Annotated in this window: 57 protein-coding genes and 3 pseudogenes (1 of these 60 running past the window's edge); 30 read left to right on the top strand and 30 right to left on the bottom strand. The window is 66.8% G+C overall.

Annotation, left to right across the window (positions count from 1 at the left end):
* Positions 1 to 699 carry the 5' portion of an HlyD family secretion protein gene (locus ACP7AU_RS12485; protein WP_426039391.1) on the bottom strand. 414 nt of this gene lie to the left of the window's left edge, so the window shows 699 of its 1,113 coding nt (coding positions 1-699); the start codon lies at positions 697 to 699; its stop codon lies off the left edge, out of view.
* Positions 700 to 867: 168 nt separating this feature from the next.
* Here ACP7AU_RS12485 and ACP7AU_RS12480 point away from each other — a divergent pair, with 168 nt between their 5' ends.
* From ACP7AU_RS12480 to ACP7AU_RS12465, 4 genes are all read left to right on the top strand, one after another.
* Positions 868 to 2,118, top strand: a complete 1,251-nt coding sequence (locus tag ACP7AU_RS12480) for a flavin monoamine oxidase family protein (protein ID WP_426051592.1) — start codon at positions 868 to 870, stop codon at positions 2,116 to 2,118.
* A 65-nt stretch (positions 2,119 to 2,183) separates the two neighbouring features.
* Positions 2,184 to 2,879: an endonuclease III gene (gene nth, locus ACP7AU_RS12475; protein ID WP_426039458.1), complete on the top strand. Its 696-nt coding sequence runs from the start codon at positions 2,184 to 2,186 to the stop codon at positions 2,877 to 2,879.
* Positions 2,880 to 3,222: 343 nt separating this feature from the next.
* A complete protein-coding gene (gene rpe, locus ACP7AU_RS12470; protein ID WP_426039393.1) occupies positions 3,223 to 3,885 on the top strand; it encodes a ribulose-phosphate 3-epimerase in 663 nt (220 codons plus the stop codon).
* Positions 3,886 to 5,706, top strand: coding sequence for a heparinase II/III family protein (locus ACP7AU_RS12465; protein WP_426051591.1), 1,821 nt, complete (start codon positions 3,886 to 3,888; stop codon positions 5,704 to 5,706).
* A gap of 6 nt (positions 5,707 to 5,712) precedes the next feature.
* Here ACP7AU_RS12465 and ACP7AU_RS12460 read toward each other — a convergent pair whose 3' ends face one another.
* The 3 genes from ACP7AU_RS12460 to ftsY form a co-directional block, all read right to left on the bottom strand.
* Complete coding sequence (locus tag ACP7AU_RS12460) at positions 5,713 to 6,321, bottom strand: MarR family winged helix-turn-helix transcriptional regulator (RefSeq protein WP_426039395.1); 609 nt, start codon at positions 6,319 to 6,321, stop codon at positions 5,713 to 5,715.
* Between the two features lie 137 nt (positions 6,322 to 6,458).
* Positions 6,459 to 7,142 carry an inner membrane-spanning protein YciB gene (locus ACP7AU_RS12455; RefSeq protein WP_426051590.1) on the bottom strand — a complete coding sequence of 228 codons (684 nt, stop codon included), beginning with the start codon at positions 7,140 to 7,142 and terminating at the stop codon, positions 6,459 to 6,461.
* Between the two features lie 3 nt (positions 7,143 to 7,145).
* Complete coding sequence (gene ftsY / locus ACP7AU_RS12450) at positions 7,146 to 8,099, bottom strand: signal recognition particle-docking protein FtsY (RefSeq protein WP_426051589.1); 954 nt, start codon at positions 8,097 to 8,099, stop codon at positions 7,146 to 7,148.
* Positions 8,100 to 8,285: 186 nt separating this feature from the next.
* On the opposite strand from ftsY, the gene ACP7AU_RS12445 reads away from it, so the two are divergent.
* Together ACP7AU_RS12445 and ACP7AU_RS12440 are read left to right on the top strand one after the other, a co-directional pair.
* Entirely contained in the window at positions 8,286 to 10,331 is a 2,046-nt protein-coding gene (locus tag ACP7AU_RS12445; protein ID WP_426039398.1) for an NAD(+) synthase, read from the top strand.
* Positions 10,332 to 10,340: 9 nt separating this feature from the next.
* Positions 10,341 to 10,565: an alkylphosphonate utilization protein gene (locus tag ACP7AU_RS12440; RefSeq protein ID WP_426039399.1), complete on the top strand. Its 225-nt coding sequence runs from the start codon at positions 10,341 to 10,343 to the stop codon at positions 10,563 to 10,565.
* Between the two features lie 151 nt (positions 10,566 to 10,716).
* Here the strand turns inward: ACP7AU_RS12440 and ACP7AU_RS12435 are convergent, their stop codons facing one another.
* Both ACP7AU_RS12435 and ACP7AU_RS12430 read right to left on the bottom strand, forming a co-directional pair.
* Entirely contained in the window at positions 10,717 to 11,598 is an 882-nt protein-coding gene (locus tag ACP7AU_RS12435; protein WP_426039400.1) for an alpha/beta fold hydrolase, read from the bottom strand.
* 83 nt (positions 11,599 to 11,681) lie between these two features.
* Positions 11,682 to 12,233: a D-glycero-alpha-D-manno-heptose-1,7-bisphosphate 7-phosphatase gene (locus ACP7AU_RS12430; protein WP_426051588.1), complete on the bottom strand. Its 552-nt coding sequence runs from the start codon at positions 12,231 to 12,233 to the stop codon at positions 11,682 to 11,684.
* A 146-nt stretch (positions 12,234 to 12,379) separates the two neighbouring features.
* Between ACP7AU_RS12430 and ACP7AU_RS12425 the strand changes: the two genes are divergently transcribed.
* From ACP7AU_RS12425 to ACP7AU_RS12410, 4 genes are all read left to right on the top strand, one after another.
* Complete coding sequence (locus ACP7AU_RS12425) at positions 12,380 to 13,540, top strand: DegT/DnrJ/EryC1/StrS family aminotransferase (RefSeq protein ID WP_426051587.1); 1,161 nt, start codon at positions 12,380 to 12,382, stop codon at positions 13,538 to 13,540.
* A 4-nt stretch (positions 13,541 to 13,544) separates the two neighbouring features.
* Entirely contained in the window at positions 13,545 to 14,483 is a 939-nt protein-coding gene (locus ACP7AU_RS12420) for a Gfo/Idh/MocA family protein (RefSeq protein ID WP_426051586.1), read from the top strand.
* Positions 14,480 to 15,064, top strand: a complete 585-nt coding sequence (locus tag ACP7AU_RS12415; RefSeq protein ID WP_426039404.1) for a GNAT family N-acetyltransferase — start codon at positions 14,480 to 14,482, stop codon at positions 15,062 to 15,064. The genes ACP7AU_RS12420 and ACP7AU_RS12415 overlap by 4 nt, the downstream gene beginning before the upstream one ends.
* A 99-nt stretch (positions 15,065 to 15,163) precedes the next feature.
* Positions 15,164 to 16,558 carry an NAD-dependent succinate-semialdehyde dehydrogenase gene (locus tag ACP7AU_RS12410; protein ID WP_426051585.1) on the top strand — a complete coding sequence of 465 codons (1,395 nt, stop codon included), beginning with the start codon at positions 15,164 to 15,166 and terminating at the stop codon, positions 16,556 to 16,558.
* Here ACP7AU_RS12410 and ACP7AU_RS12405 read toward each other — a convergent pair.
* Together ACP7AU_RS12405 and ACP7AU_RS12400 are read right to left on the bottom strand one after the other, a co-directional pair.
* Positions 16,555 to 17,022, bottom strand: coding sequence for a MaoC family dehydratase (locus ACP7AU_RS12405; protein ID WP_426039406.1), 468 nt, complete (start codon positions 17,020 to 17,022; stop codon positions 16,555 to 16,557). The two genes, ACP7AU_RS12410 and ACP7AU_RS12405, sit on opposite strands and share 4 nt — an antisense overlap.
* Positions 17,019 to 18,023: a threonine ammonia-lyase gene (locus tag ACP7AU_RS12400; protein ID WP_426039407.1), complete on the bottom strand. Its 1,005-nt coding sequence runs from the start codon at positions 18,021 to 18,023 to the stop codon at positions 17,019 to 17,021. The genes ACP7AU_RS12405 and ACP7AU_RS12400 overlap by 4 nt, the downstream gene beginning before the upstream one ends.
* 67 nt (positions 18,024 to 18,090) lie before the next feature.
* Here ACP7AU_RS12400 and glpK point away from each other — a divergent pair, with 67 nt between their 5' ends.
* Together glpK and ACP7AU_RS12390 are read left to right on the top strand one after the other, a co-directional pair.
* Positions 18,091 to 19,584, top strand: a complete 1,494-nt coding sequence (gene glpK, locus ACP7AU_RS12395) for a glycerol kinase GlpK (protein ID WP_426051584.1) — start codon at positions 18,091 to 18,093, stop codon at positions 19,582 to 19,584.
* Positions 19,581 to 20,657, top strand: a complete 1,077-nt coding sequence (locus ACP7AU_RS12390; RefSeq protein WP_426051583.1) for a phosphotransferase family protein — start codon at positions 19,581 to 19,583, stop codon at positions 20,655 to 20,657. The genes glpK and ACP7AU_RS12390 overlap by 4 nt, the downstream gene beginning before the upstream one ends.
* A gap of 161 nt (positions 20,658 to 20,818) precedes the next feature.
* On the opposite strand, the gene ACP7AU_RS12385 is transcribed toward ACP7AU_RS12390, so the two are convergent.
* From ACP7AU_RS12385 to ACP7AU_RS12360, 6 genes are all read right to left on the bottom strand, one after another.
* Positions 20,819 to 21,511, bottom strand: a complete 693-nt coding sequence (locus tag ACP7AU_RS12385) for a hypothetical protein (protein ID WP_426039410.1) — start codon at positions 21,509 to 21,511, stop codon at positions 20,819 to 20,821.
* A 128-nt stretch (positions 21,512 to 21,639) separates the two neighbouring features.
* Entirely contained in the window at positions 21,640 to 22,386 is a 747-nt protein-coding gene (locus ACP7AU_RS12380; RefSeq protein ID WP_426051582.1) for a DUF1223 domain-containing protein, read from the bottom strand.
* A 218-nt stretch (positions 22,387 to 22,604) separates the two neighbouring features.
* Positions 22,605 to 24,785 (bottom strand): prolyl oligopeptidase family serine peptidase, encoded by a 2,181-nt coding sequence (locus ACP7AU_RS12375; protein ID WP_426051581.1) that lies wholly within the window; start codon positions 24,783 to 24,785, stop codon positions 22,605 to 22,607.
* Positions 24,786 to 24,851: 66 nt separating this feature from the next.
* On the bottom strand, positions 24,852 to 27,029 hold the full coding sequence (locus tag ACP7AU_RS12370) for a prolyl oligopeptidase family serine peptidase (protein WP_426051580.1): 2,178 nt from the start codon (positions 27,027 to 27,029) through the stop codon (positions 24,852 to 24,854).
* A 103-nt stretch (positions 27,030 to 27,132) separates the two neighbouring features.
* Positions 27,133 to 27,933 carry a potassium channel family protein gene (locus ACP7AU_RS12365; protein WP_426039414.1) on the bottom strand — a complete coding sequence of 267 codons (801 nt, stop codon included), beginning with the start codon at positions 27,931 to 27,933 and terminating at the stop codon, positions 27,133 to 27,135.
* A 72-nt stretch (positions 27,934 to 28,005) separates the two neighbouring features.
* Complete coding sequence (locus ACP7AU_RS12360) at positions 28,006 to 28,404, bottom strand: host attachment family protein (RefSeq protein ID WP_426051579.1); 399 nt, start codon at positions 28,402 to 28,404, stop codon at positions 28,006 to 28,008.
* Positions 28,405 to 28,503: 99 nt separating this feature from the next.
* Between ACP7AU_RS12360 and dapF the strand changes: the two genes are divergently transcribed.
* Both dapF and ACP7AU_RS12350 read left to right on the top strand, forming a co-directional pair.
* Positions 28,504 to 29,367, top strand: a complete 864-nt coding sequence (dapF, locus tag ACP7AU_RS12355) for a diaminopimelate epimerase (protein WP_426051578.1) — start codon at positions 28,504 to 28,506, stop codon at positions 29,365 to 29,367.
* 80 nt (positions 29,368 to 29,447) lie between these two features.
* On the top strand, positions 29,448 to 31,811 hold the full coding sequence (locus ACP7AU_RS12350; RefSeq protein ID WP_426039417.1) for an NADP-dependent malic enzyme: 2,364 nt from the start codon (positions 29,448 to 29,450) through the stop codon (positions 31,809 to 31,811).
* On the opposite strand, the gene ACP7AU_RS12345 is transcribed toward ACP7AU_RS12350, so the two are convergent.
* From ACP7AU_RS12345 to ACP7AU_RS12335, 3 genes and pseudogenes are all read right to left on the bottom strand, one after another.
* Entirely contained in the window at positions 31,812 to 33,503 is a 1,692-nt protein-coding gene (locus ACP7AU_RS12345) for an AmpG family muropeptide MFS transporter (RefSeq protein WP_426051577.1), read from the bottom strand.
* A gap of 50 nt (positions 33,504 to 33,553) precedes the next feature.
* A complete protein-coding gene (locus ACP7AU_RS12340) occupies positions 33,554 to 35,110 on the bottom strand; it encodes a response regulator (protein ID WP_426039419.1) in 1,557 nt (518 codons plus the stop codon).
* Between the two features lie 68 nt (positions 35,111 to 35,178).
* Positions 35,179 to 35,847: pseudogene (locus ACP7AU_RS12335) on the bottom strand (ATP-binding protein); the annotation flags it as partial.
* A 62-nt stretch (positions 35,848 to 35,909) separates the two neighbouring features.
* Here ACP7AU_RS12335 and ACP7AU_RS12330 point away from each other — a divergent pair.
* From ACP7AU_RS12330 to ACP7AU_RS12315, 4 genes are all read left to right on the top strand, one after another.
* Positions 35,910 to 36,350 (top strand): hypothetical protein, encoded by a 441-nt coding sequence (locus ACP7AU_RS12330; RefSeq protein WP_426051576.1) that lies wholly within the window; start codon positions 35,910 to 35,912, stop codon positions 36,348 to 36,350.
* On the top strand, positions 36,347 to 36,529 hold the full coding sequence (locus ACP7AU_RS12325; RefSeq protein ID WP_426051575.1) for a hypothetical protein: 183 nt from the start codon (positions 36,347 to 36,349) through the stop codon (positions 36,527 to 36,529). The genes ACP7AU_RS12330 and ACP7AU_RS12325 overlap by 4 nt, the downstream gene beginning before the upstream one ends.
* Positions 36,530 to 36,839: 310 nt before the next feature.
* On the top strand, positions 36,840 to 37,295 hold the full coding sequence (locus tag ACP7AU_RS12320) for a hypothetical protein (protein ID WP_426051574.1): 456 nt from the start codon (positions 36,840 to 36,842) through the stop codon (positions 37,293 to 37,295).
* A gap of 8 nt (positions 37,296 to 37,303) precedes the next feature.
* Positions 37,304 to 38,134: a hypothetical protein gene (locus ACP7AU_RS12315; RefSeq protein WP_426051573.1), complete on the top strand. Its 831-nt coding sequence runs from the start codon at positions 37,304 to 37,306 to the stop codon at positions 38,132 to 38,134.
* A gap of 315 nt (positions 38,135 to 38,449) precedes the next feature.
* On the opposite strand, the gene ACP7AU_RS12310 is transcribed toward ACP7AU_RS12315, so the two are convergent.
* Positions 38,450 to 38,791, bottom strand: a complete 342-nt coding sequence (locus tag ACP7AU_RS12310; RefSeq protein WP_426051572.1) for a hypothetical protein — start codon at positions 38,789 to 38,791, stop codon at positions 38,450 to 38,452.
* Between the two features lie 175 nt (positions 38,792 to 38,966).
* On the opposite strand from ACP7AU_RS12310, the gene ACP7AU_RS12305 reads away from it, so the two are divergent.
* Positions 38,967 to 39,233: a helix-turn-helix domain-containing protein gene (locus ACP7AU_RS12305; RefSeq protein WP_426051604.1), complete on the top strand. Its 267-nt coding sequence runs from the start codon at positions 38,967 to 38,969 to the stop codon at positions 39,231 to 39,233.
* On the opposite strand, the gene ACP7AU_RS12300 is transcribed toward ACP7AU_RS12305, so the two are convergent.
* Positions 39,193 to 39,381, bottom strand: coding sequence for a hypothetical protein (locus ACP7AU_RS12300; RefSeq protein ID WP_426051571.1), 189 nt, complete (start codon positions 39,379 to 39,381; stop codon positions 39,193 to 39,195). The two genes, ACP7AU_RS12305 and ACP7AU_RS12300, sit on opposite strands and share 41 nt — an antisense overlap.
* A 54-nt stretch (positions 39,382 to 39,435) precedes the next feature.
* Complete coding sequence (locus ACP7AU_RS12295) at positions 39,436 to 39,780, bottom strand: DUF6471 domain-containing protein (RefSeq protein ID WP_426051570.1); 345 nt, start codon at positions 39,778 to 39,780, stop codon at positions 39,436 to 39,438.
* A 111-nt stretch (positions 39,781 to 39,891) separates the two neighbouring features.
* Between ACP7AU_RS12295 and ACP7AU_RS12290 the strand changes: the two genes are divergently transcribed.
* Entirely contained in the window at positions 39,892 to 40,863 is a 972-nt protein-coding gene (locus tag ACP7AU_RS12290) for an IS1595 family transposase (protein WP_426051603.1), read from the top strand.
* Here the strand turns inward: ACP7AU_RS12290 and ACP7AU_RS12285 are convergent.
* Positions 40,817 to 41,374, bottom strand: a complete 558-nt coding sequence (locus tag ACP7AU_RS12285; RefSeq protein ID WP_426051569.1) for a hypothetical protein — start codon at positions 41,372 to 41,374, stop codon at positions 40,817 to 40,819. The genes ACP7AU_RS12290 and ACP7AU_RS12285 overlap by 47 nt on opposite strands.
* 100 nt (positions 41,375 to 41,474) lie before the next feature.
* Between ACP7AU_RS12285 and ACP7AU_RS12280 the strand changes: the two genes are divergently transcribed.
* The 4 genes from ACP7AU_RS12280 to ACP7AU_RS12265 are packed head-to-tail and all read left to right on the top strand — an operon-like array spanning position 41,475 to position 43,263.
* On the top strand, positions 41,475 to 41,615 hold the full coding sequence (locus ACP7AU_RS12280) for a hypothetical protein (RefSeq protein WP_426051568.1): 141 nt from the start codon (positions 41,475 to 41,477) through the stop codon (positions 41,613 to 41,615).
* 31 nt (positions 41,616 to 41,646) lie between these two features.
* Positions 41,647 to 41,829, top strand: a complete 183-nt coding sequence (locus ACP7AU_RS12275; RefSeq protein ID WP_426051567.1) for a YodC family protein — start codon at positions 41,647 to 41,649, stop codon at positions 41,827 to 41,829.
* 3 nt (positions 41,830 to 41,832) lie between these two features.
* Entirely contained in the window at positions 41,833 to 42,705 is an 873-nt protein-coding gene (locus ACP7AU_RS12270) for a hypothetical protein (RefSeq protein ID WP_426051566.1), read from the top strand.
* 3 nt (positions 42,706 to 42,708) lie between these two features.
* Entirely contained in the window at positions 42,709 to 43,263 is a 555-nt protein-coding gene (locus tag ACP7AU_RS12265; protein WP_426051565.1) for a lysozyme inhibitor LprI family protein, read from the top strand.
* A gap of 28 nt (positions 43,264 to 43,291) precedes the next feature.
* Here the strand turns inward: ACP7AU_RS12265 and ACP7AU_RS12260 are convergent.
* From ACP7AU_RS12260 to rdgB, 7 genes and pseudogenes are all read right to left on the bottom strand, one after another.
* Positions 43,292 to 44,161: pseudogene (locus ACP7AU_RS12260) on the bottom strand (ATP-binding protein); the annotation flags it as partial.
* Positions 44,162 to 44,249: 88 nt separating this feature from the next.
* Positions 44,250 to 45,200, bottom strand: a complete 951-nt coding sequence (gshB, locus tag ACP7AU_RS12255; protein ID WP_426051564.1) for a glutathione synthase — start codon at positions 45,198 to 45,200, stop codon at positions 44,250 to 44,252.
* 125 nt (positions 45,201 to 45,325) lie between these two features.
* The gene (locus ACP7AU_RS12250) at positions 45,326 to 46,141 is read right to left on the bottom strand and encodes a SirB1 family protein (RefSeq protein WP_426039422.1); all 816 of its coding nucleotides are present in this window, start codon (positions 46,139 to 46,141) and stop codon (positions 45,326 to 45,328) included.
* A 41-nt stretch (positions 46,142 to 46,182) separates the two neighbouring features.
* On the bottom strand, positions 46,183 to 46,587 hold the full coding sequence (locus ACP7AU_RS12245) for a YraN family protein (RefSeq protein WP_426039423.1): 405 nt from the start codon (positions 46,585 to 46,587) through the stop codon (positions 46,183 to 46,185).
* Positions 46,584 to 47,459 (bottom strand): 16S rRNA (cytidine(1402)-2'-O)-methyltransferase, encoded by an 876-nt coding sequence (rsmI, locus tag ACP7AU_RS12240; RefSeq protein WP_426039424.1) that lies wholly within the window; start codon positions 47,457 to 47,459, stop codon positions 46,584 to 46,586. Before rsmI ends, ACP7AU_RS12245 begins: the two co-directional genes overlap by 4 nt.
* A 37-nt stretch (positions 47,460 to 47,496) precedes the next feature.
* Complete coding sequence (gene hemW / locus ACP7AU_RS12235) at positions 47,497 to 48,675, bottom strand: radical SAM family heme chaperone HemW (protein ID WP_426051563.1); 1,179 nt, start codon at positions 48,673 to 48,675, stop codon at positions 47,497 to 47,499.
* A complete protein-coding gene (gene rdgB, locus ACP7AU_RS12230) occupies positions 48,668 to 49,270 on the bottom strand; it encodes an RdgB/HAM1 family non-canonical purine NTP pyrophosphatase (RefSeq protein WP_426051562.1) in 603 nt (200 codons plus the stop codon). The genes hemW and rdgB overlap by 8 nt, the downstream gene beginning before the upstream one ends.
* 597 nt (positions 49,271 to 49,867) lie before the next feature.
* Here rdgB and ACP7AU_RS12225 point away from each other — a divergent pair.
* From ACP7AU_RS12225 to ACP7AU_RS12210, 4 genes are all read left to right on the top strand, one after another.
* Positions 49,868 to 50,461, top strand: a complete 594-nt coding sequence (locus ACP7AU_RS12225) for a DUF2975 domain-containing protein (protein ID WP_426051561.1) — start codon at positions 49,868 to 49,870, stop codon at positions 50,459 to 50,461.
* A 111-nt stretch (positions 50,462 to 50,572) separates the two neighbouring features.
* Positions 50,573 to 50,812 carry a helix-turn-helix domain-containing protein gene (locus tag ACP7AU_RS12220; RefSeq protein WP_303696232.1) on the top strand — a complete coding sequence of 80 codons (240 nt, stop codon included), beginning with the start codon at positions 50,573 to 50,575 and terminating at the stop codon, positions 50,810 to 50,812.
* Positions 50,813 to 50,816: 4 nt separating this feature from the next.
* Positions 50,817 to 51,416, top strand: a complete 600-nt coding sequence (locus ACP7AU_RS12215; RefSeq protein WP_426039428.1) for a Smr/MutS family protein — start codon at positions 50,817 to 50,819, stop codon at positions 51,414 to 51,416.
* Positions 51,417 to 51,436: 20 nt separating this feature from the next.
* Entirely contained in the window at positions 51,437 to 51,922 is a 486-nt protein-coding gene (locus ACP7AU_RS12210) for a hypothetical protein (RefSeq protein WP_426039429.1), read from the top strand.
* On the opposite strand, the gene ACP7AU_RS12205 is transcribed toward ACP7AU_RS12210, so the two are convergent.
* Positions 51,919 to 52,929 carry an adenosine kinase gene (locus ACP7AU_RS12205; RefSeq protein WP_426051560.1) on the bottom strand — a complete coding sequence of 337 codons (1,011 nt, stop codon included), beginning with the start codon at positions 52,927 to 52,929 and terminating at the stop codon, positions 51,919 to 51,921. The two genes, ACP7AU_RS12210 and ACP7AU_RS12205, sit on opposite strands and share 4 nt — an antisense overlap.
* Positions 52,930 to 53,041: 112 nt before the next feature.
* Here ACP7AU_RS12205 and ACP7AU_RS12200 point away from each other — a divergent pair, with 112 nt between their 5' ends.
* A complete protein-coding gene (locus ACP7AU_RS12200; protein WP_426051559.1) occupies positions 53,042 to 53,746 on the top strand; it encodes a hypothetical protein in 705 nt (234 codons plus the stop codon).
* Complete coding sequence (locus ACP7AU_RS12195; protein WP_426051558.1) at positions 53,719 to 54,621, top strand: ATP-grasp domain-containing protein; 903 nt, start codon at positions 53,719 to 53,721, stop codon at positions 54,619 to 54,621. Before ACP7AU_RS12200 ends, ACP7AU_RS12195 begins: the two co-directional genes overlap by 28 nt.
* A gap of 1 nt (position 54,622) precedes the next feature.
* Here ACP7AU_RS12195 and ACP7AU_RS12190 read toward each other — a convergent pair.
* A pseudogene (locus tag ACP7AU_RS12190) lies at positions 54,623 to 54,740 on the bottom strand (IS5/IS1182 family transposase); the annotation flags it as partial.

Below are 54,740 nucleotides of genomic sequence, written 5' to 3'. Positions count from 1 at the left end.
CTGACCGGCCCGGACGCCGCGTGCGCCGACGACGCCGGCGGCGGGGGCGCGGATCACGGTGCGGTCCAGGTTGATGCGGGCCTGCTCGACGGCCGAGCGGGCCTGATCGACGGCGGCCAGGCTCTGCTGGCGGGTCGAGCCGAGGACGCCGGCGGTACGCTGTTCGGCGACCAGGGCAGCCTGGGCCTGGGCGACGGAAGCTGCGGCGGTCTGGGCTCCGGCCGTTTCGGTTTCGATACGTTGCTCGGAAACCCAGCCCTGACGTTGAAGGGCGGTGTAGCGATTGACCTGGGCCTGGGCGAGATCGGCCTGGGCGCGGGCCTGGGCGACGCCGGCGGCGCGCGAGGCGATCATGGCCTGTTCCTGGGCCGCGCGGGCGTCGACATTGTCCACGGCGGCCAGCAGGGCCGCGAGATTGGCCTCGGCCGCCGCGAGCTCGGCCCTGGCGTCGGCGTCATCGAGACGGACCAGGATCTGTCCCGCCTGGACCCGCTGGTTGTCGGTCACCAGCACCTCGGCGACATAGCCCTCAATCTGGGGACTGACCAGGGTGACGTCGGCCTGGACGAAGGCGTTGTCGGTGGTTTCCCACCGCTGCTTGTTCTGCCACCAGACGGCGCCGCCGATGATCAGGCCGATGGCGACGACGCCTCCGACGATCAGCGGGAGGCGTTTCTTCAATGCGGGAGCGAGGGCCATACGGTCGGGTCTCTAAGGATGGGGCGTCAGGGAGGACGGCTGTAAAATGGACCCAATCGTCCATAAATCAATCCACTTGCGATGCGGCGTGAACACGTCATGTTTCGCGCTGTTCCCCACGCCCCTTTGAGTCTCCCGATTTCCCTCCCCTCCTCCATCGATGTCGCCGTGATCGGCGCCGGGTCCGCCGGGCTTTCGGCCGCGCGTCGTCTCGCGAGGGCGGGTGTCGCTGTCGTGGTTCTGGAGGCCCGCGACCGGATCGGCGGGCGGGCGTTTACGGCGACCCACGAGGGGATGCCGGTCGACCTCGGCTGCGGCTGGCTGCACTCGGCCGACGCCAATGTGCTGGAAAAGATCGGGCGCGAGGTCGGGTTCACCATCGACGAGACCCCGCCGCCGTGGCGTCAGCAGGCCTTCAACCTGGGCCTGACGCCGGCCGAACAGGCCGAGTTCGCAGAGGCCTTCAACGCCTTCGACAAGCGGGCGGCCAAGGCGGCCAAGGCGGGCGACGACCGCGCGGCCTCCAATCTGTTCATTCCGGGCGAGCGCTGGAACGAGCGGATGGACGCCATCTCCGGAGCCCTGAACGGGGCGAAGTTTGCCGAGGTCTCGACCCTGGACTACGACGCCTATGAGGACACGGGCGTCAATTATCGGGTGGTCGAGGGTTACGGGTCTTTGATCGCTGCACTGGGCGAAGACGTGCCGGTGGTGCTGAACTGCCCGATCGAGCGGATTGACCGGTCGGGAGCCCGGCTGACGATCGAGACAGCGCGCGGGGTGATCGAGGCCAGGTCCGTGATCCTGACCCTGCCGACATCGGTGTTGGCGTCAGAGGCCGTGCGGTTCGATCCGCCCCTGCCGGACCTGATCGAGGCGGCGGCCGGCGCGCCCCTGGGCCTGGCGTCCAAACTGCATCTGGCGGTCGATGGAGCGGAGGAGTTCCCCGAGGACAGCCAGCTGTGGGGCCGCACCGACACGGCCCAGACCGGCGGCTATCACCTGCGTCCGTTCGGGCGGCCGCTCATCGAGGGCTATTTCGGCGGCGATCTCGCCTGGGGACTGGAGGCCGAAGGCGAGGCGGCCTTCTTCGACTTCGCCGAGAGCGAACTGTCGAACCTGCTGGGGTCGAGTTTCCGCAAACGCATCCGCCCTCTGTCGACCTCGATGTGGGGCGCCGAGCCTTGGTCGATGGGCGCCTATTCCCACGTCCTGCCGGGGCTGGGCGATCGCGAGACCGGCGCGCGGGCGCGTCTGGCGCGGCCGATCGAGGACCGTATCTTCATCGCCGGCGAGGCGACGTCGCAGGGCTTCTACGGCACGGCCCACGGCGCCTGGATGGAGGGTGAGCGTGCGGCCATCGAGGCGATCACGGCCCTGGGGCTGGACCCGCGCCTGTCCGATCCCGAGGCGCGCTGAGAGTGGCGAAGCGGACAAGGGTTACCGGCAAGCCGACCGGTCTCGCCCGCAAGCCCGGCAGCGTCATGACCGGCGCGCCGATCCCGATCTTCGCCTTTCCGCCGGACGAGGATCGGGTCGAGGACATCTTCACTCGTCTGGCCCGCGTCATGCCGGAACCGAAGACCGAGCTGAACTTCACCGATCCCTTCACCCTGATCGTCGCGGTCGCCCTGTCGGCCCAGGCGACCGACGTCGCTGTCAACAAGGCCACCGACCGACTGTTCGCCGTCGCCGATACGCCGGAGAAGTTGCTGGAACTGGGCGAGGAGGGGCTGGTCCCCTTCATCGCCTCGATCGGCCTCTATCGGAACAAGGCGAGGAATGTCATCGCCCTCAGCCGGATCGTCCTGGAACAGCACGGCGGCGTCGTGCCGCTGAACCGCGCGGACCTTCAGGCCCTGCCCGGGGTGGGACGCAAGACGGCCAGCGTGGTCCTGAACGAACTGGGCATCGAACCGGCCATCGCCGTCGACACCCACGTTTTCCGCGTCTCGCACCGGTTGGGCCTCGCCAATGCCGCGACGCCGGACAAGGTCGAGGACCAGCTCCACCGCGTCGTCCCCGAGGCCTTCCTGTCCAAGGCCCACCACTGGCTGATCCTGCACGGCCGCTACACCTGCACGGCGCGAAAGCCCAGGTGCGAGGGGTGTGTGATCAGCGACCTGTGTCCCTCGCGCGGGCTGATGGCGGGGCTCCAGGTTCCGTTGAACGCTACCTGAGCCATCTGATGCCGACGAGAGGGTGGTCGCGGTGGTCTATCTGCTGGCGCGCCTTATGAGACCGACGCCAGTGCCGCGACCAGAACAGCTGGCGGTGTCCCATGAATGTCTGGGACTTCCAAATGCCGCCTGAGCCTGGCCTGCTGCTCCAAGGCGGACGTCGTGAAGCGCAGAGTTGGGTCAGACGCTGTCGTTTGAGCCGTTCGACCGAAAGGTCGCAGGTCGGGATCACACATCAGGCGCCAATCAGCATGGCGACCTCCAGGTGAATGTCGGGGTCGTGGGCAGGGCCTTTTGGCCCGCGCGCCTTGCCCGTGACGTCATCCCGCCGTATCCCCGGATCATGCCCAAGACGCCCCTGATCTGCCCGTCCATCCTGGCCTCGGACTTCGCCAAACTGGGCGAGGAAGTCAGAGCGCTGGAGGCCGCCGGCGCCGACTGGATCCATGTCGACGTGATGGACGGCCATTTCGTGCCCAACATCACCCTCGGCCCGGATGTGGTGAAGGCGTTAAGGCCCCACACCACCCTGCCATTCGACGTGCACCTGATGGTCGCCCCGGTTGATCCGTGGCTGGAGGCCTACCGCGAGGCGGGGGCAGACATCCTGACCGTCCATCCCGAGAGCGGGCCGCACCTGCACCGGACCCTGGGGCGGATCCGGCAGCTAGGGGCCAGGGCCGGCGTGGTGCTGAACCCCGGCACGCCGTTGTCGGTGCTGGAGGATGTGATCGATCTGGTCGATCTGGTGCTGCTGATGTCGGTCAATCCGGGCTTCGGCGGACAGTCCTTCATTCCGTCGACGCTGAAGAAGATCGAACGGACCCGGGCCATGCTCGATGCGGCTGGCTCGAAGGCCCACCTGCAGATCGACGGAGGGGTGACGGCCGCCAACGCGGGGGCCTGCATCGCCGCCGGGGCGGATGCCCTCGTGGCCGGGACCGCCGTGTTCAAGGGCGGGCCGGATGCCTATGCGGCCAATATCGCCGCCATCAAAGCCGCATAGGTGAACTTGATCGGGCCCTTCGCCGACCGTAGTCCGTCCACGCCGAACGTCGGCGAGGGCGCCATTCCGGGCCTGCGCGGGGCGCCGGTCAGGACGCCGGTACGGTCCAGCGGGGTGACCACCGGCCCGGCCCTGTGGCCCGCCGTCGCCGGACGGGTGCTGACCGGCCAGATGTGGATCGAGCTTTATGGCCTGCCCGGCTATACGATGACGCTGTCGGCGGGGAAGGCCACGGCCTTCGCCGCCACGGCGCGCGATTTCCGACCCGCCGACATCAACCTGGGCAAGGCCGTGATGGGCGGGCGTTTCCCCCTCGCCGGATCGAACCTGGAGGCCGAGGCGCCCGTCGATCCGTGGAACCGGCCGAGCCCTTCGAAGGCCTTTGCCGTCGACCTGCACGCCTTCGCCTGGATGCCCGGGCTGATGCTTCAGGGCGAACGCGGGGCGCGCGAGGCGCTGCGGCTGACCCTGGCCTGGGCCAACACCTTTTCGCGCTGGTCGCCCTTCGCCTGGGAACCGCGGATCCTGGCGCGCCGGGCCTACAACCTGGCCTGCGCCGCCCGGAAGATGGGCGCCGTCGCGTCCGAGACCGACAGGCTAAGGCTGGCTGATACCCTGGGGCGTCAGGCGCGGCAGTTGCTACGGCCGCCGGGCGGACTGGCGGGCAAGGCCGAACGGCTGGTCGCGGCGGCCGTGGCCGGATGCGTGCTGGCGGGGCAGGCGGGATCGCGGTTGAGGAAGGCGGCGCTGGGACGCCTGCCCGGGGCGCTGAGGGTCACGGTGGCGGGCGACGGCGGCCACGCCTCGCGTTCGCCCGAGGCCGGAATGGAGCTGTTGCTCGATCTCCTAACCCTGGACGACGCCCTGTCGCAGCTATCGGAAGCGGCGCCGGAGGCCGTGGGCGGGGCAATTATTCGCCTGACCACAGCACTGCGGCTGCAGGTGCTGCCGGACGGCCGGCTGGCGGGCTTCCAGGGCGGCGGTCCGTCGACTGCGGCCCGGGTCGCGGCCGCGCGCGCCCATGATGAACATGCTGAGGCGACCGCGTCCGCAGTGGGCTCGGTCGGCGGGTTATCGCGTATCCGCTCGCCGCTGCTGACCATCGTCACGGACGCGGGAGCTCCCGGGAAAGGCGCCTGGTCCGAGGCGGCCTGCGCCCAGCCGCTGGCGCTCGAGATCGTCTGCGGCAAGGACCGGATCGTCACCGGGTGCGGCTGGACTCCTCGTGCGGCCGACCGCCAGGGCCTGCGTCTGACGCCCGGTCATTCGACGCTGACCCTGGGCGAACAGTCGTTCGCCGAACCGCTGGGCGGATGGAAGGGCGAGTTGCTGGGACCGCGCCTGTATGGGCGGCCCTATCACGCGACGTCGGAACGCCGGGACGGCGACGGGGCGGTGTGGCTAGAGGTCGAGCACGACGCCTGGGCCCAGCCGTTCGGCCTGATGCACCAGCGCCGGCTGTATCTGGACCAGAGGCTGGACGAATTGCGGGCCGAGGAGCGGCTGCACCCGGCGGCCGGAAATCGCGACGTGGTCCGGATCATCGCCGCCCCCTATGCCGTGCGTTTTCATCTGGAGCCGGGGGTGCAGGCGTCCCTGGCGCGAGATCGCCGGTCGATCCTGCTGCGCGGACATTCCGGGCGGGGCTGGTGGTTCCGCACCGATGGTCCGGATGTCGCCATCGAACCGTCCGTGCACGTGGAAGAGGGGCTGACGCGACGCTCGTTGCAGGTCGTGGTGCGGGGCTCGGCGCGCACGGATGCTGAGACCAAGATCCGCTGGAAGTTGAGCCCGGCGGGCGCGGCGGGGGATCCAAGCTAGACCGCTTCAGGCGACCGGTGTGACGGCCTTGGGCTTTTTCGGTTTAGGCGTCTTGGGGGTCTTCTTCGGTTTGGCCGCCTTCTCCGCCGCTTTTTCGGCCTTGCGGGCCTCCTTGGTGGCCTTCTTCAGGGCCTTGGCCTCGGCCTTCTCGGCATCGGGCGCGGCGTCTGCGGCTGCGGCGATCTCGGCCAGCATGTCGAGGAAACCGTCGCGCTTGGCCTTAGGCAAGAGGCCCATGATCCGCTTGTCGGCGGCCTCGACGCGAGGCCGGGCCTGATTCAGCAAGGCCTGACCTTCTTCCGACAGGCGCACGGCCTTGGCGCGGGCGTCGATCGTCGAGCGTTCCCGCGACAGCAGCCCCTTGGTGGTCATGCGGGCGACGAGGTCGGCCAGGGTCGAGCGGTCGATGCCTGTGGCGCGGACCAGGTCGGTCTGGGTCAGGCCCTCCTTGACGGAGACGGCCTCCATGACGGCGAACTGCCGCTGGGTCGGGCCGCCCTCGCCAGCCTCTTCGGAATAGATATCGAGCGCGAGCTGGAGCGCTCGATGCATCAGATGACTTGGGGAATCGGCGAGCGTACCGGACCGCCGCGCCTGTTTGCCGGATTTCACCATGGCCGTATCCCTCTGCCGTATGCGGAGGGTTATCAGCGAGCCTTTACGATTTAACGACAGTGATGCGTCAACGGGCAGGCATGCCCAACCTCTCTCCGTGCACCCCGGCCTTCGCCGGGGTGCAGGGAGACAAGAGTTCAGGGTGCGGTGTCCGGCCTCGCGGGCGCTGAAGCATCGACGGGGTCTTCCGAGACCAGGTTCTTCATGATCAGCGGCACCTGCGACAGGCCGAAGATGGATGAGGCGATCCACAGGACGCCGCGGAAACTGACCCAGACGTCGGCCGGGTCGACCGCAGTGTGGCCCAGGCGGGCGGCGGCCCAGGCGACCAGGGCCTCGGACCGGACCAGTTCGTTGACCACGGCGACGGCGGCGAAATACAGGCCGTAGCGGAAGGTCAGGGTGCGCCAGGCGGCGTCGTTGACCGGGATGACCGTGCCGAGGAGGGCCTTCAGCGGCTGTTTGCGGAGGTAGAGGCCGCCCAGCAGCGCGATGGCCAGCGAGGCGTTGAGCACCGTCACCTTCAGCTTCACGAACAGGTCGTCGTTGAAGACGAGGGTCAGGACGCCGAAGACCAGGGCGAAACTACCGACCAGCAAAGGCATGAGGGCGAGACGCTTCTCGACCAGCAGCCCGACGGCCACGGCGACGCCCGAACCGGCCACGAGGCCCCAGGTGGCGTGGACAAGGGCCTCGTCGCCCGGGAGGCCGCGGACGCGGAAGAAGATGAAGGTCGCGGCGAAGGCGGCGAGGGCGCCAAAATCGACGACCTGACGGATCCACGTCGGCGGACCCCGCTTGGGCTCGGGCATGTCAGTCATGGTCTAGTCCTCGAGGCCGACGAGCGAGCGGGAGAAGGCGCGGGCGTCGAAGGGCTGCAGGTCGTCGATCCCCTCGCCCACGCCGATCAGCTTGATGGGGGCGTCGGAGGCCTGGGCGACGGGGACCAGAACGCCGCCACGTGCCGTGCCGTCCAGCTTGGTCATGACCAGGCCGGAGACGAAGGCGGTGCGGCCGAAGATCTGTTCCTGGGCCAGGGCGTTCCTGCCCACGGTGGCGTCCAGCACCAGCAGGGTCTCGTGCGGGGCGTCCGGATCGATCTTCTTCAGAACGCGCACGATCTTGAGCAGTTCGTCCATCAGGGCGGACTTGTTCTGGAGACGGCCGGCGGTGTCGATCAGGACGACGTCGTAGTTCTCGGCCCGGGCCCGTTTATAGGCGTCGAAGGCGAGACCGGCGGGATCGGCGCCGTCGCGGCGGCTCTCGAAATGAGCCCCGGCGCGCTCGGCCCAGACCTTCAGCTGTTCGCGGGCGGCGGCGCGGAAGGTGTCGCCGGCGACGATCATCACCTTTGCGCCCTTGCCGGTCAGGTCGGCCGCGATCTTGCCGAGGGTGGTGGTCTTGCCAGATCCGTTCACGCCGACGAACAGGACGACGAACGGCTTGATCCCTCCGGCCACGCCGACGGGGCCCAGCGGATCGAAGGTCGCCTGACGCGGCAGGAGTTCGGCGGCGACGGCCTCGGCCAGGGCCTCCTTGACCTCGCGCTCGGAAGAGGCGCCGCCGAAGCGCAGCTCGCGGAAGCGGGCGACGATCCGGTCGGTGGCGGCGGGGCCGAGGTCGCTTTCCAGCAGATGCTCCTCGAGGCCTTCGAGAGCGGCCTCCGACAGGGGCTCCTTCACGAAGGCGGAGACGACCTGTTCGGTCATCTGCTGGCTGGAGCGGGCCAGTCCCTGGCTGAGGCGCTGGAACCAGCCCTTCTTGGGCGTGTCGGTCATGGGAGGGCTTTAGCGGGGGAGTGAAGCCGCGTCACGTGTCCACATACATCCGCTCATCCCCGCGAAGGCGGGGACCCAGTGCTTTGGGCGATCGATTTCGGATGCAGAGGTAAAATGGCAATCCCGGGCGCCGTACCTTACAAAAGCACTGGGTCCCCGCCTTCGCGGGGATGCACGGAATAGATGATGGCCAAGACCGACCCCTTCCATTCGCCTCGCACGCACGGCTTCGTCCGGGTCGCGGCGGCGACACCGGTGGTCCACATCGCCGACCCTAAAGCGAATGCGGAGGAGCATCTGGCCCTGATCCGGGAGGCCGGCGAGCAGGGCGTGGACCTGATCGTCTTCCCCGAACTGTCGCTGAGTGGTTACGCCATCGACGACCTGCACATGCAGGCGGCGCTGCTGGATGAGGTGAAGCGGCAGGTCGACGTCATCGCAGAGGCCGCCGATGAGGCCGGGCTGGTCGCCGTGGTCGGGGCGCCGATCCGCAACGGGGACGCCCTGTTCAACTGCGCGGTGGTGCTGGGCGGCGGGGCGGTGCTGGGGGTCGTGCCCAAGACCTATCTGCCGAACTACCGCGAATATTACGAGAAGCGCTGGTTCGCGCCGGCGGCGTCGCGGAGCGAGGATGCGGTCATCCTGGGCGGCGAGAGCGTGGATTTCGCGCCGGGCCTGATCTTTGAGGCGACCAATCGGCCGGGCTTCGTGTTCGCGGTCGAGATCTGCGAGGACTTCTGGGCGCCCTTGCCGCCGTCGACGCGGGCGGCGCTGGCGGGCGCACGGATCCTGCTGAACCTGTCGGCCTCCAACATCGTCATCGGCAAGGCCGACGAGCGGGCCGTGTTGTGCGCCAGCCAGTCGGCGCGGACGCTGTCGGCCTATGCCTTCGCCGCCTCGGGCTGGGGCGAAAGCACCACCGACCTGGCCTGGGACGGACAGGCGACGATCCACGAACTGGGCGCGAAATTGGCCGAAGGGCAGCGGTTCGCGATGACGGCTCACCTGACCGTGGCGGATGTCGACGTGGACCGGATCGGCATGGACCGGCTGAGGAACGGGACTTTCGCCGACTGTGCGCGGATCGAGGGCGAGGCGGCGACGGTGATTCCGTTCGAGGCGGCGGAGGAGCGGGAGACGGGCAGGCTGATCCGCTCCCTCGACCGCTTCCCCTTCGTGCCGGACGATCCCCGGCGGCTCGACCAGGACTGCTACGAGGCCTTCAACATTCAGGTGCAGGGGCTGATGCGGCGGATGACGGCGACCGGTGCCGAAAGGCTGTGCATCGGCGTGTCGGGCGGGCTCGATTCGACCCAGGCCCTGCTGGTCGCCTGCGGGGCCTTCGATCGGCTGAAACTGCCAAGGACCAGTATCCTCGCCTACACCCTGCCGGGATTCGCGACCTCGGACGGGACCAGGGGCAACGCCTGGGCCCTGATGACGGCGCTGGGGGTGACGGGCGAGGAAATCGACATCCGGCCCGCGGCGGAGCGGATGCTGGCCGACATCAAACATCCCTATGCGGACGGCCAGCCCGTCCACGACATCACCTTCGAGAACGTCCAGGCCGGCCTCAGGACCGACTATCTGTTCCGGCTGGCGAACCAGAACCGCGCCTTCGTCCTGGGCACCGGCGACCTGTCGGAACTGGCGCTCGGCTGGGCCACCTATGGCGTCGGCGACCATATGAGCCACTACAACGTCAACGGCGGGGTAGCGAAGACCCTGATCCGGCACCTGATCCGCTGGGTCGCGGGGCGGGACGACATGACCGGGGCGGCCGACGTGCTGAATGCCATTCTGGACACGGAGATTTCGCCGGAGCTGGTGCCGGCGGGGACGGACGGGAAGATCCAGTCGACGGAGGGGACGGTCGGTCCCTATGCGCTGAACGACTTCTTCCTGTTCCACATCACCCGCTTCGGCATGACGCCGTCGAAGGTCGCCTGGTTATGCCATCAGGCGTGGGGGGACGCGGCGCGCGGCCAGTGGCCGGCGCATCATCCGCATGGCGACCGGGTCGCCTATGATCTGGCCACGATCAAGTTCTGGCTGCGGAAATTCCTCGTGCGGTTCTTCCAGACCAGCCAGTTCAAACGATCGGCCCTGCCGAACGGGCCGAAGGTGGTGACGGGCGGGTCGCTGTCGCCGCGCGGCGACTGGCGGGCGCCGTCGGACGGGAATGCGCGGGTCTGGCTGGATGAGTTGGACGCGAACGTCCCGGACGCCTAGAGGACCGGGATGACCGAAGCCCCCACCAAAGACTCCAACGGCAACATCCTGTTGGACGGCGACAGCGTGACCCTGATCAAGGATCTGAAGGTCAAGGGATCGGGCGGGGTGACGCTGAAGCGCGGCGCCCTGGTCAAGAACATCCGCCTGACCGACGACACCGACGCGATCGAGGCCAATGTCGACAAGGTGCGCGGCCTGGTGCTGCGAACGGAGTTCGTGCGGAAGGCGTAGGGCGCCACCTCCCCATCCGAAGGATGGGGAGGTGGCTCGGAGCGAAGCGAAGAGACGGAGGGGTTCCCGCCGTTCAGAACCCCTCCGTCAGCTCGCCAAGGGCTCGCCGCCACCTCCCCATTCGCCAAGAGGCGAACAGGGAGGAGACGTTCTACGGAACGTCCCGCAGGAACTCGAAGATCGCGGCTTTCGACTCCGGTTCGTCCAGCATCGGGGCGTGGCCGATGTCGGGGATCTCGGCGTAGCGCATCTCGGGCGCGGCCTTCTGCATCTTCGCCGCGATATCGGCGCCCAGCAGGTCGGAGGTTCCGCCCCGGATCAGCAGGGTCGGGCGTTTGCGGGCCAGCTTGCGGAAATAGGGCCACAGGTTCGGGGCCAGGGCCTTGGCCCCGGCCGCGCGGATCGGGACGGCGATGTCGGGGTCGTAGTCGAGGACCGGCGAACCCTCGGTGCCGTCCCTGAAGACCCGCCGGGCGAAGGCGTCCCAGTCGGCGTCGGTGTAATGGGGCAGGGCGACTTCGTTGATCCGCTTCGCATAGGCGGCGGCCGCGGCCCAGGTCGGGGTGTCGACGGGCTGGCCGGAATAGGCGGCGATGCGGGCCAGGCCCTCCGGCGACACTTGAGGGCCGATGTCGTTGAGAATGGCAGCGGCGACGACGCGGCTCTTCAGCGCCGTGATCGCCATGGTGATCAGCCCGCCCATCGAGGTGCCGAGGAAGACGGCCCGCTCGATGCCGGCGGCCTCGAGCAGACCCAGCACGTCCTTGGCATAGACCGGCGGCTGGTAGGTCATCGGGTCGGTGGCGCGATCGGACTGGCCGCGCCCGCGCACATCCACCGCCAGAACGCGACGACCGCCACGCGCGATCAAGGCGGCTATGGCGTCAAAGTCGGCGGAGTTGCGCGTCAGGCCGTGGATGGCGATGACCGGCAATTTCGCCGGACCGTCCGCGCCCGGATAGTCGCGGGCGAACAGGCTGAGCCCGTCGGACGAGGTCCAGCGACGCTCGGAATACAGGGTCGATTCGGCCATTGCGGCGCACTCCCAAGCCAGGACGCCCCCCGCGTCGGCCGGAGCTTATTTCATCCCCCGGTGAACAGGCCAGCGAATTGCGATCACCCGCCGAGCAGGTCGCGGACGAAATGATCGAGATTGCCGCCCTCGAACAGGAAGCCGGGCAGGCCGGCGCGACGGGCGGCGTCCAGATCACTCTGACGGTCGCCGATCAGGAAAGAGCGGGCCGGGTCGATGTCATGGTCGGCAATGGCGCGCAGGATCATGCCGGGGTTGGGCTTGCGGTCCGGATGGTCGGGGTAGAGCCACCTGGGATCCTCCGCCTCATTGTGGAACGGGCAGGCATAGACGGCGCCGATGCGGGCGCCCTTGCCGGCCAGGCGACGGACCAGCAGGGCATTGAACCCCTCCATCTGTTCGAAGCTGAACAGGCCCCGCGCCACGCCGGACTGGTTGGTGACGATGACGACCAGATAGCCGAGGGCGTTCAGGCGACGGACAGCGTCGGCCGCGCCGGGGATCAGGACCAGATGCTCTTCGAGGTGCGGATAGCCGCTGTCGGTGATCAGGACACCGTCGCGGTCGAGGAAGACGGCGGGATGGGTCGTGGGGGCAGTGTTCAAGGCGGCGGGCTCCGGATTCGGACGGTGCATGGAATAGGCAGGACCGTTGCAAGGCGCAACGCGAAGTGACCCCCTTGTGTTTGGCGTTGCGGCGCCCGGCGGGTTAGACGGCCCCACCTTCGAAGGTCGACCCCTGATCCGGGTTCTGCGCCGCCCCGTTTCGAGAGAGGTTCCCCATGAGCATTGCCTTCATCGACCTGCAGGCCCAGCGCCGCCGTCTGGGCGGCAAGATCGAGGCCGCCATGATGGCCGCTGTCGAGAGCGGGGCCTATGTCATGGGCCCGCCGGTGCGCGAGTTTGAGACGGCCCTGGCCGCGTTCGGCGGCGCGAAACATGCGCTGGGCTGCGCCAACGGGACCGAGGCCCTGGCGCTGCCGCTGATGGCCTGGGGCCTTCGGCCGGGAGATGCTGTCTTTGTGCCCAGCTTCACCTTCTGCGCCACGGCCGAGGTCGTGCCGTGGCTGGGCGCGACGCCCGTCTTTATCGATATCGACCCCCGCACCTACAACATCGACCCCGGCCACCTGGAGGCGGCCATCGAGGCGACGATCGCCGAGGGCAGGCTGAGGCCCCGCGTGGTGATCGCCGTCGACCTGTTCGGCCAGCCCGCCGACTATCCGGCCATCAAGGCGATCTGCGACCGGCACGGGCTGAAGCTGATCGCGGATTCGGCCCAGGGATTCGGATGCACCATCGACGGCGACCACCCCCTGAAATGGGCCGACGTGACGACGACCAGCTTCTTCCCGGCCAAGCCGCTGGGTTGCTACGGCGACGGCGGCGCGGTTCTCACCGACGACGATGATCTGGCCCAGGAGATCGACAGCTACCGCGTGCACGGCAAGGCGGTGGCCAAGGATCTGGTCGGCCGGACCTTTGAGCACGACACCAAATATCTGAACATGCGGGTCGGGATGAACTCGCGTCTGGATACAGTGCAGGCCGCCGTCCTGATCGAGAAGCTGAAGGTCTTCCCCCAGGAGATCGAATGGCGCACGCGGATCGCCGCCCGCTACAACGAACTGCTGGCGCCGCACGTCGCGGCCGTGCCTTATCTGCCCGCGGGCAACGTCTCGAACTGGGCCCAGTACACGATCGAACATCCGGACCGTGACGGTCTGGCGGCCCACCTGCGCGACCAGGGCGTGCCGTCGGCGGTCTACTATCCGATCCCGCTGCATCTGCAGCCAGCCTATGACATGCACCCGCGCGACCCTCAGGGATTGCCGGTGACCGAGGCCAGGATGAAGGTGGTCATCAGCCTGCCGATGCACGCTGATCTGGACGAGGCGACCCAGGACCGGATCGTCGACGCCGTCGCCAGCTACAAGGGCTAAGCACATGAACCCGACCCATCTGCACGCGCCGATCCGCACCGGCGTCGCCGGCGCTGGCGTCATGGGGCGCAACCACGCCCGCGTCCTGTCCGAGATGCGCGAGATCGACCTGGCCCTGGTCTTCGATCCCGACGCCGTGGTCGCCGAGGGCGTCGCCTCGGCCTATGGGGCGCAGGCTGTGACCACAGCCGCAGCGTTCGTCGCGGGCGGGCTGGAAGCCGCCGTCATCGCCACGCCGAACCGCCATCACGCCGACCTCGGCGTCGCCCTGCTCGAATCGGGCGTCCATGTGCTGGTCGAAAAACCGATCGCCGCGACCGTGGCAGACGCCCAGCGGATGATCGACGCCGCCAAGGCCAACGACCGGGTTCTGATGGTCGGTCAGGTCGAGCGGTTTAACCCGGCGGTGGAGGCGGTCAAGCGCGCCATCGAGGGCGAGGACGTCATCTCCATCCAGATCACCCGCGTCGGCCCCTTCCCGCCGCGCATGGGCGAGGTGGGCGTGGTCATCGATCTGGCCGTGCACGACATCGACATCATCCGTCACCTGACGGGCTCCGAGATTGTCGAGGTCCAGCCGCAGCTCGCCCGCACCCGCGCCGACCGCGAGGATACGGCCCTGCTTCAGTTCCGGCTGGAGAACGGGGTGATCGCCCACATCACCACCAATTGGGTCACCCCCTACAAGACCCGCACCCTGCAGGTCGCGACGCAGACCAAGTTCGTCGTGGCCGACCTGATGACGCGACAGGTCACCGAATATTTCGGCCAGCAGCCGGACGGCTCCTATTCCACGCGCGGCGTGATGAGCTGGCCGAACGAGCCGCTGAAGAAGGAGCTGGAAGCCTTCGCCCACGCGATCCGCACCGGCGAGACGCCTGCGGTGACGGGCGAAGACGGCCTGCGGAACCTCGAGGTCGCCCTGAGGTGCCTGGGGGGATGATCCTCCGGTCGGAGGCTCTGGAGAACGACTTCGTCCGGCTGGAGCCGTTCGAGGATCGGCACAGGGAGACGCTGCGTCTGGCCTGCGACGCCGATCCGGAGCTGTGGCCGACCTTCTATTACACCTCCCTCGGCGGCGACCGGTTCGACGGCGGCTGGCAGGCCATGCGGGACCAGCAGGCGGCCCGGACGCGGATTCCGTTCGCGGTGGTCCGCGAGGGCGAGGTCGTCGGCCTGTCGACCTTCATCAACATCCTGCGGGCCGATCGCTCGGTGGAGATCGGCACGACCTACTATCGGCCCGAGGCGCGCGGCGGGGTGGTGAACCCGGCGGCCAAGCGGCTGTTGCTGGAGCACGCCTTCGCCTGCGGGGTGCAGCGGGTGGCGTTTCAGGTCGACCAGATCAATCTGCGCAGTCAGGCGGCGATGGCGAAACTCGGCGCGGTTCGCGAGGGCGTCATGCGCAACGACAAGATCACCTGGACCGGGCGGGTGCGGAGCTCGGTGATCTTCTCCATCCTGGCAGAGGAATGGCCGGCGGTGCGGGCGACGCTGGACCAGCGGCTGGCGGCGTTCGGCTGAGGGCCTTGCCGGTTTCGTGAGCCACGCTGTCGCGGATGATCTGAACCCTGTTGGCCGGGCGACGTTGGGATTGTCTCCGCGACACAGAAAACCCTCCCCATGGCCTACAGAACCCTGAACCCCTTCACCGAAGAGCGGGGCAAGGACTATCCCGAGCACACCGATGCCCAGGTCGAGGCGGCGCTGGCCACGGCCGACGCCCTGTTCCGTTCGGACTGGTCGCAAGGCGACATCGCGCCTCGGCTGAAGGTCCTGTCGCGAATGTCGGCGCTGCTGACGGAGCGGTCCGACGTCCTGGCCCAGGCCATGGCGACCGAGATGGGCAAGCTGGTCGGACAGGGAGCCGGCGAGATTGAACTGTGCGCCGGGATCGCGGCCTATTACGCTGCAAACGCCGCGGAATTCCTGAAACCCGAATGGGTCGAGAGCGACCTCGGCGAGGCCTGGGTCCAGCACCACCCGATCGGGGTGCTGCTGGCCGTCGAGCCGTGGAACTTCCCGGTCTATCAGCTGATCCGCGTCATAGCCCCGGCCATCGCGGTCGGTAATCCGGTGATGTTCAAGCACGCCGGCATCGTGCCCCACTGCGCCGAACTGTTCGAACAGCTGGTCCGGGACGCGGGCGCGCCGGAGGGGGCGGTCACCAACCTCTATGTCTCCTCAGACACGGTGGCCGAGCTGATCGGCGACGATCGGATCCAGGGCGTCGCCCTGACCGGATCCGAGGAGGCCGGCAGCAAGGTGGCGTCCAGAGCCTCCGAGAAGCTGAAGAAGTCGACGCTGGAACTGGGCGGGGCCGACGTCTTCGTGGTGCTGGACGACGCCGACATCCAGGCTGCGGCCGAGGTCGGGACCCAGGCGCGACTGGCCAACGCAGGCCAGGTCTGCACCGCCGCCAAGCGGTTCATCCTGCACGAAAAGATCGCCGACGCCTTCCTGGCGGCCTTCAAGGCGAACATGGCCGCGGCCGTGCTGGGCGATCCGCTGGACGCCACGACGACCCTGGGCCCGCTGTCGTCCGGGGACGCGCTGGAGGGGCTGACGAAACAGGTGGACGCGGCGGTCGCAGCCGGGGCCACGGTGGTCATCGGCGGCAAGCGGCCCGAGCGGACGGGCTTCTTCTTCGAGCCCACCATCCTGACCGACATCGACCGCGACAACCCCGCCTATTTCCAGGAGTTCTTCGGCCCGGTCGCCATGGTCCATGTGGCCAAGGACGACGATGACATCGTGCGCCTCGCCAACGATTCCCGCTATGGCCTCGGCGGCTCGATCTTCGCGGGCGACACCGACCGGGCGCGCGCCCTGGCGACCCGGATCGAGACCGGGATGGTGTTCATCAACACCGCCACGACCAGCATGCCCGAACTGCCGTTCGGCGGCGTCAAACGCTCAGGCTACGGCCGCGAACTGGGCGACGTCGGCATCAAGGAGTTCGTGAACCGGAAACTGGTCGTCGTGTCGTCGGGCAAGACGGCGCAGACGGTGGGCTAGCCGCCGACCATCTGCATTCCCAACCATTCGGCGATCAGGGCGGGCTTGTCGGCGCCTTCGATCTCGACGGTCAGTTCGTGCTTCAGCAGCCAGCGGGTGACGCCCCCATTGGCGCCCTTGTCCTCGGCCGAGAGCAGCTTGAAGCGTCCGCGGATTCTGGAGCCGGCAGGGACGGGGGCGAGGAAGCGGAGTTTGTCGAAGCCGTAGTTGACGCCCATCACCACGCCGTCCAGCGGCTTGACCGCATCATAGGACATGGCCGAGGCGAGGCTGAGGGTCAGGAAGCCGTGGGCGATCGTGCCGCCGAAAGGGGTCTGTTTGGCGGCGACCGGGTCGATGTGGATGAACTGGCGATCCTCGGTGATCTCGGCGAAGGCGTCGATGCGGGCCTGGTCGACGAGGATCCATTTCGAGACGCCGATCTCCGTGCCGATCAGCGACTGGAGGTCAGAGGGTTTGGTCATGCGGCGGCTCCTTGAGCGGCCGGAACGAACCGGCCTTCGATGATATCGGCAAACAGGCCGGGGTCGATATTGCCCCCGGAAAGAATGACGGCGGTGGTCCGTCCCTTCGTCTCGATCTTGCCGGCGAGGACGGCGGCGAGGGCCGCGGCGCCGCCGGGTTCGACCACCAGCTTGAGGGCGCGGAAGGCGTAGGCGACGGCCTCGGCCGCCTCCATGTCGCTGATCGTCAGGACGCCGGAGAGGACTCGCTGGTTGATCGGGAAGGTCAGGACGCCGGGGAAGGGGGTCTGGAGCGAATCGCAGATCGAGGGCGGGCCCTGCGGGTGGCCCGTCCGTTCACCGGCGGCCAGCGAGCGGGCGGTGTCGTCATAGGCCTCGGGCTCTACGGCCCAGGTCTTCGTCTGCGGACTGCGGGCCTCCATGACCAAATTGATGCCGGCCATCAGTCCGCCGCCGGAGCAGCAGCACAGCAGCTGGTCGATCGGGCCCTCGGCCTGGTCCAGCAGTTCCAGCGCCGTCGTGCCCTGGCCTTCGATCACATAGGGGTCGTCAAACGGGGGGACGAGGACGGAGCCGCGCTCCCTGGCGACCTGGGCGCCGATCTCCTCGCGGCTCTCGGTCCATCGATCATAGAGGCGGACCTCGCCGCCGAAGGACTTCACCCCGGCGATCTTTATGGCGGGGCTGTCGGCCGGCATGACGATGACCGCTCTGGTTCCCATGAGCCTCGCCGCCGCCGCCACGCCCTGTGCATGGTTGCCGGAGGAGAAAGCGACGACGCCTGCGGCCAGTTCGGCGGCGCTGAAGCGGCTGATCCGGTTGTAGGCGCCCCGGAACTTGAAGGCGCCGGCGACCTGCATCGTCTCGGCCTTGAGCAGGACGCGGCCGCCCATCCGTTCGTTGAGGGCGGCGCTCTCGATCAGGGGGGTGCGGACCGCCTCCGGGGCGATCTGGCGGGCGGCGTCGAGGACGCCTTCGTAGGAAGCGGTGCGGTCGGACATGCGAGGCACTTAACCCGATCCGGTTCGTCCGGGTAAGGTGGCGAAAACGAGGGAAACGCTTAGAACCATGACCATCTGCATCCTCGCCATCGATCAGGGCACGACCTCGACCCGGGCCATCGCCTTCGAGTTGCGGGAGGACAAGGGGCTTCATCCGGTCGCCGTCAGCCAGATCGAGCTGGAACAGCATTTCCCCCGCTCGGGCTGGGTCGAGCACGACGCCGCCGAGATCTGGGCCGCGACGCTGCAGACCTGCCGCGAGGTCATCAAGAAGGCCGGTGGTGTCGGCCGGTTCGCGGCCATCGGCATCACCAACCAGAGGGAGACCGCGGTGCTGTGGGACGCCGCAACCGGCGAGCCGCTGCACAGGGCCATCGTCTGGCAGGACCGAAGGACGGCGGACGTCTCGGCGCGCATGGCGGCCGAGGGGCATGAGGCCATGGTCCAGGCGGCGACCGGCCTGATCCTCGATCCCTATTTCTCGGCGACCAAGTTCGCCTGGCTGCTGGACGCCGTGCCGGGGGCGCGGGAGCGGGCCGCAAAGCGCGAGGTCAAGCTGGGGACGATCGACAGTTGGCTGGTCTGGAAGCTGACGAACGGCGCGCGCCACGTCACCGATGCGACCAACGCCAGCCGCACCTCCTTGATGGACCTCAGGACGCGCGAGTGGCGCGACGACCTGTGCGAACTGTTCCAGGTTCCGAAAGTCGCCCTGCCCCGGATCGTCGGCTGCGCCGAGGTCTTGGGCGAGACCGATCCCGGCCTGTTCGGGCGCGCCCTGCCGATCGCCGGCTCTGCGGGGGACCAGCAGGCGGCCCTGGTCGGGCATGGGGCGCTGAAGCCCGGCGATGCAAAGATCACCTACGGCACCGGCGCCTTCCTGGTCGCCAATGTCGGCGCCGAGCCGGGGGCCTCGTCGAGCCGGCTGCTGGGCACGCTCGGCTACCAGGTCGGGGAGACGGTCGCCTGGGCGCTGGAGGGGTCGATCTTCTCGGCCGGGTCGGCGATCCAGTGGCTCAGGGACGGGGTCGGGATGATCTCCGACAGCCGCCAGTCCGAGGCGGTGGCCCAGGGACTTGAGGACAATGGCGGGGTCTATCTGGTTCCCGGATTCACCGGCCTGGGGGCGCCGTGGTGGGAGCCGGATGCGCGCGGCGCGGTGATCGGCCTGACGCGGGATACGAAGCCGGCGCATTTCGTGCGGGCGGCGCTGGAGGCCCTGGCCTATCAGACGCGCGACCTGCTGGACGCACTGGCGAAGGACGGCGCACCGAGATTCAGCGTGCTGAAGGTCGACGGCGGGGTTACGGCCAACGCCTTCGCCATGCAGTTCGTGGCCGACATCTGCGAGGTCACAGTCGAGCGCCCGGCGTTTCAGGAGATGACGGCGCTGGGCGCTGCAAGACTGGCGGCGCTCGGCGTCGGGCTGATCGACGATCTGGAGCCCCGCAACGAGGAGGCGCCGGCCGTGTGGAAATCGCGGATGTCGGCGGAACGGCGTGAAGCGCTGCTGGGGGGCTGGCATCGCGCGGTCAAGGCCGCCATTGTCGCCACGCAATGACCGACAGTTCCACAGATCCCCAGGCCGCCTTTTCCGGAACACGGGATGTCGACCCTCGCTACCGACTTGACGAGGCCGCGCTGGACACCTGGATGGCCGCCAACGTCCAGGGCTATTCCGGGCCCCTGACGATCCGCCAGTTCAAGGGCGGCCAGTCCAACCCGACCTATGAGCTAAGCACGCAGGGCGCGGCCTATGTGCTGCGTCGCAAGCCACCCGGCGTGCTGCTGCCCTCGGCCCATGCCGTGGATCGGGAGTTCGCGGTGACCTCGGCTCTGTACAAGCAGGGCTATCCGGTCGCGCGGCCCTATGCTCTGTGCACGGATGATGTCGTGATCGGATCGATGTTCTACGTCATGGACAAGGTCGAGGGCCGGGTGCTGTGGGACCTGAAGCTGCCGGGGATGGAGCCGGCCGAACGTCGCGCCATCTTCGAGGCCCAGACCGACGCGCTCGCCGACTTGCACAAATTCGATCCCGCCGCGATCGGGCTCGCCGACTACGGCAAGCCGGGCAACTATTTCGCGCGTCAGGTCGGGCGCTGGACCAAACAGTACCGCGCCTCCGAGATCGATCCGATCCCGGAGATGGACCGGCTGATCGACTGGCTCCCACAGGGTCTGCCGGCCGAGGGACCGGCGCGGATCGTCCACGGCGACTTCCGCCTCGACAATCTGATGATGGCATCGGACGCCGCCGAAGTGCGGGCGGTGCTGGACTGGGAACTGTCGACGCTCGGCGACCCGATGGCAGACTTCTCATATCTGCTGATCGGCTGGGTCTTGCCACCGACGGTGCGTAACGGCCTGGCGGGGCTGGACCTGCCGGCGCTGGGCATTCCTACGGTCGAGGAGACGATCGAACGCTATGTGGCGCGCAGCGGGCTGCGGCCGCCGGAGAACCTCGACTGGCTGATGGCCTACAACCTGTTCCGGCTGGCGGCGATCTGTCAGGGCATCGCCGGGCGGGTGCGCGACGGGACGGCGGCCTCGGCCCATGCCATCGAGACGGCGAAACAGGTGGTCCCGCTGGCCAGGGCCGCGTGGGGCTTCGCTGTGAAGGCGGGGGCTTAAATCAGGTCTCCTCCTGTTCGCCGCTTGGCGAACGCGGAGGTGGCCCGGAGCGGGGAGACGGAGGGGGTCTTTCCGCGTGCACGAAGAACCCCTTCGTCTGCTCGCAAGGGCTGGCATCCGCATCCCCATGCGCAAGGGCGCGCGGGGAGGAGGCCGGTTGATCAGTTCGTCAAGATCTGCACCCGCGACCAGACCTCGCCGCGGTTGACGATCTCGATGCGGATCGGGCCGGCCTGCGGGCGGGCGACGGTGCAGACCGGGTAGTGGTCGAGTGAACCGTCGGAGCAGACAACGGCGCCGTTCTGGTCCCGCAGCGCGAGGTCGATATTGGTGTCGCCGTCGCCGATGGCGGCCACCCGGAGCACTTCGTTGCGACGCGCCTCGATGGTGAAACTATAGGTCTCGCGCGCGCGCAGGCGGCGCACCACAACGATCGGACCGGCGCCGAAAGGCGAGGCGCGCACACCCTTGTCCGGCGACCGTTCGCGCGAAATCTGGTCCAGCAGGAAGCGGTCGCCCCCGGCGAAGGTCTCGGCCTCGTTCAACAGGGCGGCATGGGTCAGGAAGGGTTCGTCGCCGTTCTCGCGTCGGGTCGGGATGTCGCCCAGCATACGAGCCGCAACGATCATGGCCGGGGCGTCGCGCCGTTCACGCGCCCAGTCGGCCACTTCGGCGGCAGTGACCATCCGGGTGATGGCGCGGGCCTCGAGATCGGGGTTGGGAGTTGGCGCCGGACGGCTTTGCGACCCGGCCGGCGCCGCCGTCAGGGCCATGGCCGCGACGGCTGCGACGATGGCGAGCGCGGCGGCGATAGGGGTGCGTCCCCCGACGACCCGACTCGCGCGCTCAATCATCTTCGCTCCCCCAGAGCACCGCCATCGGATGGCGACGGATCGTCAATAGCGACGAACGTTTCACGGCGGACAGTGACCGAAACTGATAGGGGCGCCAAGGGTTTGGCTGTCGCGGAAAACGGAAGGCGTCAACGCGCGGCGGCGCTGAGAATCCGGCGATCGGCGCGCGACTGAACCATCACGACAACCTTGTCCTGGGGATCGACGGCCTCGGGCAGGACGAGCAGGATCGGACGACCGGTCCAGTCGCCGAGCCGGGTCAGGCTCTGGACGACATTGATGTGCCGGACGTCGCGGCCCCGGTTGTCGCCCCCGGCCACAGTCACGGTCTGCAGTCCGGGACGATAGACGACAGCCCAGACGTCGGCGCCGCCGGAGGGCGCGCGGCCCGAGCCGACCCCGACCGCGTCGCCGCTCTCGCGGAACTGGACCTGCGGCGGGAAGTTGCGCCGGGCGGCTTCTTCGTTGACGGCGATCTGGATCGCCTCCCCTTGCGCGCCCGAGACCTGTCGACGCCCGTCGATCACGATCTGGGGCGTATAGACGTTCCTCAAACGCATGGCGGCCTGATAGGCGCGCTGGCGCTGGGCGAACTCGGGCTTGGCGAAGGTGTCCGGCCAGCCGAGGTAGTCCCAGTAGTCGACGGCATAGGTCAGGGCGATGACGCCCGGCTCCTCGGCCAGACCCTCGACCACCTGGTTGGCGGCGGGACAGCCGGAACAGCCCTGGGCGGTGAACAACTCAATCACCACCGGCTCGGCGGTCGTCTCCGACAGGCGAACGGGACGCGCGCCCGCCGGCTGGGCGGTCGAACCAACCGCGCCGAGCAGACCCAGGGCGGCGACGCCCGCGACGATGATGCCCCTTGCCTTCATGGGCTGGAGTCCTAGCGGGAGCGGCGCGCGCGCGCGCCTCATAATCGCGTGAAGGGAGTGGCTCCTCCCTGTGCGCGCTTGCGCATGGAGAGGTGGATGCGAGCTCTTCGCGAGCAGACGGAGGGGTTCTTGGTGCGCGCGGAAAGAACCCCTCCGTCTCTTCGCTTCGCTACGAGCCACGTCCCCGCGCCTTTGGCGCAGGGAGGAGACAGCGTGTGTCAGTCCATCAACTGCTGGCTGAGATAGACATAGTGGCGCGCCCACCGCCGCGCGTTGGCGACCGGGTCGGCGTCGTTGGAGTGACCGCCCGAGGTCTCCTCGTAATAGAGGTGGTCGTGGCCCTGGTCGCCCAGGCGGGCGGCGAATTTACGCGCATGCCCGGGGTGAACGCGGTCGTCGCGGGTGTTGGTGGTAATGTAGAGGCGCGGATACTCCGCCTCTGGACGCAGTTGCTGGTAGGCCGAATACTGGCTGATGAAGGCGGCGTCGCCGGGGATGCGCGGGTCGCCGTATTCGCCGATCCACGACGCGCCGGCCGGCAGGTCCTGATAGCGCAGCATGTCGATCAGGGGGCTCTCGATCACGGCGGCGTTGTAGAGTTCTGGATGCTGGGTGATCGAGACCGAGGTCAGGACCCCGCCGTTCGAACGGCCGTAGATGCCGAGGCGGCGCGGTGAGGTCGCCCCGCGCGTCTCCAGATCGCGAGCCACGGCGGCGAAATCGTCGAAGGCGCGCTGGCGGTTCTCGCGCAGGGCCGCCTGATGCCAGGCCGGACCGAACTCGCCGCCGCCGCGGATATTGGCCACCACATAGGCGCCGCCGTTCTCGAGCCACAGCTTGCCCAGCTCCGGCTTGTAGGCGGGCGGGAAGGAGACCTGGAAGCCGCCGTAGCCGAACATGATGGTCGGGGTGGAGCCGTCCATCGGGGCGTTTGTCGCCCGGACGAGGAAGTAGGGGATTTTCGTTCCGTCCGTAGATGTCGCCTCGAACTGCTCGACCACGTGGGTGGAGGCGTCGAACATGGCCGGGCCGGACTTGAGCGTCGTCAGTTCGTCGGCATTCGCCGCCAGCAGGCTGAGGGTGGGCGGCGTCAGGAAGCCCTGGGTCGAGACGAACATCCGGCCCGAACCGCGCGACACGTCGCCGATGCCGACCGCGCTGTTGGCGGGCGCGGCGATCGGGCTCGAGCTCCAGGCCGCGCGGCCGCCCTGACCGAAGGCGAACCGGCGCAGCGTGCCCACGACGTTGTCGGAGACGCCGACCACCAGACCGTTCTCCAGGACGGCGACATCCTGCACCGACTGGCGGGCGGTCGGCTTGAAGATGGTCTCGGTATCGCCGTCGGGCGACGGCTGCGGCATGGTCGGTTGGGCCAGGTCGTCGAGCGACAGGGACAGCAACGTTCCCTCGGGGACGGGGAAGCCGCCGCGATCCCATGCCTCGTCCAGCCCGACGATCAGTCGGCCGTTCTGGACTCCGTGGATGGCGACGCGTTCCGGCAAATTCAGGCGGATGGCGACGCCGCCGTTCAGCCGCCAGGTCTCTGCGCGATAGGTGTCGAGCGGGCGGGAGATGATGGTGGCCAGAACCTCGCCCGCGCCATTTCGATAGACGCCGGGGCTGACGCCATAGCCGCCGTCGGAGATGTCGCCGCGATAAATCTCGATTCCCTCGGCCAGGGTCTGGCCGCGCTTCAGGCGCTTGACGATGAAGGGATAGCCGCTCTCGGTCAGGGTGGGCTGGCCGTTCTGGGGGCCAAAATCGGTGGCGACCAGAAGCGTGTCGATATCGAACCATTCGAGCCGGTGCTTGCCCTCCGGCAGGATGAAGCCGTCCTCGACGAAGGCCTTGGTCGTGGTGTCGAACTCACGCACTACCACGGCGTCCTTGCCACCCTCCGAGAGAGAAACGAGGCAACGGGTCTCGTCCGGAGCCAGGCAGCGCGCGCCCTTCCACACCCAGTCCTTGCCCTCGGCGCGGGACAGGGCGTCGACGTCGATCAGGGTCTCCCATTCGGGTGTTTCGGCGCCGTAGCTGTCCAGCGTCGTGCGCCGCCATAGACCCTTGGGATTGGTCGCATCCTGCCAGAAATTGCCGATGCCGTCGCCGAGGAAGCTCGGCCCCGGAATCCGGGCGGTCGACGACAGGATGTCAAAGGCCTCGGCGCGGAAGGTCTCGTAGCGCCGGTCACCGGTCAGGGCGGCCAGTGACCGCTCGTTCTCGGCCCGGACGAAGGCCATGGCCTCGGTCCCCTCGACCTCCTCCAGCGCCAGATGATCGTCGGCGGCGCGCACGCCGGCCGGCGACAGGTCGGCGGGGAAATGGGGCGGTGGCGTCTGGGCTAGGGCGGGGGCCGAGATGGCGATGGCGGCGACGCCGAATAGGAGAGAACGCAACATGGGAACGACCTTGATTCGCGAAAGCACGGGGTCCCCGCTTTCGCGGGGATGAGCGGATGCCGAAACCTAGTCCTCCGCCGGCGCGTCCATCAGGCGGCGCGACAGGTAGGTGTATTCCAGCGCGATGCGGCGGGCCGTTTCGCGCAGGTTGGCGCCCGCCGCGTGACCGCCGTCGGTGTTCTCGTAGAATAGGACCGGATAGCCCAGCTCCTCCAGACGCGCCGCCGCCTTGCGGGCGTGGCCCGGGTGGACGCGGTCGTCCTTGGTCGAGGTGTGGATGAAGACCTCCGGGTAGGGCTGGCCCGCGCGCAGGTTCTGGTAGGGCGAGTATTCGCCGATCCAGGCGCGTTGTTCCGGGATGTCGGGGTCGCCGTATTCCGCCCGCCACGAGGCGCCAGCGAGCAGGCGGTGGAAGCGGAACATGTCGAACAGGGGCACCTGGATGACCGCCGCGTTGATCAGGTCCGGGCGCTGGGTCAGCATAGCCCCCATGAACAGCCCGCCCTGCGATCCGCCCATGATGCCGAGGCGCGGCTGTGAGGTGATGTTGCGGGCCTCGAGGTCCATGGCCACGGCCTGGAAGTCCTCGTGGGCGCGCTGGCGGTTCTGCTGCAGGGCCGCCTCGTGCCAGTTGGGGCCGAACTCGCCGCCGCCACGGACATTGGCGACGACATAGACGCCGCCCCGCTCCAGCCACAGCTTGCCGACTGTGGGCGAATAGCCGGGCAGTTGCGACACCTGGAAGCCGCCGTAGCCGTACAGCAGCGTCGGGTTGGAGCCGTCGAGCGCCATGTCTGTCTTATGCACCACGAAATAGGGGATCATCGTGCCGTCGGCCGAGCGGGCCTCGAACTGTTCCACAGTCATGCCCGAGGCGTCGAACTTGGCCGGGATCGACTTGACCTGGGCCATCTCGCCGGTCGCCGCGTCAACCAGCGACAGGGTCGAGGGGCTCAGGTAGCCGGCGACGCTGACGAAGATGCGGTCGTCCTGTTCCGAGGCCGAGCCCAGACCGACGGTCGAGTTGGCGGGCAGGTCGAGACGGGAGCGCGACCATTGGCCGGACGGGTTAGGCGTGTAGACATAGGCGGCGCCGCGCACATTTTCGTACAGGGCCACGACCAGCTTGTTGCGGGTGGCGGTGACGGATTCGACCGACTCGCGCGCGCCAGGGCGGATGAGCAGCTGGGCCGGCGCGGCCTGATCGGCCAGCCAGGCGTCGAGGTTCCAGGCGACGACATCACCGGTCTTGAAGGCCTGCCCGGACGGCGCGGTCCAGTCTTCCTTGATTGTCACGACCAACTGGCCCTGGACCAAGGCGTCGATGTCGGACTTGGCGGGCAGTTGCAGCCGGGTCGTGGTCCCGTCCGCGTTCAGCAGATGGGTCTCGCTCTCGTAGAAGTTCACGCCGCGATTGATGATCACCGCCTGGATCACGCCGTCGGCGTTTCGCAAGGCGCCGCCGCCGACCGAAACATCCGAGGGCTGGCCGGTGAAGAGGGTTTCCGCCTGATCGATGGTCTGGCCGCGCTTCAGCCGTTTGACGATCATCGGATAGCCAGAGGAGGTCATGGTGCCGGGGCCGAAGTCGCGGGCGATCAGCAGGGTATCGGCGTCGACCCAGGTCACGCCGCCCTTGGATTCCGGCAGTTCGAAGCCGCCGTCGACGAAGGTGCGGCTCTCGGAGTCGAACTCGCGGACGACGACGGCGTCCTTGCCGCCGTCGGACAGGGAGATCAGGCACAGCCGCTCTTGAGGCGGCAGGCAGGACGAGCCCTTGTAGACCCAGTTCTTGCCCTCGGCCGCCGACAGGGCGTCGAGGTCTAGGATCGTCTCCCACTGCGGTGCATCGGTGCGATAGCTGGCGATCGTCGTGCGCCGCCAGATGCCGCGCACATGCGTCGCGTCCTGCCAGAAATTGTCGATTTGGCCGTCATGGGTGAAGCCCGGTGACGGAATGCGGTCGCGGGCCTGGACCAGGGCCAGGGCCTGTTCGTGCAGGCCTTCGTAGCGCGGATCGCCCTGGAGCACGCCAAGCGAGCGGGTGTTGTGCTCCTCGACCCATGCCATGGCGCGGGCGCCGTCGACATCTTCCAGCCAGAGATAAGGATCGGTTGCATCGGTGGTGGCGAAGCCCCCCTCGACCAGCGGCGGGTTGGGCGGGGTGTGGGTCTGGGCCAGGGCGGAAGTTCCAAGAATGGAGGAGGCGAGGAGGGCGGCCGTGAGGCTCAGCGAACGACGCATGCAGGGGCGCTCCGAAATAAGGATGGCGCACCTTAGTCGAGAGGGGGCGGGCGGCAAGGCGGAGAACCTTACCGTTTTGTCACGTGGGACCGACCCTGGCGAATCAGACGGCGCCCTCGTCGGGTATGCAAAGAAGGTTGCCGCAGGCCTTGCAGTGGACGGCGTCGGGGTCATGGACCTGAAGGCCGCACTTCTCGCACGGATAGCGGACCTTGTGCGGCCGGAGCAGGGTTTGGCCCAGTCGCACAAACAGGGTGACGCCGACCAGCATGATGACGATCGACACGAGCCGCCCCCAGATGCCCGGCAGCAGGATATCGCCGTAGCCCGTGGTCGTCAGGCTGGTGACCGTGAAATACAGGGCGTCGACCCAGCCGCTGATGCCTTCATAGCGGCCCATGAAGCCGGTGTAGACGAAGCCCGTAGCGACGAAGACGAAGGTGACCAGGGCGACGACAGCCTTGGTGGTGTCCTCGACCCGGGTGTCATCGTATTTGCGGCCGACGGTGCGCCAGAAGAAGTCGGAGCTGACCAGGGTCCACAGCCGGATAACCCGCAGGAAACCAAGGTTGAACAGCCACGCCGGAAACAGCAGGGTCGCCAGGATAAACAGATCCACCCAGACGATGGGTCGCTTCAGCCAGTCCCTGATGTTGGAATAGGCCAGCGCCCGCGCGGCGAGGTCGCACGCGAGGATGGCCGCCACCAGGTAGTCCACGACGTAGAAGGCCAGGCCGACATGCCTGAGCAACGGCGCGGCGATGAAGAAGGCGACGATGATCAGGTCGATCGCAAGCACGGCCAGTCTGAATCTAACCGCCGTCCTGGAGGCTCCGTGGTAGAGGGCGCGGAGGCGTGCCCGGATGCGGAGGCCGCGATGCGGGAGCCGGTCGGTGGCTGTCATGGGCATCCCTCTAGCCACGCTGTCGTCCGAACGCCACGGTCCAGCCTGCAGGCCGGACCGTGGCGCAGACGATCAGGCCTTCTCGATCGCAGCGGCGATCTGGTCGGTGGAGTGTCCGGTCAGATCCTTGGCGATCTCGCCGACGAGGCGCGAAGACAGTTCCTTGTGCCAATGCTTGCGCAACTCGCCCAGGGTCTTGGGCGCCGCGATCACCAGAAGCTTGTCGAACTTGCCGCCCAGGGCCCATTTGTTGAGCACCTCGGCCACGCCCATGGCGAAACCGTCCTCGGCCTGGGTGTCGTTGTCCGGATTGGCCTCGCTGGAGCCGCGACCGGCCGAGCCCGAGGCCCGCTCCTCGATTTCCGGGTTCGACAGGGCGGTCAGGGCGACGTCGTTGTGGCCAGTGTTCTTGAACAGGACCAGCTTCTCGCCGTCCACCACTGCCACCATCGCGCCATTGGGAAGATTCATTGGTAAGGCCTCGTCGTCCGTTTCAGAGAAGAGACTAACGAGTCGCGGCCGGGGGCGTTGCGTGACTGCGACCTTGGGGCCTTCGTCCGACGTGTCTATATGGCGTCCATGAGCGGCGCGCCCTCCAGACCCTTCGTCAAGATGAACGGCGCCGGCAACGACTTCGTCGTCGTCAATGCGCTGGACCGGCCCTTCACGCCGGGCCCCGACGCCGTGCGCGCGCTCGGCGATCGCAAGACCGGCGAGGGCTTCGACCAGCTGATCGCCATCGAGCCTTCGGACACGGCCGACGCCTTCATGCGGGTGTGGAACGCCGACGGCGGCACGGTCGAGACCTGCGGCAACGCCCTGCGCTGCGTCGGCTGGATGCTGATGCAGGCCAACGGCTCGGACGAGGTCACCATCGACACCCTGGGCGGAAAGACCGTGGCGAGGCGTGCAGGCAAGGGCCCGGATGGAGACCGGATCACCGTCGACATGGGTCCGCCCCGACTTCACTGGCGCGACATTCCCCTGGCCGAGGAAATGGACACCCGCGGCATCGAGCTTCAGGTCGGGCCCATTGACGATCCGGTTGTGCACACGCCCGGCGCCGTCTCCATGGGCAACCCGCATGTCGTCTTCTTCACCGATCGGCTCGACGATGACTTCGTTGTGGCCGCGGGCTCCCTGATCGAGCACCACCCCCTGTTCCCGGAGGGGGTCAATGTCGGGTTCGCCAGCGTCCTGGCCCCCGACCGCATCCGCCTGAGGGTGTTCGAGCGCGGCGCCGGCCTGACCAGGGCCTGCGGCACAGGCGCCTGCGCGGCCCTGGTCGCCTGCGCGCGGCGCGGGCTGACGGTGAGGAAGGCCACGGTCGTCGTCGACGGCGGCGAACTGGTCATCGACTGGGATGAGGCCACCGGCCATGTCTTCATGACCGGCCCGGTGGAGGTCGAGCGCACGGGCGCCCTGGACCTCTGATCCTCGCCGCCCGGGCGTCGGCGGTTGTCCCGGGGGAAGGGCGCCGCTAGACCGGACGGGCCCAACCGTCAGAGACCCAAATGCCCGACCAGACCGACAAGCAGACCTTCTCCGACGAAGAAGCGCTCGATTTCCATCGTCTGCCGCACCCTGGCAAGATCTCCATGGCACCGACCAAGCCCATGGCGACCCAGCGCGACCTGTCCCTGGCCTATTCGCCCGGCGTCGCCGTGCCGGTGCGCGCCATCGCCGAGGATCCGGACAAGGCCTACGACTACACCTCAAAGGGCAATCTGGTCGCCGTCATTTCGAACGGCACGGCCATCCTGGGCATGGGAAACCTCGGCCACCTGGCGTCCAAGCCGGTGATGGAGGGCAAGGCTGTCCTGTTCAAACGCTTCGCCGACGTCGACAGCTTCGACATCGAGGTGAAGGCCACCGATCCCGACGAGTTCATCACCGTCGTCAAGAACATCGGCGACAGCTGGGGCGGCATCAACCTGGAGGACATCAAGTCCCCGGAATGCTTCGTCATCGAGAGCGAGCTGCAGGACCTGCTGGACATCCCCGTCTTCCATGACGACCAGCACGGCACAGCCATCATCTCCACCGCCGGCCTGATCAACGCCTGCCACGTCACCGGGCGCAAGTTCGAGGACGTGAAGATGGTCCTGGTCGGTGCGGGCGCAGCCGGACTGTCGTCGCTGAGCCTGATGAAGTCGCTGGGCGTCAAGCCCGAGAACGCCACCGTCGTCGACCTGCACGGCGTCATCTATCGCGGCCGTACCGAGGGCATGGACCAGTGGAAGTCGGTGCACGCCATCGACACCGACAAACGCACCCTGGCCGAAGCCATGCGGGGAGCCGACGTCGTCCTGGGCCTGTCGGCCAAGGGCGCGATCACGCCCGAGATGGTCGCCTCCATGGCCCCGCGCCCGATCATCTTCGCCATGGCCAACCCGGATCCGGAGATCACTCCTGAAGAAGTGCTGGCCGTGCGCAAGGACGCCATCATCGCCACCGGCCGCTCGGACTATGTGAACCAGGTCAACAACGTCCTGGCCTTCCCCTATCTGTTCCGCGGCGCCCTGGACGTCCGGGCCCGACGCATCAATCACGAGATGAAGATCGCCTGCGCCCACGCCCTGGCCCAACTGGCGCGCGAGGACGTGCCGGACGAGGTGGCCGTGGCCTATCGCGGTCGCAAGCTGAAGTTCGGCCCCGACTACATCATCCCGACGCCGTTCGATCCGCGCCTGATCTGGTACATCCCGCCCTTCGTCGCTCAGGCGGCGATGGACACCGGCGTCTCGCGCGTCAGCATCGACGACATGGACGACTATCGCGCCCGGCTGCGCGGACGGGTCGATCCGTCCGCCGCCCTGATGCAAAAGATCTCGTCCGCCGTGCGCGCCGCGCCGAACAAGCGCGTGGTATTCGCCGAGGGCGAGGAATCGACCGTCATCCGCGCCGCCTGGGCCTTCAAACAGGCCGAGCTTGGTACTCCGATCCTGATCGGGCGCGAGGATCTGGTCCGCAGGAACGCCGCCGAGGCGGGCCTCGACTTCGACGCCATGGGTATCGAGATCGTCAACGCCCGGGTTTCGGAGCGCAACGTCGAGTACACCGACTTCCTGTACGAAAAGCTGCAACGACGCGGTTACCTGCGCCGCGACGTGCAGCGCATGATTAACCAGGACCGCAACTATTTCGCAGCCGCCATGCTGGCGCGCGGCCAGGCGGACGCTATGGTCACGGGCACGACCCGCAACTTCAACATGGTGCTGAAGGAGGTCCGGCGCGTGCTGGACGTCGAGGGCGACAGCCTGATAGGCCTGTCGATCGTCCTGGCCAAGGGCCGCACCATCTTCGTCGCCGACACCTCCATCCACGAACTGCCCTCGGCCGAGGAACTGGCCGATATCGCCATCCAGGCCGCCGCGACGGTGAAAAAACTGGGTCGCATGCCGCGCGTGGCCTTCCTGAGCTATTCCACCTTCGGCAACCCGCCCGGAGAGCGCGGCGAGAAGGTGCGAGAGGCCATCCGCATCCTCGACAACAAGGGTGTCGATTTCGAGTACGAGGGTGAGATGCCGCCGGAACTGGCGCTCGATCCGGACCTGCGGACCAACTATCCGTTCATGCGGTTGAGCCGCGAGGCCAATGTGCTGGTCATGCCGGCCCTGCATTCGGCCGCCATCTCGACCCAGCTCATCCAGGCCCTGGGCGGGGCGACAGTGATCGGTCCGCTGCTGGTGGGTCTGGAGAAGTCGGTGCAGATCGTCTCGCTCGGCGCCCAGGTCTCGGAGATCATCACCGCCGCCACCTTCGCCGCCTACGAGCAGGGCGTCAGCGTCGAGTTCGAGCCCGAGGACGAGGACGCCACGCCGCACCCGAGCGCCGCGGCCGAACGGTCGATGACGGCGGTGCCGCCGACGGTCTGATCAGACCGTCGAGGCTCCGGTCCGGGCCAGCTTGCGGGCCTCGAACCCCAGCCGGACCCATTCGATCAGGACGAAGACGATGGCGATCACCCCCATCCAGGCGGCGATGACGAACATCGGCGCATAGCCCTGGGCATCGATGAGCTCACCGAGCGCGCCGCGCCCGAGCGTGCCGATGAGCAGGGCCAGAGAGATGAAGACGGCGAACTGGACCGCGCCGAAGGTCTTGTTCGACAGGGCCGACAGATAGGCAACGAAGGCTGCGCCCGCGAAGCCGCCGGCGATGTTCTCGCCCGCGATGGCCAGCATCAGACGTGACAGGGGCTCGCCCACGCCGATCGATCCGAACACGGAATAGAGGCCGGTCGCCGACATGAAGGGCCCGATGCTTGGGGCGCCGAGCGCCAGGTCCATCATCAGGAGGTTGGTGGCCGCCGACAGGATGGCGCCGAGCAGCAGGCTCCACATCCGGCCGATGACCAGCAACGCCCAGCCGCCGAGCCCAATGCCGACGATGGTCATGATGACGCCGAAGGTCTTGGACGCCAGGGCGACCTCGGCGGCCGTGTGACCCAGCGCCCCGCCCGTGTCCCCCATGTAGAAGGGGAAGGCGAACGGACCCCAGACGCCGTCGGTGATGCGGTAGGTCAGGATCAGTCCCAGTACAATCACCGCGCCCCAGCCCAGACGGCCCATCAGCTCGACCAGCGGGGCCAGGATGGCATCATAGAGAGTGTCGGCCAGCTTCGGCGCCGCCGTGGCCTCGGCGGCGGTCGCGGCGCGGCCCTTCCACACGATCACGCCGGCGAGAGCAGCCGGCAGAACAACGGTGGCCCCCACGATCCAGGGGCCCCACGAGCTGGTGAAGGTCCCGGCGCTCGGCGCTGGCGAGGTGGTCAGGGCGATGACCATGAACCGGACCAGCATGAAGGCGGCCCAGCCCCAGGCGGCCAGGGTGGCGACCAGCACGATCAGCCGCAGACGCGGCGACCCGCGCCGCTCGCGCGCGACCGCCGTCCGGGACGACGGGACGGGCTCGGGCGCGATCAGGGTGCCGATGATGCCAAGCCCCATCAGCAGGGCGGCGGTGATAAAGACGCCGGGCCAGCCGATGACCACGGACATCAGCAAGGACCCTGCACCGCCGACGAGGGCGGCCGTGCGATAGCCGAGTTGATAGACGGTCGAGAGCAGGTCGATGGGCGTCTTCTCGTCTGCCACCTCGATCCGCCAGGCGTCGATGACGATATCCTGGGTGGCGAAGGCGAAGGCGCCGAGCGCGGCGCCCAGGGCCAGCGGGCCCAGCACGCGTGCGCTCGGATGCGACAGGGCGACGAGGCCCAGGGCGATGGCGATGATCACCTGAAGCACCAGGAGCCAGCTACGGCGGCGGCCGAGCCGCTTGCCGAGGCCGGGCGGCGTCCAGCTGACGGCCGGGGACCACAGGAAGCGGAAGGCGCCGAACAGGCCGATCCAGGAGAGGATGCCGATTGTGGCGACCGGGATCTTCTCCTCGGTCAGCCAGGCGTTCAGCGTGCCGATCAGCATGGCGAACGGCAGGCCGGCGGAGAAGCCCAGCAGCAGCATGGCCAGGGTGCGCCGCTCGCGGAAGGCGACCTTCAGAACGGCCAGGCCCTTGGGCTTCAGGTCGATCTCTGTCGGCGCAGTGGGGGGCGCGGCGGGAGCGGTCATGGAACGGAGCCTCTGTCTCGAAGGGTCTCCGATCTGATCGCCGGTTCGCCCTATGCGACGCCGACCTTGGCGCGGATGTCGCCGCTCGTCCAGCGGGCCAGGGCAGCGCGCAGGGCCTCCATCTCCAGCGGCTTGACGAGGTGGTCATTCATGCCCGCCGCGAGGCAGGCCTGACGGTCTTCGGCGAAGGCGTTTGCGGTCAGGGCGACGATAGGGGTGCGGTCGCCGCCGGCTCGGATGGCCCGGGTCGCGGCCGGGCCGTCCATGCCGGGCATGCGCATGTCCATGAAGACGAGATCGTAGCGGGCCCGTTTCATGGCGGCGAGGGCCTCGTCCCCCGTTGCGGCGGTTTCGACCACGCAACCCTCGCGGCGCAGAAGGGTGCGGGCGAGGAGAGCGCCGACCGGATTGTCCTCGACCAGCAGGATGCGGGTGCCGGCGAAACGGATGGGAACAACCCGGTCGTCCTCGGGTGGCAGGCCGCGCGGGACGCCGACGGTTTCTCCAGCCGTGGCGGCGGCCAGCACCCGTTCGACCAGCGAAGCCCGGCGCAGGGGTTTGATCAGATAGCCGTGGAAACCGACCGACCTGTAGCGGGCGATCAACTCGCGTTCCGACGGCTTCAGCAGAATCACGCCGCGTCCGCCCTCGGGCAAGGCTGCCAGCGACAGGCCCGATACGGCAGCTTCGGCGTGGTCGACGAGGGTGACGGGCGCCAGATCGCCGGCGGGCCAGACCGAGCCGCCCGACGCGGTGATCTGGGCCTCTGCGGCGGCGCGGACGAAAGTGTCGGGGGTGCGGACGGCGACCGCCCGATCGGTCAGGGGCCGGGCGCGGGGTGTGGCGCCCGGAGCGACGGCGAAGGCGGCCTCGAACACGAAGCGGGAGCCGTCAGCGGTCTTGCCGCCCGGCGCATCCTGGACCCGCACCACCCCGCCCATGGCCGTGGCCAGTTTCTGCACCACCGCGAGACCCAGACCGGCCCCGCCGTGGCGGGTGGCGTCGGAGGCATCGACGTGGCCGAACTCCTCGAAGATGCGGGCACGGGCCTCGACCGGCACGCCGGGGCCGGTGTCGTCGATGATGAAGGCCAGCCGCGGCCTATGGTCGGAACCCCCGGCGCGTTCAACCGAGATATGGACGCCGCCGGCGTCGGTGAACTTCACCGCATTGCCCGCGAGATTGAAGAGGACCTGACGCAGACGGCCCTGGTCGGCGAGGACATCGGGGGCGTCGGGCGAGACCGACCAGACAATCTCAAGCCCCTTGTCGTGGGCGCGGGGGCTGAGCAGTTCGGCGACGCCGCGCACCAGACCCTCCAGCTCGACGGGCGCGGGATCGAATTCCAGTTTCCCGGCCTCGAGCCGGGCGTAGTCGAGCAGGTCGTTGACGAGGCCGAGCAGGTGTTCGGCGGAATCGCGCGCGGCCTCGGCATAGGCGCGCTGCGCCCCGTCCAGCCGGGTGCGGGTCAGGAGGCCGATCATGCCGATGACGCCGTTCAGGGGCGTGCGCATCTCGTGGCTCATGAGCCGGAGGAAGGGATCGGCGCCGCCCGCGCGGATCGCCTGCCCGGTTTCGCCCGCCTGCTCCGTCTTCCGTCGCGTCATGCCGCTCTCCGTTTCGGGAGGATCATGCAGGATCAGGCGTTAAGGCCGCTTCAACTGCGTGCTGAAGGCTACCAGGCCGGGAGACTGGCCCGGACGTCCTGCTGCCGTTCGAACTGGTCCTGGGCGCCGACGGTGGTGCGGCGATAGATCAGGGCCGCGGCGATGTGGCGGCGCAACACCCCGGTCGACCCCTTCAGGTCGGCGATGGTGCGGGCCAGACGCAGGGTCCGGGTCCAGCCGCGCGCCGTCAGTCCCCCGGCCTCCCCGGCCCGCATCAGCAGAGCCCGCCCCGCCTCGTCCGGCGTGGCGAACCGTTCCAGTACATCGCCGGACGAACGGGCGTTGAGCGCCTGAAGCGGGTCGAGGCCAGCCTCGCTCACCCGCTCTTCCTGCATGGCGCGGGCGACGGCGACGCGGGCGGCGGCCTCGGCCGTGCCCTCGGCCGGGCTCGGCAGGGCCATGTCGGCGGCGGTCACGGGCGGGGTCTCCACCGTCAGGTCGATGCGGTCGAACATCGGGCCGGAGATGCGGTTCTGGTAGTCGCGCTGGCAGCGCGGGGCCTTGCCGCACGCCCCCTTGCCCGCCCCGCCCATGCCGCAGCGGCAGGGGTTCATGGCCGCGACAAGCTGAAACCGCGCCGGATAGCGCACATGGGCGTTGGCCCGCGCCACCACGATCTCGCCCGTTTCCAGCGGTGCCCGCAGACTGTCGAGCGCCTGGGCCGAATATTCCGCCATTATGGAGCAAACACACCTAGCGGCGGGGTGACTAACTGGCTGTTCTTGCTACGTTCTTGGGCATGGAACACGAAGGCTATGACCGCCCGAGAACGATCGCTGGGCTGATCGAGAAGCGAACCGAACTCGCTCTGCTGTTGAAGCGGTTGCGGGCCGACGAGCGCAAGGTGATCTGCGATCTCGACCACGTCGATGCGGCCATCCGGCTTTTTGACAAGAAGGCCGACACCACGAGGCTGGTCCGCTACCCCACCAAGCATCGAGCCAAGAAGGGCGAGGTGGTGCGGCTGGTTTTCCGCATGTTGAAGGAGTCGGCTCGGCCGCTGACGGCGCTCGACATCGTCCACCAGCAGATCAAGGAGCGGAAGCTCAAGGCGGACGACAACACCGTCGTCATCATGCGTCGGCGCATCGGCGCTTGCCTGACTAAGCTCAAGGCCGACGGCCACATTCGGAATGCCCCCAGTAGCGGCCTATACAAGCTGTGGGAGTTGAACCGATGAGCGCCCGTCGTCGTCCCGAGCCGATCCGCTTCTGGCGTGGCAAGCGCCTCTACCAGATTGCCCACGTCCGTGACGGGGATGGCTACATGGGGCTGTGTGATGGCCGGGTGATCGCTACCGCACCGGATCGACCGGCCGTGATGCGGGCGATCCTCCTAACGGCGCGGTGGGCTGCGTAAGTGAATCGACGCGTTCAGCACCGTGCTCGACCCCAAGAGCTAAGTTGGACATCAGATCATTCGTCTTGTCGCGAGTGACGTGCTCCGCGCCAGCGCCTAAGCGCTCGCGCTGTCCCCAATGAAATCTACGCGCAGCAACCACCGCGCCCATCATCATGTATGGCTTTGCCGCTTCGAGAAGCCTGTCTTGAGCGCCAACAGGTGGGCTTAGAGAGCCTTCGAGGCTCCGATTGAACTTCTATTCAAAGCTGTGCGATAGCCGAGGATATCAGGCGGCTCCGCGATGTGGCCGCCACATAGGAAGTGGCGGATGGCTGACACAGAATCCAAAAATGAGCCCGATAGCAAGCCGTGGGATCGTGACAGACTTGCAGATTACGTTGTCGAGAAAGCAGTAAAGTTTTGGGGAGAAAGCAAGGAGCCGTATCTTCTCAGCTATATAGCTCCAGATTTAACCAAGATCGGGGTTAGTTACAAGGAAATACTCGGCCCCATAAAGCTGAAAGACTTCTTGTCGGAAGACACGAAAAGTAGGCTGAATATCGTTAGCCATAGCCTCCACAGGGCCAAGGTAGGAGTTGTTCCGGCCGGCGTAGCTTACAGATTCCCGGACGACCATATCAAGGTGATCGAAGGAACGGCTGACGCAGCAGGTCAAAAAGCGATTCTCGCATTCGTTGATGTAATCTCAGCGATGGATGATGACGCTTTAGAGAACTGGAACATACCAGCGTCCGTTATAAAGAGAATTGCCAATCCGAAATGAGGATTTGCATGGTTTTTGTCACTACGGACAGAGAGTTTGGTCAGCTGGTGGGCTTAGAAAAAGAACGAATTCTTCCTCAAGATGCAAATTCGAAATTGACGGTAACCCCTCCTGCATCATTTACCGTTTTTAGCTTTATTAAAAGCCAAGCCGACCTTCCAGAAGACCTCACGAAGTTTCTCGTATCTTCTTCCTTAGGCCATGATGGCGTCATGTTGATGGTTGAGGCTGGCCTTGAAGGTTTCGTCTCTCAAAATAGAGATGCTGCGTTCACTTGGTTTTTTGAATCAAGAAAAGCGCGCCTGAACCCTCACAATTATCTTAGCGCTGTTTTATCTCGCGCGCTCCGCGTTTATAGCGCCGTGATTAAACGTTTTGAAGACATGAAGTCTCGTCAACCAATGCTTCTACCCATGAGAAACTTTTTGGCTGGCGATCTCTCTAGGATGAGAAATTCTTTTCACGCAAATCCAATGCCTACCGATATTGTCGATACAGTCGATCGATGCATTAAGGGATTGAGGGCGACGCAATCACCCAAAAAATCTTCCACTTATAACGACGTCTATTATATAGACGAGAACGATAGATACTACCAATATGGTCATGAGGAGCACGCCCGACCAGAGACAAGCGTTCCGCCTCATGGCTACTATTGCCTTTTGAACAGCAACTTCAGGTTTGGGGTTAGTTATGATGCTATCAGACACTTCAACGTGAGCGAGGCCAAGAAAAATCAACTGGTCAAAGGCTCTTTTTATAACTGCCACGATCAAGCGACAAGCCCGCCTAAATCTGCGCTCCACATGAATATGTTCCCCAGCGATCAAATCGCATAAGAAAAAGGGCCACTCCCGAAGGAATGGCCCTTATCTTAACCTTTTCTAAGTTCTCAACTTTCGCCGCTGCGTTTGGCCAGGGCAGCGGATCACTCCGCATTTATCCAACCATTCGTATCAGTCGCTCGGTTCCCAAATGCCTATGCATAGGTTCCATCAGGGAACACAAAAGGAGCGCTTAGATGCGGTGTATCCTATGGATGCCGCTGCCTATGTCAAGAGGCAAGTGCGGACGGCCCGCTGACCAACGCGATGACCGGGGATCGTTATCCCCTACTCGCAGACCTAACGCAAGAAACACAGCATCCATCCAGTTCAGCGCATCACGTCAACCATCGCCTGCGCTTCGGGCGTTGGACGCCAGTCCTCGTAGCAACCGTTGGGCGTCCGGTTGCGGACGGTGCAGTCGGCGTAGCGTTCCAAGGCGGCCGTCGTCGCCCGCTCTGATGCCGCCGCGTTCGCTGCGGCGTGTTGTCGTTCGGCCTCCGCATCGACTTCACGCTGCTTGGCAGCGGCAACCTTCGCTCTCTCGTCTTCGACAAGCGACGCCCGGTATCTGGCCATTCGCTGTTCGTGGGCCACTTTCTTCGCCACCTCCGCTGCGTTTGACGCTGCGATCGCCTCTGCACGCTGGGCCGCCTGAACGGGGAACATCATGGGTTCAATCGCCGCGACGTAAAGCCACTAAACGCCGAGAGCAACCACCGCCAGCATGATGATCCCACCGCAGCCCGCACCCGCTGAACCACCGCCCGCCATCCTCGCCTCCCAGATTTAATCTGGAGGCTATAGCCCGTGGTTTAACGGGGGTTGAATCTGTCGCTTGGCGCCCATGAACGGGCGCGCGCTGGTCGCATGGAATCTGAGGCGATTGAGAACCGCGCGTGGGGTCTCACAAGAACGGCTGGCCGCCGACGCCGGTGTCAATCGCGCCTATGTCAGCGAGCTTGAACGAGAGCTCGGCAACGCCAGCGTCGATCTACTCGACCGGCTGGCGACCGTTCTCGATGTGGCAGTGGGTGAGTTTCTGACGGCTGTGCCTAAGGGCGAGGCAAAGGTCAGCCCGCTGCTGGCTGGTCGTAAGTCACGCCATCTCTGACGAACTCGATCGGCAGATCGACGATCCGATCGAGGTTAGGATCGCGCGCCACTTCGGCCGCCAGCCACTCGTCGCTGATCCGGTGGCTCAGACGTTCAACCGCGGCTTCGCCGGTGTAGGCACACGACTCAAATAGGTAGCGTTTCATAGCCAGACGATCTCATGAGTCGCCCTCTGTAGGATCGTCGCGGGTGTCGATGGCTCAGGAAGTCGTGGACGGTTCCTCGTCACCGGACCCGATGACTTTGAAGATTTCAGTCAGTGCCTCACCGGTGTTGGCATATGCCCCGCCGAAGGCGGGTTGATCGGATAGGCCTAGCCGGTCGGGGTGAAGTTCGATCGACCTGACCCCGAGTGCCACAAGACACTGAATCCAAAACGCCGCGCTGAACGTCCCGCGCATCACCTTGTTACGGAGGTTGCGTTCGTTGTCGTCCACACCGATTGCCCGGAGCCGTTCCTCAAGATCGGCATAGCTCAGGCCATGCTCCGCCATTCTGGCTCGGATGATTCCCACCATCCACTGCGTCAGAGGTTCGTCGGCCATGTGTCATCCTTAGGGCGTTAGCATCAAATATGGTGCGAACGCATTGACAATGGTGCTCGCATCGTATTTGGTGCGCTCGCATCACATTCGATGCGTTCGCACTGTTTTCGATTGTCGCAGCATTTTCTCCTTTCTGCAAAGGCGCGCACGCTAAGCCTCGTAAAGATCGCCCGAATGTCGGACGATGAGGCCCGCGCGACGTTTCGTGCAGTTCGGTTCGCCGAGAGCGGTGGTAGGCCAACCTGCCCCCACTGCCGCAGCGATGCTGTGCTGGAATTCAAGACGCGACCCCTGTTCAAATGCAAAGTCTGCGAACGCCAATTTACGATCACGTCGGGGACCATCTTCGCCTCCCGGAAGCTGTCGTTCCGTGACATCCTCACCGCCATCGCCCTGTTCGTGAACGGTGCCAGCGGCGTCAGCGCCCTGCGTCTGGGCCGCGAACTGGATTGTTCCTACAAGACGGCCTTCGTCTTGCTGCACAAACTACGAGAGGCGATGTCGTCGATGCGGGTGAGCCGGCCGCTGACTGGGATTGTCGAGATCGACGGCGTTTGGGTTGGTGGCCACTATAAGCAGGCGAACATCAAGGCCGAACGGAAGGACGGCCGGACCAAGAACCCAAAACGTCTATCTGTCGTGACGATGCGAGAACGGCGCCCCGGTGGGCGAACGGTGTCCGTCGTCGTCCGCCAAGAGACCCAAGCGTTCGAGGCGATCCTTCGGCATGTCGATCCCTCGGCGAAGATTCGCACGGACGAAGGCTCCGCTTGGACCGCTCTTCACCTGTATTTCGATGAGCACAAGACAATCAACCACAGCGTCAGATATGCGGAGCCCGGCGGGGTCCACACGAACTGGGCCGAGAGCTACAACTCGCGAGTTCGACGCGCGGAGCGCGGGGTCCACCATCGCATCTGGGGTCGGTATCTCTTGGCGTATGCCGAGGAGATGGGCTGGCGTGAAGACTTCCGCCGGGTGGATAACGGTCGCCAGTTTTCACAAGTCCTGATGGCTGCCGCCACGTTGCCCGTGTCTAGGGCGTGGGCGGGCTACTGGCAGCGGCACTTGGCCGGCGCCTGACCGACCAACGGATCGGCTCGCCTTCGTGGCGCTCTACTAGACCGCGTTTGAGGGATCGCTGGCAGGCTCCATTGGCGATGTTTGCCAACCGGCTTTTCTCACGATGATCTGGGGCGGTCAGCCCTAACTCGGTCGCGATCCCCTTCCCGATCTCCCACGTCGTCAGCGGGCGGTCGGCCGCTTTGAGCACCCTGTAGGCAGCCTTGGCACCCTCCCCGTGCTTACGCACGCGGGGCGTGGTTCGGATCGCCTTGACCTTTTCGGGGTTCCAATCCGGCTCGAAAGCGCGGATCGCGGTGGTCAACGCCATCGCCTTGGCCAGCATCTTTCGCTTACGGTTCTGTATCTCGATCTGCTTGTCGATGATCGCCGTGATGCCGGTGATGGGCTCAACCTCAAAATCTATGACGTTCAGATCGCCCATCAGCCGGGCGTATTTGTCTTCGAGTTGGGTCGCTGCATGCTGTCTGGCCATATCTGCTGATAGCAAACGCTCATTAAGGCTCAGCAACTTGAGAAGGCTAATAGAACCCTACCGCACGATCTGAGAACGACGATTCGCGAGCAAACGCCGAATCGCTTACGCTGTCAGGGTCAGCAGGAGATCAGCCATGGCGAAAAAGCAAACTGGCGACCAGATGGCGTCGCTCGCAGGCAAGGTTCTTGCCGGCAAGAAACCGACCGCTACGGAAGCGCGTAAGCTAGCGGCCTCTGTCCTTGGTCAGGATGAGAAGAAAGGAAAGCGTCCGTAATTCACGGGCGCAATTAAGTGAGGAGTTCCGAATGGGCGACGAGTTGGTTGTAGGCGATGTTGCCCGCCTGAAATCGGGTGGTCCCGTGATGACAGTCACAACCGTGGCAGAGCAATACGGGACACCTATGATCTGGACCATGTGGTTCGACCAGAAGGGCAGCCAAAATGGCACCTTCCCGCCTGCCGCCCTACAGAAAGAGGAAGACGAATAGCCGTTGACCGAGCCACCAACCCTGATCGTCCATCAGCCGCCTGCACCTATTGAGGATGAGGAACAGCTAGAAAGTCAGCGCCGCGCACTGACTTTGAAATTGGATGGGCGACAGAGCGGAAAATACTCTCGCGTCCTCTTAGCTGCTTTAAGCGGCATCCCTTGGGTCGGCAGTTTCCTTGGGGCGGCTGGGACATACAGCGCCGAGATCGAGAATGAGCAGCTTGGCGAACTGCAAAGGCTTTGGCTCAAAGAGCATGAAGCCAAACTCAAGCGCTTGGGCATTACACTCGCGTCTGTTCTAGGTCGCTTGGATAGCTTTGGGGAAGACCTTCAGGAGCGCATCCAGTCCGAGGAATACCTTTCGCTCGTAAGGCAGGGTTTCCGGTCGTGGGATCAAGCTGAGACCGAAGAAAAGCGTGAGTTCATACGGAAGCTTTTGGAGAATGCCGGCGGCACCAAGCTATGCCCAGATGATCTTGTGCGCCTCTTCATTGCTTGGATCGACACATATCACGAGTCACACTTCGCCGTAATCAGGGTGCTACATCAAAATGCGGGTGCCACACGCGCAGACATTTGGCGAGAGGTCGGCGGATCGCGAGTGAGAGAAGATTCGGCTGAGGCTGATCTATTTAAGCTACTGGTCCGCGACCTCAGCACGGGCAGCGTGATCCGCCAGCACCGAGACACGACCCCCTATGGGGACTATGTTAAGAAGGCTCGTGCTTCCGCCGGAAATCGGACATCCAACACCGTAAAGTCCGCCTTCGACAGTCAAGAATCCTACGAACTCACCGAGCTTGGAAAGCAGTTTGTTCACTATACGATGAACGAGCTAGTTTCTCAGGTCGGCCAAAGCACGAGCAGCCCCTAACCGATGGCAGAGTTAGTTCAAACATTGGGCCTGCTGGTCGCGGGTGCCGCGATCACGACCTTAGGGTTCTTGTCCAAAAGGTTCTTCACCAAAGCCTCTAAGCACGAGGAGGCGGCCCTCTATTCGGCCTTGACCGATCTCCAAGCCAAAATGACCGCCGCCAACGTATCCTTCGGCGATCTGGATGCCTTTGCCGCCCGGATCAGGTCTAAGGTCAGGGAAGCCGACACGAAGGATTCTGTAGGATCGAAGCCCAACACTTACTGGACGCAAGGCGAGATGAATCGGCGCGCTTATGCCGAATTCGACGTCGAGGACGCCTCGCTCGCCAAAGCAGTTACCGAGTTAGAGGGACTGATAGGCGAAGACCTGAACCTCCACGCCGCTCAAGAAGCTTGGGTCGCATACCGAGATCGTGAGGCACATTTTGCAGCCGCTGAGTATGAGGGTGGTTCCATCCAACCCCTCATACGGTCGTCCGAACTGGCCGCGTTAACGAGAGAAAGACGCGCCCGCGTCGAGGCCATGATTAACGACCGGCGAAGCCGTTACGGCTAAGCTCTAGGTGCGTTTGCTCCATAATGGCGGAATATTCGGGCAGTTCGTCCAGGAACAGGACGCCGTTGTGCGCCAGGGACGCCTCGCCCGGCTTGGCGCGCAAGCCCCCGCCGGTCAGGGTGCCCCGCTCGATCAGTCCGGCGACCGACCAGACCATGGAGGTCTCCAGCAGTTCCTGCGGCGTCAGCGGCGGCAGCAGGCCGGGCAAACGCTGGGCCATCATCGACTTGCCCGAGCCCGGCGGGCCCACGAACAGGATGTTGTGCCCCCCGGCAGCGGCCACTTCCAGCGCCCGCTTGGCGCTCTCCTGTCCCTTGACGTCGCGCAGGTCGGCGGCGCTCGCGCCGATCTTCACCGGCCCCGGCTCCGGCGCGCGCAACACGGTCGTACCCTTGAAGTGATTGATCAGGCCGATCAGCGACCGCGGCGCGAGGATTCGGACGTCGCCGGCCCAAGCGGCCTCGGGCCCATTCGCCTCCGGACAGATCAGGCCAAGCCCCATGGAGGCGACCGCGACAGCGGCGGGCAGGGTTCCGCCCACCGGCTGGATGCGGCCGTCCAGCCCCAGTTCGCCCAGCGCCGCCCAGCCGTCCAGCGCGTCCGGCTGGATCACCCCCAGGGCGGCCAGCAGAGCAAGCGCTATCGGCAGGTCGAAATGGCTGCCCTCCTTGGGTAGGTCGGCGGGGGCCAGGTTGGCGATGATCCGCTTGGCCGGAAGGGCCAGGCCGATGCCTGCGAAGGCGCCGCGCACCCGCTCCCGGCTTTCGGCCACCGCCTTGTCCGGCAGACCGACGATTGAGAAGATGGTCGGGCCGTCGTTGCCGACCAACTGCACCTCGACGGCGACGCGCCGCGCCTCGACCCCCTCGAACGCCACCGTCGCGATACTGGCCAGCATGATGCTCTCCTTGCCGCGCTAGCGCGCGTCGCGCTGCTTGAGCGCGAGGAGAACGAACCATGAACCTGTTCAGATTGCAAGAGCGCCGTTATGCGCTCGGAACGTGTTTCGCCTCGATCACGTCCCACAGGATTGCGGCGGCGTCGATGCCGGTGAATGCCTTAAGCTGCACGGCGCCCGTCGGCGAGGTAACGTTGATCTCGGTCAGGTAGTCGCCGATCACGTCGATGCCGACGAACAGCAGGCCGCGCGCCTTCAGTTCCGGGCCGATGATGGCGCAGATCTCCAGGTCGCGAGCCGTCAGCTCGACCGGCGCCGCCGTGCCGCCGACGCGCAGGTTGGACCGCACCTGACCCTCGGCCGGGACGCGGTTGATGGCGCCGACCGGCTCGCCGTCGATCAGGATGATGCGCTTGTCGCCCCTGGACACGGCGGGGATGAATTTCTGGATCACCAGCGGATCGCGCGATCCGGCCATATGGATTTCGATCAGGGCCTCCAGGTTCGGATCCTCGGCCTTGAGGCGAACGACGCCCGAGCCCGCCGCGCCATGCAGGGGCTTCAGCACCACATCGCCGTGACGCTCGTGGAAATCGACCAGGGCGACGGGATCTGACGAGATCAGGGTCGGCGGCTGGACACCCTCGAACCGGGTGGCGAACAGCTTCTCCGGCGCGGACCGGACCTCGGCAGGGTCATTGACCACCAGGGTGCGCGGATGGACCGTCTCCAGCAGATAGGTGGCCGTGACATAGGCCATGTCGAAGGGCGGATCCTGGCGCATGAGGATGACGTCGACGTCCTTGCCGAGATCGAGCTTCACCTCGTCGCCGAGGGTGACATGGTCGCCATGTACCTGACGGATCACCGCTGGACGCGCGCGACAGAACAGGGCGCCGTCCTCCAGCGCCAGGGTGCGGAAGTCATAGACCCAAAGCGGATGACCGCGCTGCTGCGCCTCCATGGCCAGGAAGAAGGTCGTGTCCGAGGCGATGTTGACCGCCTCGATCGGGTCCATCTGGATGGCGACTTTGAGCATGGAGAGGGACTTCCTTGGTGCGCTATCGCTCGGCCCCTCTTTGAAGGTTGGGGCGCCTCGCTGCTTGAGCGCGTTCGCGCCTAGCTTTCAAGTAGTACGAAGCGCGACGGTTCCAAGCAGAAGCGTCAGTTTAGCCGCATCCGCAGCCGGTCGGCGGCCATCTGATGCATCTCATCGTCCTGCCCCGCCACGGCGCGGGCGCGACGCAGGGCTTCGAGGGCTCCGGTCAGGGCGCCCTGTTTCTCGCGCGCCGCCGCGACATCCAGCCACGGCCGGTAATCCTCGGGATCCAGGAGGGCGCGGCGGACGGCCGACCGTTCGGCGCAGAGATAGTCCCCCACCTTGATGGCGCGGCTAAACAGGACGTTCTGCAGCCGGATCAGGCACTCACGGTCGCTGACCGGGGCCATCAGCACGTCCAGACGGTCGGCGACGTGCGGCGTCAGGCCGGCGCGCAGGGCGCGGCGGGTCAGCTCCGACGGCATGACGACGCGGCCCTGGCTGAACGGATCCAGCGCGACAGGACCGGAGGGGGTCTCGACCCGCAGCAGGAAATGGTTGGGAAAGTCGACGCCCTGGGCCTTCACGCCCGCGCGGCGGGCGGCGTCGAGGTAGAAGACGGCCAGCGCCGCCGACAGCCCCCGCCTCCGCTCCGCGACGTCAAGCACATCGGTATTGGCCGGATCGGCATAGCGCAGCAGGTCGCCGTTCAACCTCAGATCTGAGGCCATGGTCTCGGCAAGAGCGTCGTCGGGGCTCTCGCCGCCGATGCGCTCGGCCAGCCGTTCGGCGGCGGCGTCTGCGAGGACGCGGGCCGGCGAGGAGTCTCGGAACGGATAGTCATGCAGGGCGCAGGCGATCGCCGCGTCCAGCAGCGGGAACGCGTCGTCGTCGGCCCGACCGGCCTCTTCCAGTGCGACTTCCGCCTCTTCGCGCGTCACAGCCCCGTCCCCCGACGACCCGTTCCCACCCCCCGGTGGAACTATAGATTGCGACGATGGCGCGGAACTCGTCCTGGCGCCAGCGCTACGGTATCGATCCGCAACGCAAGACCGGCCAAGCTGGGCCTTTGGCGCAAAAGTGCGGCGCCGGCGGCACGCAGTCGCTCTAGCTGTCGGGGATCCACGGCGTTCAGGGCGGCCTCGATCGTGGCGCGGCGTTTAACCTCGACCACAACGGCGGTCTTCCCCTGTCGGGCGAGAATGTCGATCTCCACGCCTTTGGTCTTCAGACGGAAACCCAGCACCTGATAGCCCTTCAGCATCAGGAAGGCGGCGGCCAGCCATTCGGCGCCGTGACCCTCGCGAAATGCCTGCCCGCCCAGGGCCTGACGCCATGCCGCCTTCGGCCTGGCGGGAAGCGCGGCGCGGACCTTCGACGGCCTCATCCCTTGCCCTGAAGCTCCAGCGCCCGGCGGTAGAGGGCCTTTCTTGGGAGGTCGAGGGCGCGGGACACCTCGGACGCCGCCTCTCCGGGGGCCAGGCGCGCGAGGGCTTCGGTCAGGGCCGCGTCCGCATCGGCGGCGCTGGCGGTCTTGACCTCACCGGGGCCGATGACGATGACGATCTCGCCCTTGGGGCTGTCGCAGCGCGGGTCGACGGCGAGCTCGGCAAGGGTGCCGCGCACGGCCTCCTCATAGAGTTTGGTCAGTTCGCGGGTGACTGCGGCGGGGCGCGGACCCAGCACCTCGGCCATGTCGGCGAGGCTGGCGGCCAGACGCGGGCCGCTCTCGAAGAAGACCAGGGTCTGGCGCGCCGCCTTGACCTCGGCGAGCGCCGTCTTCCGCGCGGCGGACTTGGGCGGCAGGAAGCCGGCGAACAGGAACCGGTCGGACGGCTGGCCGGCGATGCACAGGGCGGCCAGCAGGCTGGAGGCGCCGGGGATCGGATGAACCGGCAGGCCGGCGGCGATGAAGGCGCGGGCGACGACGAAGCCGGGGTCCGAGATCACCGGCGTGCCCGCGTCGGAAACCAGGGCCACAACCTGACCGTTGCGCACCCGCTCGATGGCCAGTTCGGCGGCATGGGCTGAGGCGTGGTCGTCGCAGCGTTCAAGCTTCGCCTTCAGCCCGTAGGCGCCGAGCAATTTACCGGTGACGCGGGTGTCCTCGGCCAGGACCAGATCCGCGGCGGCGAGAACGTCAAGCGCCCTCAGCGTCATGTCCCTGAGGTTCCCGATCGGGGTGGCGACCAGATAGAGCCCTGGCGACACGGGCCGGGGCGGCGGCGCGGTCGGGGGAAAGGGGGTAGGCTCGCTCATCGCCCGACCGTGCCACAATCCGCAGCCTGAGCGAAGGTCAGGTGAGCAGCGCCTTCAGCACAGCGTCGAGGACGGGGCGGCCCCGAGCGGTCGCGGCGATGCGGCCGTCGGCGGACGCGAGGAAGCCGTCGGTGATCAGGTCCGCGACCGGATCGGCCGCAGGCGACAGTCCCAGCGCCGCCAGATCGGCCAGGGCGACCCCCTCGACGGCGCGCAGCCCCAGCAACAGACGCTCCTCGGCGGCGGCGCGGGGGTCCAGCACGTCCTGGTCGGACCAGGGCGTTCCGGCGGCGACGCCCTCGACATAGGTGGCGATGCGGCGGTGGGCGACCGTGGCGGTGCGGATGCCTTGCAGCGTCAGCCGCCCGTGGGCGCCGGGGCCGACGCCGACGTAGTCGCCGCCGCGCCATACATGCAGGTTGTGGGCGGAGCGGGCCGCGGCATCCCGGGCGTGGTTGGACACTTCATAGGCTTCGAACCCGGCGACCCCGAGGACCGTCTGGGTGGCTTCGTAGAGGTCAGCGGCTGTGTCCTCGTCGGGCGGCACGAGCGAGCCCCGCTCGGTCGCGCGGGCGAAGGCGGTGCCCTCGGCGATGGTCAATTGGTAGGGGGAGACGTGCTCGAACCCCATGGCCAGCGCCTCGGCCATGGCGGCGTTCCAGGCGGCGACCGTCTGGCCCGGAAGGGCGTAGATGAGGTCGATCGACAGCCGGCCGAAGACGCCGGCGGCGACGGCGATGGCCCGGCGCGCCTCGTCGGCGGAGTGGTTGCGGCCGAGGAATTTCAGGGCCGCGTCGTCCAGCGACTGGACCCCCAGCGACAGGCGATTAACCCCCGCCTGTCTCAGCGCGGCGAAATGGGCGGCTTCGGCGTCGGTGGGGTTGGCCTCGAGCGTGATCTCCACCCCGCCGCCGGGGAACAGCGTCCGCGCTCGCTCGATAACCCGCGCCACGTCCTCCACCTGCATCAGCGACGGGGTGCCGCCTCCAAAGAAGATCGAGGCCAGCGGGCGCGGTCCCAACATCGCCGCCTGGGCCTCCAGATCGCACAGGATGGCCTCGACCAGCACAGCCTGTTCCTCGCGCCAGCCCCGGTCACGTACGACGTTGAAGTCGCAATAGGGGCAGATACGGGCGCAGTAGGGCCAGTGGACGTAGACGGCGATGGCCCCATTCCCCGATTTCGGCGCGGCGGCGCCGGGGCGAGGCTCAGTCAATCAGGGCCGCCTTCAGCATCTCGAAGGCGCGGGTGCGGTGGCTGAGGCTGTCCTTCAGCTCCGGCATCATCTCGCCGAAGGTCAGGTCATGGCCATCCGGAATGAACAGAGGATCGTAGCCGAAGCCGTGCTCGCCGCGTGGCGGGAAGGTGACGACCCCGTCGACCCGCCCCTCGACCACCACACAGGGGCCGTCGGGCCAGGCCACCGCCAGAGCCGAGGTGAACCAGGCGGACCGATCCGTCGCGCTCAGCTCCTCCAGCCGCGTCTCGATCTTTCGCATGGCGGAGGCGAAGTCCCGCTCCGGCCCGCCCCAGCGGGCCGAAAAGATGCCGGGGGCGCCGTCCAGAGCCGCGACCGACAGGCCGGAATCGTCGGCCAGGCTGACTTCGCCCGAAAACTGGGCGGCATGACGCGCCTTCAGCATGGCGTTGCCGACAAAAGTGGTCTCGGTTTCTGCTGGTTCGGGCAGATTCAACTCCCCGGCGGTAACCACCGTGTAATGTCCGTCCAGAAGCGCGTCGATTTCCCGCGCCTTTCCGGCGTTGTGAGTGGCGGCCACGAGCCGCATCCCTTTGATAAGCTTCAACTTCATACGTGATCACGCTCTTGAAACATTTCATTGCCTAAGTTTAATATCGTTAAACGATATGTAACGTGACTGATCGGTACGCACGGCCTATCTATGATCTCAAGAACGGCGGCCACAACGTTCCCCGGAAAGACCCAAAAGGGCAAATCCGAACCCCGTGGCGCACAGAAGCGGGCATTAATGACCCGCCTCAGGATCGAAGGATAGAACGATGAACACGATGAACGCCTCGCTGATGATGGACAAGGTCGGCGCGGTGCTGATCAATGCCGCCCTGCTCGCCGCCCTGCCGACCGCCCTGGTCGCCATCCTGGTGCAGTCTTTCTAACTTGGGTCGCTAACGTTCGCTCCCCGGTCCGATCTTCGATCGGCCGGAGGACAGGCTAAGCGGTGGCTCATTGCTTGAGCGACCGTCGAAGAGAAGAGACCCCCCGTTCGTTGCTCAAGCAGCGAGGCTCCACGAGCCGAGCGATAGCAACACAAAAGAAGGCTTCGCCGTTGAAGAAGATCGCGATGTATAAGACCGCGTAGGGGTGTTCCCGAACCCCACGCGGTCCTCGCGGCCAAGATTTCCGGTCCAGTGTCCTTTCCGAGCTGTCGATGCCCCTCACACGGCCTGAGCTGCGCCTGCCGAAGATGCCCAGAGGCATCCGCGCGCCGTTCAAGACCCTGGGCCCCAGCTCTGTTTCCAGCCTGCTGAAGATCGCGCTGGACGTGGCCTATGTGCTTCTGATGGTCATCACCGCGGTGCTGCTCCTGGTCTTCCTGGCCTCGATCTTCATTCCACTGGCCAATCTGAACATCACCGTCTCCAACGAATCCGGCGGCCGCCAGCAGCCGCTGACCCGGCCCCTGCTACTGTTCGGCGTGGGGGCCCTGACCGCCTATTTCGGCGGGTTCCTGCTGATTCTGAGAAATCTGCGGATGATCTTCCGCACCCTGACCGTGGGGGATCCGTTCCGCCCCGAGAACGTGCGCCGCCTGCGCCAGATCGGCCTGATCCTCGCCATCGTCACCGGCGGCGTCTGGTTGATCCAGGGGCTCGTCGCCGCCCGCCTGGCGCCCGGCGTGATGGATTCGCAGGGCGTCGGCGAGCTCTTGACCCCGGTGTTCTCGGTCCTGGTCGTCTTCGTCCTGGCCGAGGTGTTCAAGGAAGGCGCGCGTCTGCGCCGGGAATCCGAGTTGACCATATGACCGCCAGAGCCGGCCGGCGCGCTCAAGCAGCGAGCGACCGCTTAGCCTGTCCTCCGGCCGATCGAAGATCGGACCGGGGGGCGAGCGGTAGCGCCCCGAAGGGCCACTAGAATGGCGATACGAGTTCAACTGGACAAAATCCTGGTCGAGCGGCGCATGTCGCTGACCGAGCTGGCGGATCGCGTGGGGGTGACCCTGGCCAATCTGTCTATCCTGAAGACCGGCAAGGCGCGGGCCGTCCGGTTCTCGACCCTCTACGCCCTGTGCCGCGAACTGGACTGCCAGCCGGGCGACCTGCTGGTCTTTGAGCCCGGTCCGCCGGAGCCGGACGCCGACGGCGAAGACGCCTGATCCCGTGGCGCGGCGACCGCCTCCCGACCTGACGACCGAGGACCGCCGCATCTGGGCCCGGGTCTCCGGCTCCGTCACGCCTCCGAAGACCCGAAAGGCCGCACGCGTGACGCCGGGCGCCATCCTGCCCGACGAGCCGCTAAAGCCCGAGACGATCAAGGCCGCGCCCCGCTTGCCCGATCTGGGCAAGCCGAAGACGTCAACGAAAATCCGGGGCGCCGCTCCGGCCCCGAAGCCCACGCCTGCGCCCACGACTGCGCCCCGGTCCGTGCCCGAGGAGCTGGAACCCCGCCGCCAGCGCCGGCTGTCGCGCGAGCGCGATCCGATCGAGGCCTCCATCGACCTGCACGGCTTTGGCCGGTTCGAGGCCGAGGACCAGCTGCGCGCCTTCCTCACCCAGTCCCGGGCGCGCGGCCTCCGCGCCGTACTCGTCGTCACGGGTCAGGGACGCCGTCTTTCGCAAGGAGGGGGCGGCGGCGTCATCCGCGCCTCGATCCACGAATGGCTCCAGGGTCACGCCCTGCGCGGAATCGTCTCCGGCTTCGCCATGGCCCACCGGCGCCACGGCGGCGACGGCGCGATTTACGTCACATTGAAACGCTAGCCCGAAGGTGGAGGATCTCGATGACCGCAAACCGCCTCGCCATATGGGTTTTCGCCGTCGCCTTGACCGCAGTTGCCGCGCCGGCTCTGGCCTGTTCGCCACTGGCTGACGCCTCTCCGGACGCCGCTGCAGAGCGTGTCAGAAATCGTCAGGCCGAGCTTTGGGCCCGGTCCGACGTGATCTTCCTGTCCGAGGCCAGCGCCTTCGAGCGCATCGAACTGGCCGGGGGCAACGGGTTCAGCGCCATGCTCGTCCCGTCGCTGGCGCTAAAGGGCGATCTGCCGGCCGGGCGGATCACCATCCGCCACACCACCTTCACCAGTTGCGGACCCATCCCCTTCCTCGACGCCCTGTCGGGCCGCGAGGGTGAGTGGTTCGTGACCTATGGTCGCTACGTCGCGTCAGGGCTGTCGATCGACGCCACCGTTCCGGTCGCGAATCTGGTCGACGACGAAGGCCTGCGCGCCTGGCGCAAGGCCTTTGATGCGGAACCCTCAGCGAACTAGACGGTCAGCGTCAGGCCGTTCTCGGCGGCCAGATCGGCCAGCTTGACCATCGGACGCGGACCCCAGTGGGCGATCACCTCCGAGGCGGCCAGCGAGCCGAGCTGGCCCGACTGTTCCAACGTCAGGCCGCGCGCGACGCCCAGCAGGAAGCCGGCGGCGTACTGGTCGCCGGCGCCCGTGGTGTCCTGGACCCTGGCCACCGGATAGGCGGCGATCGAGACCCGCTCGTCGCCCGAGAGGATCACCGAGCCGTGCTCGCCGCGGGTGACGGCGGCGATCTCGACCATCGAGGCCAGTTTCGCGGCGGCGGCGTCGAAGTCATCCGTCTCGAACAGGGCCGCCAGTTCGCCTTCGTTGGCCAGGACGATGTCGGCCGAGGTCTCGATGAAGGCCAGCAGTTCGGCGCGCCAGCGGGCGACGACGAAAGTGTCCGACAGGGTGATGGCGACCTTGCGGCCTGCCTTGTGGGCGGCGGCGGCGGCGGCCTCGAAGGCGGCGCGGGCCGGGGCCGGGTCGAACAGATAGCCTTCCAGATAGACGATGGCGCTGGACCCGATCAGCTCGGCATCAATGTCCTCGACCGCGAGCTGGTTCGCCGCGCCCAGGAAGGTGCACATGGTGCGCTGGCCGTCCGGGGTGACGTTGATCAGGCAGCGGCCGGTGCCGGCGCCGCCGTCCAGAACGGGGGTGTCGAAGTGGACGCCCGAGGCGCGGATGTCGTGGCTGAAGACGCCGCCCAGGGTGTCCGGCGCGACCTTGCCGACATAGGCCGCACGGCCGCCGAACGAACCGATGCCCGCGACCGTATTGCCCGCCGAGCCGCCCGAGGCCTCCACGCCCGCCGCCATGGCGGCGTACAGGGCCGCGCTCTGGCTCTCGTCGACCAGCTGCATCGAGCCGGGTGTCAGGGACTGGGCGGTCAGGAAGGCGTCGTCGCACGGCGACAGGACGTCGACGATGGCGTTGCCGACGGCGCAGACATCATAGGTGGCGGTGTTCTGGGTCATGGCGCGCCCCATAGCGGGCCGGATCGTCACGCGCCAGAGGCGGATTACCGAAGCTTCACTTGCCGCCCGACGGGCGGTTCGCAAGATCGCTGCCGCATTCCGGGAGATCGCCATGCTCAGCCTGCTCGCCGCCCTCGCCCTTCAGATCGCCGCGCCGATGGTCGTCCCGGATGGCGGGCGGATCAGCGAGGAGCGAAAATGCTTCACCCTGAGCATGATCCGCGACGGCGACTCGCGGCCTATTGGCGTGACTTGGCAGACGATCGAGCGCGACACCGTCGAAGGCGATCCCGTGCTGCGGGTGGTCGTGCATCAGTCGGTCAATGGCGGCGCTTTCGACATGCGAGACGAGTTTCTGCTGGAGGCCGCGAGCCTGCGGCCGATCTCCCTGATCAACACCCGCCAGGGTCAGGTCCATGTGCGCCTGGCCTATGGGCCCGACCGGATCACAGGCGTGAGGATCGATGGCGGGGTCTCCACCCCGATCGACGTCCCCCTGACCAGGCCGGTCTGGGAGGGCAATCTGTTCGGCCAGACCTTCGCCGCCCTGCCGCTGGCCGAGGGCGCGACGTTCTCCCTGCCCTACTGGCAGTACGACAAGGGGTTCGGGACCTTCTCCGTGCGGGTCGTCGGATCGGAGACGGTTCGCACCCCCGACGGTCCGATCGAGGCCTGGGTCGTCGAGGCGGGCGCCGAGGCAGGCCGCACCCTGACCTATCTGATTTCCACTTCGGGCAACCGCGAATTGGGCTATCGGGCAGCGCAAGGATCGCAGGCCCTGGGCGGCGATTGTTCCTCGCTGGAGACCGCGCCCTGACCCAAATCGCCATCCTGACGCCCGCCGCCGACGACCCGGCCTACAAGAGCCACTGGCCCGTCGTGCTGGAGCGGCTGTCGACCGCCCTGGCGATGGCCGATGTGAGCGCTGTCCCGACCGCTTGGACCGACCATGTCGAGGACGCCTCGGACCTGACCGGCTATCCGCTGGTGCTCGGCGTCCTGACCTGGGGCTACTATGAGCGGCACGCCGACTGGCTGGCGGCGACGACCCTGTGGGGCAAGGCCGGGGTGCGGATCGCCAATCCTGCCTCGGTGCTGGGATGGAACTCCGACAAATCCTATCTGCGTCGGCTGGAGACCGCAGGGATCCCGATCCCGCCCACGGCCTGGAGCGATCAAGTCACGCAAGCCGAGGTTGACGCCGCCTTCGGCCGGTTCGGAACCGACACCCTCGTCGTGAAACCGACCGTCTCCGGCGGGGCATGGAAGACGGTGAAGGTCTCCCGCGGCGAGACCCTGACCGACGCCCCCGACGCAGCGGCGATGATCCAGCCCTTCCTGCCCGAACTGGTGGCCAACGGGGAGCTGTCCCTGCTGTTCTTCGGCGGACGGTTCAGCCATGCGGTCATGAAGCGCGCCACAGCGGGTGATTTCCGTGTCCAGGTGCAGTACGGCGGCAGCTATGTATATGTCTCCGAGCCGCCCGCCGGGGCCGTCGCCCTGGCCGAGCGAGTGCTGGCCGCGATCGAAGAGCCCCTGCTGTACGCCCGCATCGACATGGTCGAGTCCCCTGCGGGGTGGGTCCTGATGGAGGCGGAACTGGTCGAACCCGACTTCTATCTGGCCCAGGCTCCGGACGGCGGGCGTCTGTTCGCCGAATCCGTGAAGGCGAGACTGTCCAGCGGCGCCTAGTCTAGGTGGTGTGGACAAAGTGTCTGATCCACAGTCGGATGGATGCGACGACGACGAAGCCGAGGAAGCTGTCGGCGGTCTTGTCGTATCGGGTAGCCAGTCGTCGGCTGTGTTTGAGC

Source organism: Brevundimonas sp. SL161 (assembly GCF_049896985.1).
In the GTDB taxonomy this organism is placed as follows: domain Bacteria; phylum Pseudomonadota; class Alphaproteobacteria; order Caulobacterales; family Caulobacteraceae; genus Brevundimonas.
The sequence above is the reverse complement of the archived record's forward strand: the minus strand, read 5'-3'. Positions and strand labels throughout refer to the sequence as shown.

Coding starts and splice junctions, on each gene's coding strand:
- ACP7AU_RS12365 (WP_426039414.1), bottom strand. CDS start 27,933: ATGACAGCCACCGACCGGCTCCCGCATCGCGGCCTCCGCATCCGGGCA.
- ACP7AU_RS12300 (WP_426051571.1), bottom strand. CDS start 39,381: ATGAAACGCTACCTATTTGAGTCGTGTGCCTACACCGGCGAAGCCGCG.
- glpK (WP_426051584.1), top strand. CDS start 18,091: ATGACCATCTGCATCCTCGCCATCGATCAGGGCACGACCTCGACCCGG.
- ACP7AU_RS12445 (WP_426039398.1), top strand. CDS start 8,286: ATGGCCAAGACCGACCCCTTCCATTCGCCTCGCACGCACGGCTTCGTC.
- nth (WP_426039458.1), top strand. CDS start 2,184: ATGACCGGCGCGCCGATCCCGATCTTCGCCTTTCCGCCGGACGAGGAT.
- ftsY (WP_426051589.1), bottom strand. CDS start 8,099: ATGACCGACACGCCCAAGAAGGGCTGGTTCCAGCGCCTCAGCCAGGGA.
- gshB (WP_426051564.1), bottom strand. CDS start 45,200: ATGCTCAAAGTCGCCATCCAGATGGACCCGATCGAGGCGGTCAACATC.
- ACP7AU_RS12385 (WP_426039410.1), bottom strand. CDS start 21,511: ATGATTGAGCGCGCGAGTCGGGTCGTCGGGGGACGCACCCCTATCGCC.
- ACP7AU_RS12280 (WP_426051568.1), top strand. CDS start 41,475: ATGGCGAAAAAGCAAACTGGCGACCAGATGGCGTCGCTCGCAGGCAAG.
- ACP7AU_RS12405 (WP_426039406.1), bottom strand. CDS start 17,022: ATGACCAAACCCTCTGACCTCCAGTCGCTGATCGGCACGGAGATCGGC.
- ACP7AU_RS12460 (WP_426039395.1), bottom strand. CDS start 6,321: ATGGTGAAATCCGGCAAACAGGCGCGGCGGTCCGGTACGCTCGCCGAT.
- ACP7AU_RS12345 (WP_426051577.1), bottom strand. CDS start 33,503: ATGACCGCTCCCGCCGCGCCCCCCACTGCGCCGACAGAGATCGACCTG.
- ACP7AU_RS12390 (WP_426051583.1), top strand. CDS start 19,581: ATGACCGACAGTTCCACAGATCCCCAGGCCGCCTTTTCCGGAACACGG.
- ACP7AU_RS12210 (WP_426039429.1), top strand. CDS start 51,437: ATGACCGCAAACCGCCTCGCCATATGGGTTTTCGCCGTCGCCTTGACC.
- ACP7AU_RS12420 (WP_426051586.1), top strand. CDS start 13,545: ATGAACCCGACCCATCTGCACGCGCCGATCCGCACCGGCGTCGCCGGC.
- ACP7AU_RS12440 (WP_426039399.1), top strand. CDS start 10,341: ATGACCGAAGCCCCCACCAAAGACTCCAACGGCAACATCCTGTTGGAC.
- ACP7AU_RS12425 (WP_426051587.1), top strand. CDS start 12,380: ATGAGCATTGCCTTCATCGACCTGCAGGCCCAGCGCCGCCGTCTGGGC.
- ACP7AU_RS12430 (WP_426051588.1), bottom strand. CDS start 12,233: ATGCACCGTCCGAATCCGGAGCCCGCCGCCTTGAACACTGCCCCCACG.
- ACP7AU_RS12370 (WP_426051580.1), bottom strand. CDS start 27,029: ATGCGTCGTTCGCTGAGCCTCACGGCCGCCCTCCTCGCCTCCTCCATT.
- ACP7AU_RS12350 (WP_426039417.1), top strand. CDS start 29,448: ATGCCCGACCAGACCGACAAGCAGACCTTCTCCGACGAAGAAGCGCTC.
- ACP7AU_RS12245 (WP_426039423.1), bottom strand. CDS start 46,587: ATGAGGCCGTCGAAGGTCCGCGCCGCGCTTCCCGCCAGGCCGAAGGCG.
- ACP7AU_RS12220 (WP_303696232.1), top strand. CDS start 50,573: ATGGCGATACGAGTTCAACTGGACAAAATCCTGGTCGAGCGGCGCATG.
- ACP7AU_RS12265 (WP_426051565.1), top strand. CDS start 42,709: ATGGCAGAGTTAGTTCAAACATTGGGCCTGCTGGTCGCGGGTGCCGCG.
- ACP7AU_RS12320 (WP_426051574.1), top strand. CDS start 36,840: ATGGCTGACACAGAATCCAAAAATGAGCCCGATAGCAAGCCGTGGGAT.
- ACP7AU_RS12275 (WP_426051567.1), top strand. CDS start 41,647: ATGGGCGACGAGTTGGTTGTAGGCGATGTTGCCCGCCTGAAATCGGGT.
- ACP7AU_RS12330 (WP_426051576.1), top strand. CDS start 35,910: ATGGAACACGAAGGCTATGACCGCCCGAGAACGATCGCTGGGCTGATC.
- ACP7AU_RS12205 (WP_426051560.1), bottom strand. CDS start 52,929: ATGACCCAGAACACCGCCACCTATGATGTCTGCGCCGTCGGCAACGCC.
- ACP7AU_RS12415 (WP_426039404.1), top strand. CDS start 14,480: ATGATCCTCCGGTCGGAGGCTCTGGAGAACGACTTCGTCCGGCTGGAG.
- ACP7AU_RS12360 (WP_426051579.1), bottom strand. CDS start 28,404: ATGAATCTTCCCAATGGCGCGATGGTGGCAGTGGTGGACGGCGAGAAG.
- ACP7AU_RS12455 (WP_426051590.1), bottom strand. CDS start 7,142: ATGACTGACATGCCCGAGCCCAAGCGGGGTCCGCCGACGTGGATCCGT.
- ACP7AU_RS12305 (WP_426051604.1), top strand. CDS start 38,967: ATGAACGGGCGCGCGCTGGTCGCATGGAATCTGAGGCGATTGAGAACC.
- ACP7AU_RS12325 (WP_426051575.1), top strand. CDS start 36,347: ATGAGCGCCCGTCGTCGTCCCGAGCCGATCCGCTTCTGGCGTGGCAAG.
- ACP7AU_RS12295 (WP_426051570.1), bottom strand. CDS start 39,780: ATGGCCGACGAACCTCTGACGCAGTGGATGGTGGGAATCATCCGAGCC.
- ACP7AU_RS12200 (WP_426051559.1), top strand. CDS start 53,042: ATGCTCAGCCTGCTCGCCGCCCTCGCCCTTCAGATCGCCGCGCCGATG.
- dapF (WP_426051578.1), top strand. CDS start 28,504: ATGGCGTCCATGAGCGGCGCGCCCTCCAGACCCTTCGTCAAGATGAAC.
- ACP7AU_RS12310 (WP_426051572.1), bottom strand. CDS start 38,791: ATGATGTTCCCCGTTCAGGCGGCCCAGCGTGCAGAGGCGATCGCAGCG.
- rdgB (WP_426051562.1), bottom strand. CDS start 49,270: ATGAAGTTGAAGCTTATCAAAGGGATGCGGCTCGTGGCCGCCACTCAC.
- ACP7AU_RS12380 (WP_426051582.1), bottom strand. CDS start 22,386: ATGAAGGCAAGGGGCATCATCGTCGCGGGCGTCGCCGCCCTGGGTCTG.
- rpe (WP_426039393.1), top strand. CDS start 3,223: ATGCCCAAGACGCCCCTGATCTGCCCGTCCATCCTGGCCTCGGACTTC.
- ACP7AU_RS12435 (WP_426039400.1), bottom strand. CDS start 11,598: ATGGCCGAATCGACCCTGTATTCCGAGCGTCGCTGGACCTCGTCCGAC.
- ACP7AU_RS12315 (WP_426051573.1), top strand. CDS start 37,304: ATGGTTTTTGTCACTACGGACAGAGAGTTTGGTCAGCTGGTGGGCTTA.
- ACP7AU_RS12340 (WP_426039419.1), bottom strand. CDS start 35,110: ATGACGCGACGGAAGACGGAGCAGGCGGGCGAAACCGGGCAGGCGATC.
- ACP7AU_RS12400 (WP_426039407.1), bottom strand. CDS start 18,023: ATGTCCGACCGCACCGCTTCCTACGAAGGCGTCCTCGACGCCGCCCGC.
- ACP7AU_RS12410 (WP_426051585.1), top strand. CDS start 15,164: ATGGCCTACAGAACCCTGAACCCCTTCACCGAAGAGCGGGGCAAGGAC.
- rsmI (WP_426039424.1), bottom strand. CDS start 47,459: ATGAGCGAGCCTACCCCCTTTCCCCCGACCGCGCCGCCGCCCCGGCCC.
- ACP7AU_RS12375 (WP_426051581.1), bottom strand. CDS start 24,785: ATGTTGCGTTCTCTCCTATTCGGCGTCGCCGCCATCGCCATCTCGGCC.
- ACP7AU_RS12225 (WP_426051561.1), top strand. CDS start 49,868: ATGCCCCTCACACGGCCTGAGCTGCGCCTGCCGAAGATGCCCAGAGGC.